Origin of the sequence: Polyangium sp. 15x6 (assembly GCF_029960785.1) — a bacterium.
In the GTDB taxonomy this organism is placed as follows: Bacteria; Myxococcota_A; Polyangia; order Polyangiales; family Polyangiaceae; genus Polyangium.
The window spans coordinates 57,672-104,897 of record NZ_JASBQE010000041.1 but is presented as its reverse complement, the minus strand read 5'-3'; the positions used below and the strand labels follow the sequence as shown (position 1 = coordinate 104,897).

Below are 47,226 nucleotides of genomic sequence, written 5' to 3'. Positions count from 1 at the left end.
CGCAGGCGCGCGCTCGGGCGGCGGCGTGAACGGCGCGGGCTGCGCGAAGGAGGCGTCCGCCGCGGCGGGGCGCCGATCCGGGGCGGGCGCGGGCGCGCGAGGGTTTGGCGGCGGCGGCGCGTCGTGGGGTTCGGCCGCGGGATACGCAGGCTCGACCTGGCTACGCGCGGGCGCGAGCGGCAAGCCCCACGCGCCCGTGCTGTCGTACCACTCGACGAGCGCGCGCACCGAGGTCGCGATCTCGAGGAGCTCGTCGCGCGGGTCGGCGTGGGGCTCGTCCATCGAAGGCCTTCGTCAGTGACTCCCACCTTCTTGCTGCAAGAATCGCTCGGCGTCGAGCGCGGCCATGCAGCCCGTGCCCGCCGCCGTGACCGCTTGCCTGTACGTCCAGTCCTGCACGTCACCCGCGGCGAACACGCCGGGCACGCTCGTGCGCGTGGAGCCGGGCACGGTCTTCAGGTAGCCGTTCGGGTGCGTCTCGAGCTGCCCGACGAAGAGCTCGGTCATGGGCGTGTGGCCGATCGCCACGAAAAACGCCGCGACCGGAACGGACGACTTTTCCCCGGTCTTGAGGTTCTTCACGACGATCCCCGTGACCTCGTCCTTGGAGACGTCGAGCACGTCCTCGACCACGTGGCTGTAGAGGATCTTGATCTTGGGATTCGAAACGACGCGGTCGACCATCGCCTTGCTCGCGCGGAAGTCATCGCGGCGATGCACGAGCGTGACCGAGTTGCAGAGGCCCGCGAGGTAACTCGCCTCCTCCATCGCGGTGTCGCCGCCGCCGACGACGGCGACGTCACGACCGCGGTAGAGCGCGCCGTCGCACACGGCGCAGGCGCTCACGCCCTTGTTCTTGAGAAGCTCCTCGTTCGGCAAGCCGAGGTAGTTCGCGCGCGCGCCCGTCGCGACGATCACGGTCTTGGCGAGGTAGAGCGTTTCGTCGACCCAGACCTTGAACGGCCGCGCGGAGAGGTCGACCTTCGTCACGTCCGCCGTCACGATCTCGGTGCCCTGGTGCTCCGCCTGATCGCGGAAGCGCTGCATGAGCTCCTGACCCGTGACCTTCTGCGGAAAGCCCGGATAGTTCTCGACGTCGGTCGTGAACATGAGCTGACCGCCGGGAATGAGCCCGCCCGCGTTGAAGCCCTCGATGCAGAGCGGCTTGAGGTTCGCGCGCGCGGCGTAGATGGACGCAGTCAGGCCCGCAGGGCCCGAGCCGATGATGATGACGTTGCGGACGGGTGTGTCGGTCATGCTGGCCCGGGTCATAGCGAAGGCGCGCGGCCGCGTCGATACGCGCGCACCACCCGGACGAACAGAGGCGGGAAAGGCCGCGAATTCTGCGCCGAGGCCTACTTTTTCTTCTTCTTCTTCGTGTCCTTCGGCGGCGGCGGGGGCTCGGCGACGAGGCCGCGGTTGTACTCGCGGGCGACGTCGTGGAGGTACGACTCGGTCGTTTGCTTCGGGAAGTCGGAGGGCGAGATCTTGTCGTTGGCCATCCGGGTGGCCTTGTCCGCCTCGCGACGCATGCCGCCGAGCGCGGCCGAGTAAATCCAGGTGCCGATCGCGCCGACGATGACGCCGCCGATGATGATGGCCGTGGAGCCCGCCGTCGGGATGAGGGGATCGTCCTTCGTGACCGCCGCGGCGATGGCCCAGCCGCCCGCGATGCCATAGCCGACGCCCGCCACGATCATGCCCGTGGAGCGCTTGCCGGCGTTCTCCTTGATGCCCTTCTCGTAGACGGACATCGAGTTCGCGTGGTTCTCGCGGATCTCCACGATGCGCTCCTCGAACGCATCCTCGAACGCCCTGTCGCGCGCGATGTGCAGCGCGCTGAGCACGTCGATCGGCTGCCGGCCCTGGTAGACGCCCCACTGGTAGCCGCGGTGCGCGACCTGCTGGTTGCCGTAGATGCGGCTCGATCCGACGAGACGACCCTGCGCGTCGCGAATCTGCTCCTCGCCGAGCTCGACGCGCTCGGTCGTGGTGTACGTAAAACTCTCGCCCTCGACGCTCAGGGGCTCGCCGGTCTTTTTGTGCTCAAACTTGTACTCGTATTCGTCCGGGGCCGTCGGCGGGGGCTTGGGAATGGCACAGCCAAAGGCCGCAAAACCCAGTCCAACCACCATCAACGAAGCACGCGCGTTCATCCAAAATCCTCCCGGACTCGTTCGTCCCCAACCGAGAATAACCGTGGCATCGAAGCGTGCCGGCGTATCCGGTGTCAACGCCCTCGACGTCATTCTTCACGTGACGTTGGGGAACCGTCGTGCGTCGTTCGTCCAGCCGCGCTGGAACGAGGTCTTCAGAACCGGTAAGTCGCCCCGAGCGCCACTTCGTTCAGGCTCGACTCGAGCCGTCCGCCATTGACGTTGTGCACGCTGCGATAATTCGTGGTCGCGTCACCGGAGAGGCCCAAAACCTCACCCTTGCCGCCGTTGTCGAGCGGTTCGAAGAACGTGTGCTGGTAGGCAATCGAGACGTCGACCGGCCCGAGGCGCACGGTGCCGCCGCCGCCCACGCCGACCTTGCTGCCGAGGTGGAAATCGGGGTTCAGGTACGCCGGGTCCTGGCCGTTGGTTTCGAAAAACCCGCCGGCGCGCACGGCGATGAAGCCGGGGATGATCGTGAAGTCGCCGCCGAAGCGCACGCCGAAGACGTTCTTCCACTTGTGCGGGATGTCGGCGTTCTCGGGGATGTTGCCCGGCGTGCCGTTCACGCGGATGCCCGGATCGAAGCGGACCTCGAGGACGTCGACGACGCTGTTGTGCGCGTAGGTGAAGTCGACCTCGATGTCGAAGAGGTCGTCGGCGAGCGAGTCGCGCACCTTCGGGCCGGTCTTGGGCACGAGCGAGCCCGCGCGCAGCGGGTGGTGGTAGCGGAAGCCGAGGCGCGCCTCGAGCGGGAGGCGGAACTTGAGCGAGCCCGCGTCCTCGTCCTCGGTGATGTTGCAGTTCGCGGGGCCCATCGGGCACGGGTTCTCGTTTTTCTGGCCGCCCGCGCGCCAGTAGAGTGATTCGAGCTTCACGCCCGTGCGCGTGGAGATCGCGTCCTGCCACTTGAACCACGCGCCGAGGTCGAGGCGCTTGTGCGGCGAGGCGAGGACGCCGACGACGACGCCCGGCACGAAGCCGTCGAAGGCCGAGAGCGTGGACTTGACTTCCTGGTTGCCCGCGAAGTCGTCCCTGGGGAACTGCGAGGTGGCCTCGGTGAAGTTGACGAAGTCGATCGAGGCGACGCCCCAGATGAAGCCTGCGCCGATGCTGAGCCAATCCTTGATCGCGTAGCTCACGCTGAGCGTCGGGTTGATGATGAGCGAGTCGCTCTCGATGAGGAGGTGGCGCTGCGGCGCGGGCTGCGTGGTCGAGATGCCGAGCTGGTTCGTGTACGGGACCGACTCGGGCCAGACCATCTTGCCGACGCCGTGCGGGCCCATGACGGAGAGGCCGATCGCGAGCTGCCGCGTGATGCGGAAGTTCGCGGCGATCTGCGGGTTCGGGAAGGGCGTGCTCTCGGCGCAGACGGGGTCGGAGGGGCCGCCCGCCGCACCGGGGCCGGGAATGCCGCCGCCCGGCGAGACGGGCTGGCCGTTCACGTCGCGCCGCGAGAAGCAGCGATCCATGAACATGAGGTGCGCGCCGACGTGCACGCCCGACTTCTGGAACGCGAGGCCCGCCGGGTTGTAGTACGCGGCGAGCGGATCGTCGGCGCGCGCGACGTAGGTATTGCCGCGGCCGACCTGCACGACGCCGTTGTCGGGAGAGTCGATCCCGGAGGAGGCGCGCGCGACGCCCGCGCCCCCGAGCAAGACCGACCCCACGAACGCCCCCACGACGAGATTCCTCGCGCCCATCGCTCTGCCGCTCCTGCCGATTGCCGATGCTCTGGTTTACTTGTTGACCGGCGAGGCCTTCAGCGCGGCCTTGCCTTCCTTCGCGTACACCGTGAACTTCACGCGCGTCACGCCGTGCCGCTGCACGAGCGCGTCCTTGTTGCGTTGCAGCGTCGACTTGAACTTGTCGAACGTCATGCCCGCCGTCGGCTCGCCGCACTGCTGCTTCATGGCGACGAACTCTTCGTAGACCTTCTGCCACTCGGTGAGTTCGTCGACCTCGCCCGCATCCGCAGCATCCGCAGGCTCGGCGGCCGCAGGCTCGGCGGCGGCCTTGGGCAGCGGCGGCGGCGCCGCGGGCGCGGACACGGCCTCGGGCGCGCCCTCGGGCACGGACTCGACCGGGTCCTGCGTGGTCGAGCCGGGACGCGGCTTCGGCTTCGGCAGGGCCTTCGGCAGCGGCTTCGCGGGGGCGCTGTTCGGGACCGTGATCGCCTGCGACGAGGTCTCGCCGGGGCCGGGCACGGCGAAGGCGCTCATCGTGGGCGCGGCCGGGATCGGACCGAGGACCGTCTCGAGATCGGCCGCGCGACGCGGCGCGCCGCCCTTGGCCGCGATCTTGTCGATGCCGTCGTTGATGTCGGAGGCGACCTTCTTGTATGCGCCGCGGAACTTGCTCGGCGCGAGCACATCGACCTCGCCCTTCGCGAGGCGGATGGCCTCCTTGCCGAACGTGGCGAGCGGCTGCGTGTGCTCGAGGACCGAGAAGAAGATGCCGAGGCCCGCGAGCCCGACGACGAAGACGACGACGAAGAGCCACGAGACGTTTTTCTTGTCCGTGTCGTCGGCCTTGCCGAGGAAGTCGAGCGGCCCCGAGACGGAGACCGCGAGGCGCCCGACGGCGAACCCCGCGCCGAGATCCCAGGCCTCGCCGGCCATGCGCGCGTAGACGACGCCGAGGTGCGAGGCGATGACGCGCGGCTCGCTGCGGCCCTTCTCCTGGTAGTCCTTGTTGTCGTCGAGCTGCTTCAGATCCTGGGTGATCTGATCCATGTTCGACTTGTCGAACCCTTCGGGGGCCCAGGACGCGACGCGCGCGCCGTCGGCGTAGAAGGCGACCGCGGCGCCCGTGCGCTTCGAGACGCCCTGCGCGAACCTGTCGTCGACGATCTTGATGCCGACGACGGCGCCGACGGGCTCGCCGTTGACCTCCGCCTCGACGGGGCGCGTGACGACGCGGTAGATGCGGCCCTTCGAGACCCACGCGTCGTCACGAATCCAGCCGTGCAGCGCGTCGGCGACGACGGGGTAGCCACCGAGATCCGCGTCCTCGATGGGCAGGTCGTTCACGACGCCGACGGCGGCGATGATGCGGCCGTTCGCGTCGACGGCCCGGAGCGCGTCGAACGTGAGGTCCGCCGGCACCTCGGTGGCGAGCTTCTTCAGCGCCTTCTGCCCCTCCGAGATGATGTCGCGCGAGAGCTTCGGCTCGCCCGACGCCTTGGCGAGCTGCGTGCGCAGCTCGGGCGAGAGCGCGATCGGAATGAGCGCGCTCGAACGGTTGCGCGCGTCGTCTTTGAGGTACCAACCGACGGCGCTCGAGTCGGCGGCGAGCGAGTCGCTCATCGCGCGGAGGCCGGCGCGGTTGTACATCTGCGCGGCGAGCATGAGGATGAAGGCCGCGAAGCCAGCCACGATGGCGAGGGCGAGGTACCAGAAACGGGACAGGATCATCTTCTCGTCTCCGCCTTCACTTGCTCGGGGTCTCGCCGACCACGAGCGGAGCCTTGAGGGGCTGCTCGGTCGGGAAGGGCGTGATCGTCACGTCGAGCTCCTGGCCGACGGGCTCGCCGTTGAAGTACGCGCGTAGCTTGTGCGGACCGGGCTCGAGCTCGATCGCGAAGTCGCCCTTGCGATCGGGATAGGTCGAGGCGATCGCGCGGGGCTCGACGACGATCCAGGCGCGGATGCTCGGCGCGAGTTGATCGCGGAGCTCGTATTTGCCGGGCGCGGGCGGGGTCCAGGAGCGGCTCTTGCCGCCGGCGGTCTCGACGGCGCCGAGGCCCTTGTTGCCGGTGTCGTAGATCTTGTGCGGGAACGGGTCTTTGTTCTCGAAGTTGATCTGCTGGCCCTCGGGCACGACGACCGTGACGGGGCTCATGCGACCGCCGCCGATGCTGATGGTGACGGGCACCTTCGCGGGCGTGCCCTTGTCGCCGAGCGCGACGATCGCGACCTCTTTCGGCAGGTGCCCCGTGAGGGTACGCACGTCGGGCCGCACGGTCGGGGACGGCTCGCGGAACGTGTAGCGACGAGCGTTCGGGTCCTTCGCCTCGTTCCACACGGGGTTCAGGAGCTTGTCGGCCCCGCTCAGCTTGCCCTTGGCGGTGACGGCGGCAAACGCAACGCCTGGGACGGTCAAGAGCACGAGCGCGACGGCTCCTCGGCGGAGCAGGCCGCGCAGGCGGCCGGATTGGCTCGCCTTCGCCTTGGAAACGAGCGTGTCGAACGTGTCCATCGGAAGGGGGAAGCTACCGGAATGGCAGGGCAAACGGAAAAGAAAAGCCGCCAGGGAGGACGGCTCGCGGGGCCAGTCGCGCGGGCGTCAGAGGGGTGGCGGCGCGAGGCGCGTGCGGGGTCAGCCCGTTGACGGGTTTTGCTTGACAGGGGCGGCGGAGTGATCGGTCAGGCGGGGCTCGTTCGGAGCTCGGCGAACCAGGCGCGGGCGGCGGCGTGGTCGTCGAAGTAGCGGACGGGGGACTTGGCGACTTCGAGCTTGAGGAGGCGGGCGGCGCGGATGAGGGTCTCGGAGAGCATGCGCATGCGGTAATCCGCGCCGACGACGGCGGCGGCGCGGATGAGGCGCGGGTTGAACTGTCGGTTGAACTCGATGGCGGCGCTGATGCTGACGCGCGGGAGGTGCACCGCGGCGTCCGTCACCGAGAAGAGCGCGCCCGTCCGCGGCACCGCTTCCCGGACGAAGGCCATGATCCGCGCGGCCTCCTCGGCAGCCATATCGCGGGCGAGGCGAAAGGCAATGATGTCGGGCGGCTCGAACCAAGCGATGTCGGGGATGATGTCGAAGGGGGTGTCAAAGGAAGTGAGCCCAGGTACCCATGAGCTCGGAGTATCGGCCATGACACCATGTGTATCATGGGTGATTAGGCAGAGATGGCGGTCATGCGGAGGGGGCGGAGAGCAGCGGCTCTCGTCGGGCCAGGCGCGGACGGAGGTCTGAGCGGGCAAGCTGTGGAAGGATCGCGGGCGAAGGCTCCCTATCGCTTCTTTTTTCCAGCAGTCTGAGGGAACAACGCCGCAATCTCGATGACAGGGATTACGCGTTCCTTGCCATCGTCGTCGTACACGATCTCATAGGTATCGATCGGCGGCGTCAGCACAGGCTTCTTCCGCTTTCGCAGCTTGCCACCGCCGTAGGAACTCTCCTCGAAGATGTCTCCTTCCTTTCCTACGCTCCAGCAGATGATGACATCGATCGCGTCGAAGAAGTGATGAATCGGGTTGTCGGCTGCTACCTCGAGCTTGAACTCGACCCGAACGAGGGGCCGTCGCTCGGTGAGAAGTTTTGAATCGCGAAGCTTTCCGATCGCGTCCACGCCTTCGCTGGCGTCGTACTCGATAACGTGAATCGGCATCTCGAAGCGCCCCGCCAGCAATCCATACACGTAGAACAGCTCCTGCTCGGAGCGCGGCGCCTTCATGAGAAGCGAGTACCCATCCGGGAGCAGAGGCAAGCCGGTCACGTCGCTCGGATCGATCCCGTCCTTCTTCGTCTTTGCCTCGATCCATTGCTGCGCCTCCTCGAGCCGCTGCGTCATCTGGTTCAGCTCGCGCTCCCTTCGCCGCTCGAATGTGGCCCTCCGAAGGCGCTCGACCCATTCCTGAAAGCTCTTGTTTTTGAGGGCTTCTCGGAGCACCGTCACGAGCGCGTCGACGACCTTCGCGTCGAGGGTGACTCGGTTGGATACATCGTTCCGGTTGGCCGTGAGACGAAAGCTCTGGTGATTGACAAATACCTTCCAGTTGCGGAGGTTATTGAGTTCGAAACGAAGCTTCTGGCCAGACGCCTCGTCGAGCGCCTTGCGCAAGAGATCATTGCGTTGCGTTACTGGGATGAAATCGCGACACAGCCACAGCCCGAAACGCTCCTCGAAGCTGTATACCCCCTGATGCCCTTGCCATTTCGCTTCCAGGTATGTATCGAGTTGCCGCCGGTGCCCCTCGACACGCGCTACAATCGCGATTCCGTCATCCGTCGTCCAGGTCGCAGGTGTCGTCAGCCGCAAGGCACTCTTGTCGTCACGCATGCGCCCCGCCCCTGAGCCCTGATACTCGTCTGCAAACCGATGACCGTAAGCGAGCAATCCAGTATTGCTCTTGAACTCTTTGGTGTCGTCCCCCCAGGCTGCCAGAAACCTCGTGTTCGGGCCCATGCCGATGGGCTGGTATGTTTTCTCGCCGTTGATACGCAGTCGAACCTCGATCGGCCGGAGCTCCCCTTCGTGGAGCCGCAGCGTATCAAGAATGGCATCTCCGCGAGCGATGGCCCGGTGAAACTCCACGCGTTGCTGGAACAGGCCGGACCGGATATCTCCGATGGCCGTGAACCAGTCACAGTAAGACTCGATCTTGGGTCGCTCGAGCAAATCTTGCCGATCCTCGAATCGTACCTGCTCGATCAGGATCACGGCCCCCGTGCTGCTCCCGAGGCCCATATCTTCGATCTCACGGGATAGGGCATCGCTCGGACGCAACGCAACCTCGTCGATGTCTTCTTCCTCGCGCTCATAGGGCATGTCGAGCCTGGTCACGCGCCAGGGCTCCGAGACATCCGTCCGCGTCGCCACCGAGAGGCGGCGACAATCGAAATACAGCTTGGTCCCGTGACCCTTGTACCCAATCGATTGCTGACCTCCCGCCTTCTCCGAGGCCCCCACCCCCCAGAAGGCCTCGAGCCGCTTCTGGTCCATCCCTTCGCCGTCATCTGCGATGAGGATCGTCACCTCGTTGCGTTGATCCTTGGCCGTCTTGAACCAAACCCTGCGCGCCCCGTGATCCTTCGCGTTCGAGATAGCCTCGCGAAAGACTTCCAACGCGCTCACCTTGTTCTCGGAGAGTTCCCGGACCAGATTCCGGATATTGAAATTACGTTTGATCTTGATCATGATGGTTGGTCCGGGGTTGATGGGCTGTCCGCGCTCGGTTGAGGGGAGCAGGGGACTTCACCATCGCCAAGTCTCAAGGAGATGAAGGTCGTTGACAAGCGGTCATACACCTTGCTTCCGCCCCGTCCCCCTCATCCCCTCCCTCCCCGCAACGCCGCCGCCTTCTCCGCCACGCCGCCCCCGAGCCCTCGGCACCCTTTCCGCACCCTCCGCCACGCCGCCCCCGAGCCCTCGGCACCCTTTCCGCACCCTCCGCCACGCCGCCCCCGAGCCCTCGGCACCCTTTCCGCACCCTCCGCCACGCCGCAAACGTGTCTCCCCCCACGTTTCCTCTCCCTCCGCCACGCCGTGGACACGCCCCGCGCAACACCTCCACCCCCACCGCCACCCCACCGCGCTGCCGCAAGTCACCTTGCCGCGCCCTCCCCTCGACCCGCCTCCCCTCCAAGCAACCCGTATCCGCCCTTGACAACCCCGCCCACATCCTTTCTGCTACCCGCCTTACCAACCAGCCAGGAGACGAGCCTTGTCGGTACTCCCCAACGCCAAGACACCCATCACCCGCTGCGAGCTCAAGAGCCTCTACACGCGGACCATGCTCGGAAAATTCTCCGACGTCGCTGCCCTGAACGGCCTCGCCGCCAAGCTCGAGGACGCCACGAACGCGCTCCTCGCGCGCGAGCAGGCCTACAACCAGCAGATCAAAGAGCTCATCGTCATCCGGGTCGAGGTGAAATTCACGGACAGGCTCGCCGACCAGGTCGTTCGCCTCGCGCTCAAGCGCGCCGAAATCGAGGATGGTCGCCCGGGCGGTCGTATCGTATCGACCCTGTTCCCAGGCGGCTCCACGCCGATCATCAAGCCCGTCGGCGGCACGCAGATCAAGGAAATGCGCGCCCTCGAAGGTCGATATACCGAGATCGCCGCCATCTACCCCGCCGGCTCGGCCGAGCTCGACAAGATCACCGCCCATCGACACCGCTACGAACAAGCGCTCGAAGCGCGCAAGCTCGGCATGGAGGCCGCGGCGCAAGCGCGAGCCGCCCGGAACCTCGCGAAGGAAGAGTTCCTCGATGTGTTCGCCGAGGTCGCCAATCGCATCAAGGCCGCCTTCCCGCGCGACAAGAAGACGCAAGACCTCTTCTTCCTCAAGGACAAGACCGACGACGGGCTCGATGTCGGCGACGACGAGGAGCCCGAGGACGAGGCGGCCACGGGCACAGCGCGCAGCGAGGAGTAGGAGCTCCCACCCCAGCGGAGTATCCTCGGACGTTCGAAAAAGATGAGCCCGGCTCTCGCCGGGCTCGAAGAAGAGTTCCTTACCGCCGTAATCGTGGATTGATGGCTTGAACCCCTAGCTTGCGGCTAGGTGGGTGCCCGATGTGCCGCTTTAGGCTTCCCGATGACTTCTCGGGCCTAGCTCACCACGACAGCGTAGTGGGCCCCTGGTTCAGGCTTACTCGGGATTCAATTGCCAATCACCTCACGGAGAACAGCAGAGGGAACAACCATACCCTACCACCCCAGAGGCCAACGCTCCAGCCCGAACACGAGCCAGTACGAACCGAAACGACCGGAACGTCGGCGACAGACGGTACGACTCCGCACAACGTGAACGTCGCGCGCCCCGTGCTCGTCCGTTGACACGCGCGGCGCGGACGCCGGTATCGTGGGGATCATGCGTACCATGTCCCTCTCTCGCCGACTCCTTTTCGCTCTTTGTATGGCGCCGGCCGTGTTGCCGCTCGCCTGCAGCCGCGCCGATACCCCGGAGGTGCTCACCCTGAATGCGGCCACATCGGCGCTCACGGCGCCGCGCTGGGACGTGGTGCCGCCGATGAACATGTCGCGGAATCGGCACACGGCCACGTTGCTCCCGAACGGGAAGGTCCTCGCGGCCGGCGGCGGGAGCGAGACCGCCGAGGTGTTCGATCCGGTCGCGAATTCATGGACGCTCGTCGCGCCCATGAGCACGACGCATACGGCCCATACCGCGACGCTCCTGCCGAATGGAAAGGTCCTCGTGGCCGGAGGCGTGACGGACACCGTCGAGGTGTACGATCCGGTCGCCGGTACATGGACGCTCGGCGCGCCGCTGCTCGCGGCCCGCATGGGGCATACCGCGACGCTGCTCCCCGACGGGCGGATCTACCTGCTCGGCGGCGTCATCGACGGGGATGGTGTCACCAACGAGGCGGAGATCTACGATCCCGTCACGAATACGTCGGTCGAGGTCGCGCCGCCGCCCGACGACATCGAAGAGCAAGACCATACGGCGACGCTGCTGCAAAACGGCAAGGTCCTCGTCGTGACCAATTCCCTCACGCAGGTTTATGATCCCGCCACGGATTCGTGGACCTTCGCGGGCACGATCCAGAACCGCGAGGGTTACACCGCGACGCTGCTCGAGAACGGCAAGGCGCTCATCACCGGCGGGTACACCGATTACGGCGGCGAGGGTTTCACCGCGGAGAACCGCGGCACGGTGCTCTACGATCCAGCGAGCAATACATGGGCGGGGGCGACGCCGATGAACGTGACCCACTACATGCACACGGCCACGCGCCTCGCCGATGGTCGGGTGCTGGTCACGGGCGGCGCGTTCCCGGAGCTCTACGATCCGGTCACCGGAACATGGTCGCTCGGCAAGTTCATGAACACGAACCGCAGCGGGCACGTCGCCACGGAGCTCGCCGACGGGCGGGTGCTCGTCACCGGCGGCGGCACGGCGAGCGTCGAGTCGCTCAGCCTCGCGACGAATGGCAGCGCCTGCCTCTTCGACGGCGAATGCGCGAGCGGCTTCTGCGTCGACGGCGTCTGCTGCAATGCGGCGTGCGACGCGGGCGCGTGTGACGCCTGCGCGGTGAGCAAGGGCGCGTCCGCGGACGGGATCTGCACCCCATTGAGCGGGGCCTCCTGCGGCAGCGCCGACGGTTGCACGGCGAATGGGGTATGCCAGGCGGGCGCGTGCGTCGGGGATGCGCCGGTCGGCTGCCAATCGGCATGGACGCCGGCCGGGAGCATGTCCATGGCGCATCAGGAGGGCACGTGGGCCGAGCTCGCCGATGGCCGCGTGCTCATCGCCGGGGGAATCAACAACGACTGGGACGATAACCCCACGGTGCAGATCTACGATCCAGCGACGAACGCCTGGAGCGACGCCGCGCCGCTCCAGCATGTGCGACGCCGCGCGAAGTCGGTCCGGGTCGCGACCGGCGAGATCCTGGTGGTGGGCGGCGATTCCCCGTCCTCGGCAGAGCTTTACGATCCGGCGAGCAATACGTGGACGATGACCGGCGCCATGGCCGCACACCACGACAATGGCCTCGTGCTCGCGCGGCTGCCCGACGAGCGAATTCTCGTGGTGGGCGGCGGGACGGCGGCCGCGGAGCTGTACGACCCGGCGACGAAATCGTGGAGCGCGACGGGCTCGCTCGGCGCTCCGCGCTCGGGGCATTCGGCGGTCGTCCTTTCGGGAGGAAAGGTGCTGGTGACCGCGGGCCATGGAAACCCGGCGACGGCGGAGCTTTATGATCCGGCGACGGGGATGTTCTCGCCGGCCGGGACGCTGACGTTCGCGCATCCATTGCACCAGGCGACGAAGCTCCACGACGGCAGCGTGCTCGTGGTGAGCGGGGAAGGCGCGGACCGGTATGATCCGGCGACGAATGCATGGACGCCGACGCAGGCATTGCTCATGCTGCCCGCCGATTTCACGACGACGCTGCTCGACGATGGTCGGGTGCTGGTCGCAGGCGCGCGGAACGTGCCGCACGCGCAGGTGTACGATCCGACGACGAACGACTGGACGGTGACCGGTCCGCTCGATGTCGCGCGCCGGCGCCACACGGCGATGCGGCTCGGAAATGGAATGGTGCTGCTTTTGGGCGGCAGAGAATGGACCGGCGGCAATGATTGCCCGCTCCGCAGCGCGGCCGTGTACAACCCGGAGACGAATGACTGGACGCCGGTGCCGAGCATGAGCGCATCGCGCACTCGTGCCGGCGCCGTGCTGCTCGAGGGCAATCGTGTGCTGGTCTTCGGAGGAATGCAGGAGGGCTGCTCGTCTGGAGACGGCGACCCGGCCGCCCACGAGAGCGCCGAGATTTACGAGGGCGGCGTGACGCCGGACGGCAGCGGTGGCACGGGTGGTATGGGCGGCTCGGGCGGCGCTGGTGGTATGGGCGGCTCGGGCGGTATGGGTGGCTCGGGCGGTGATGCCGGAATGGGCGGCGCTGGCGGCTCAGGCGGTGATGCCGGAATGGGCGGCTCCGGCGGCGCTGGCGGCGCTGGCGGAATGGGCGGTTCCGGCGGCGCTGGCGGAATGGGCGGCTCGGGCGGCTCCATCGGTATGGGGGGCTCCGCTGGAATGGGCGGCTCCGGTGGCTCCGCGGGAACGGGCGGCTCTGAGCCTGGGGACAGCGGTTGCACCACCACGGGCGGCCCCTCGAAACACCCTGGACGTGGACTCGCGGCCCTCGTGGCCCTCGCCGCCCTCGTCGCGCGACGCCGCAAGCGCTGAGAGGGTATTCCACAGGCTGCTACACGAATCGTCTCGTTGCATCGACCGCACCGCGGTCGATGCACCAGAGGTCCAGGGCTGTGCCCTGGTTCGGGTCCAGGGGCGAAGAGCCCCTGGTCGGGCCCGGGGTGAAACCCCGGCGCTACGCTCTCGCAGCAGCCTCTACGCGTTGATCGCCTCGACCAACGCGTCGTGCAAATGCCCATTCGAAACGGCGATGTGCCCCTCGTGATAATTCGGCACCCCGCCCTCCAGCGACGTGATCCTCCCCCGCGCTGCCAGCACCATCGCGCAGCCTGCCGCGACGTCCCAGATGTTGAGCTTCCGCTCCCAGTAACCGTCGTACGTCCCGTCTGCGACCATGCACAGGTCGATCGCGGCGCTCCCGCAACGCCGCACGCCCTGCACCACGTGCTTCACGCTCATGAACGAGTGGAAATTGTTCGCGGGCGCGACGTTGCGGATTGGCGGAAACCCCGTGGCGACGAGCGCGTCCTCGAGCCGCATCGTCGGGCTCACGCCGCATCGCTGACCATTACGCCGCGCCTCGCCGTGCCGACCCGGGCGGCCCGAGACGCTCACGGGCTCGCCCACCCAACCGCTCCAGCGAAGGCCGAGCGCCGGCGCCACGACCGCGCCTGCGATCGGCTCGTCGCCGTCGAAGAGGCCGACGGAGATGCTCCAGAAGGGGTGGCCGTGCACGAAGTTCGTCGTGCCGTCGAGCGGGTCGACGTACCAGACGAGGCCGCTGCGCAGGGCCATTGGCGCGAAGCCGTCGCCGCGCTCCTCGCCCACGACCGGGATGCCGGGCGCGAGCGAGCCGAGGCGCATCGCGATCATGTCCTCGCTCGCGCGGTCGTACTCGGTGACGAGATCCGAAGGGCCCTTCGACTCGACGGGCGGGCGCGAACGGAAGCCGGCGCTCACGAGCGCGCCCGCCTCCTCGGCCACGAGCTGCGCGATGGCGGCAAACTGCGCGCGCTCGCCCGTCGTCGTGCTCTTCATGGCGCGAGCGCTCCCCGAAGCTTGTCGTAAATGCCGCCGAACGCGCCGTTCGAGAGGAGCGCGATGGTGTCGCCTGCCTGCGCGCCGCGCGCGAGCAGCGTGACGATCTCGTCGACCGACGCAGGCGTCCACGCGCGCTTGCCCCGTGCTTCGAGCGCTGCCGCGAGCGCGCGGAGGTCGAGCCGCTCGGCCTCGGGGATCTCGGTACGGCCGAGCGGGGCGAGGACGATGACGTCGGCCGCGTCGAACGCGCTCGCGTACTGCTCCTGATGGAGAGCACGGCAAGCGGTCGCGCTGCGCGGCTCGAACACGGCGTAAAGCGCGCCCTTCGTGTGGCGGGCGCGGAGCGCGCGCAGGGTCTCGTCGACGGCGGTCGGGTGGTGCGCGAAGTCGTCGTAGACACGGACGCCGCGCACTTCGTAGAGCAGATCCTGCCGGCGGCGAACGCCCTGGAAGGTCGCGAGGGCCGAGATGACCGTGGAGAGCGGGACGCCGAAGCCCTGCGCGACGGCCGCGGCGGCGGCGAGCGCGTTGCGGATGTTGTGGCGGCCGGGGATCGCGAGCGCGACGCGGCCCGCGTAGACGCCGCCGGCGTAGAGGTCGAACGACTGGCCGTTCTCGTCGACCTCGGCAGGCGCGGCGAGCCAGTGCGGCGGCTGTCCGTGGGTGTCGTCGCCTTCGAGGGCGAACCACGCGACCTCGGCGCGGGCCGAAGCACGGACGACGTCGACGACGCGCGGATCGGCCGCGGCCGCGACGATGAGGCCGCTCTCGGGGACACGCTCGACGAAGCCGCGGAAGGCCGCGAGGTAGGAGGCCTCGTCCGGGTAGATGTCGACGTGGTCGTGCTCGATCGACGTGAGGATCGCGACCTCGGGCCGGTAGTGCCAGAACTTGGGGGTCTTCTCGAAGAAGGCCGTGTCGTACTCGTCGCCCTCGACGACGAACGGCGTCTTGCGACGCGACATGCCTTCGCCCGTGACGAGCGGCAAACGGCCGCCGCGAGCCACGTCGCCGGGGACGCGGAAGCTCGCGTCGAAGTTCTTGGGCAAGCCGCCGATGAGAAAGCCCGGGTCGCGGCCGGCCTCGTGGAGGAGCCACGCGCAAAGGGCGCTCGTCGTGGTCTTGCCGTGGGTGCCGCCGACGACGAGCGGAGAGCGATGCGCGAGCAGGAGCTCGGCGAGCGCGTGAGGCATGCTCTTCGTCGGGACGCCGCTGTCCAGCGCGGCGCGCGCCTCGGGGTTCGTTGGACGGCAAACGTTTCCGATGACGACGAGATCGGGGCGAGGTTCGAGGTGCTTCGGGTCGAAGCCCTCCATGAGCCGGATGCCCCAGCGTTCGAGGGCGGGGCCCATGGGAGGATAGAAGGCGACGTCGGAGCCGGAGACGTCGTGCCCGCTGGCCTTGAACAGCCCGGCGAGCGCGCCCATCCCCGTCCCTGCCACGCCCACGAGGTGCACGTGCATGGCGGCGAGTTTGCTATAGGAGGGCGCCACGCTCAAAGCGCCGCGACGAACACCACGTTTGATTCCCGGTCGGGCTTCCGATAAAGCCGGATCCATGAAGAAGGTTTCGAGCGCGCTCGTCGGCTTGTTCTTCGCGGGATCCCTGCTCATCGCGGCGTGTAGCCCGCCCAAGCAGGCAGAGGTGCCGGACGTCGACAAGGACACGGGCGGCCAGGACATGGCCGGCGAGGAGGCAGCGCCGAAGCCGGTGGAGGAGGGCGAAAAGCCCGCGGATGCCGGCGAGATGAAGCAGAAGTGCTGCGCCTCCTGCAAAGAAGCGCTGGCGACGGATCGCTCGGGCACGTCGCCGGACCAGATCCCGTGCGCGGACTTCACCGCAGCGCTGAGCCCGTGGTGCCTCGAATACTTCCGCGCGAATCCGACGAAGGCATCCGAGTGCCAGTGAGTCGATAGCCGGATCCAAGGTTCGCGCCCCGGTCGTGTAGACTGCGGGCATGGCGCGACCTTCTCGTCCTCCCGGCTTCGACATGACGTACCGCCCGGACAGCACCGTGTCGTTCGGGCCGCCGCTGAAGGAACGCCTTCCCTGGCTCGCTTACCTCGCGGTCGCGCTGATCATCTCGGGCGCGATCGTCTACGGGCAACATGCCCCGACGGATACCTGGCTCTTCAAGTACGTCGTCGAGGACGATCGCCACCGCATCATGCCCGCCAGCGTGTGCGCGATCATCCTGTTTTGCAGCGCAATCGCCGGGGTTTTGCGTGACCAGATGCGCGGCGTGGTGGTGAACCCGGAGGGCATCGTGCTGCGCGAGCTGCTCTCGTTCGGGGTGCCGCGGGTGCGGCGCTGGAGCTGGTCGCAGATCGACAAGGTGCGCATCCCGAAGACCGAGCAGAAGGGGCAGGAGCTGCCGGTTCTGCGCGGCAGCATCGGGCTCGATCTCTGGGACGGGACGAGCGCGCTCCTGCCGCCCGTGAGCAACATGCTGGAGCTCGCGATGATGCTCGAGCGCGTGGCCCTCGCCCGCGCGATCCCGCTCGAAGGCACGACGGGCATGCTCGACGATCTGCAAGCCGCCGGGATCGACAGCAAGCGCGCGCCCGCAGCCTGATTCTTACTGCCCGGTTTTTCCCTCGAAATAAGACGTCATCGCCGCCCGCAAGGGTGCGTCCGCGAGGATGTCGAGCGCCGTGAGCGCCATCGCCTGCGCCGCCGCCATCATCGCGTCCGCGCCTCGATCGCTGTCCGCGTACCGCGCGAACGGGTGCTCGTGGCACATCGTCTCGCCCTCGTCGCAGATCGCGAGCAGCGGGTGGATCGATGGGATCACGTGCGAGATGTCGCCCATGTCCGTCGAGCCCATGCTGCGCACGGGGTCGACCAAGCGCGCAGGCCTGCCGAGCGCGGCGAGGTGCTCGCCGAAGCGGCGCGCGAGCGGGATGTTCGGGCGCAGGTCCTTGTAGCCGCCCCGCACCTCGATCTCGACCTCCACGCCACACGCGATCGCCGCGCCGCGCGCACATCGCTCGACGAGCGCGCGCACGATCGAGAGCTCGGCGAACGACGGCGCGCGCACCGCGAAGTCCACGACGGCACGCTCGGGGATGATGTTGACCGCCTGGCCGCCCTCGACGACGACGCCGTGCACACGCACGCCGTCCCGCAGTTGTACGCGTTGCGCGTCGACGAGGTGCATCGTCCCGAGCGCCGCCGCGAGCGCGCTCTTGCCCTCCCACGGAGCCATCGCCGCGTGCGAAGGCACTCCTTTGAAGCGGAGCGAGAGCCAGTAGCTCGCAAGGGAAGTCGGCGCGAGCAGGTCACAATCGTACGGGTGAAACATGAGCGCGGCCGTGACGCCGTCGAACACGCCGGCCTGGAGCAGGCGGATCTTGCCGCCGCCTCCTTCCTCCGCTGGTGTGCCGATGATCTCGATCGTGCCCGCGAAGGACGGTCGCGCCCGCGCGAGCGCGAGGAACGCGCCGAGCGCGCCGCCGGCGATCAGGTTGTGGCCACATGCATGGCCCATCTCGGGGAGCGCGTCGTACTCGGCGAGGATCGCGACGCGCGGGCCCGCGCCGTCGCCGAGGCGCGCGCGGAAGGCCGTGGCGAGGCCTCCCGTGCCACGTTCGACGGGGACACCCTCGGCCTCGATGGCTTCGCAGATCCAGCCTGCGGCGCGCGTCTCTTCGAACCGTAGCTCCGGGTGCGCGAAGATCCGCGACGCGACGTCGCGGACGATCGGCGCGACGGCACGCGAGGCCGCGAGGATGGCTTCCCTGTGAGGTCGATCGACGGATGTCGTCTCCATGGGTCGATCGTGCAGCATACAGCCCTCTCGCGCGGGGCGCTCGTGACGCGACGTCGCGCCTGGATCCGTTAAGATCAGCCCATGCCCCGCGCCTCGATGCTGTCCGAGGTCCTCCGCCGCCGCCTCGATCCAGCCCTCGAAGCAGTGATGCGCAAGCTGAGCCGCCACGACGTGCGTGGGCCGCTCCGCGCGGCGCTCGCGCTGCACCGCAACAAAGCCATGCAGCGCACGATCGAGCGGTTCGCGCCCGCGATCGCCCCGCTCGAAGACGCCGTGCTCCAGGGCGACGGCGCGGCGATCGATCACTTCGACGCGCTCGTCGCCGAGGCCGTGACGGCGATGCGCGCCGAGCGGCCGATGGATCTCGACGGAGACGGCCGCTCACGGCTCACGGAGCTGCTCCACACGGTGGACGCGCGTCTCTATCGCGATCGGCCGGAGCTCATGGATGATCCGAGCTTCCCGGAGGACGAGCGGACGCACGCGCTCGACGTGCTCGATCGGTTCAACCACTGCACAGGGATCTACGAGACGGTGATGGCCGCGATCGATCCGCTGGTGGAGGCGGCGAGCGCGGATGGAAAGCGGCCGATCGTGCACGACGTGGCGGCGGGGCACGGCGGGCTGTCGCTGTACCTCGCCGAGCGGTTCGGGGATCGGGTCGCGATCGAGGCGAGTGATCTGCGGGAGGAGTACCTCGCGCTCGGGCGCGCGCAGGCGGCCGAGCGGGGGCTCTCGGTGCGGTTCTCGGTCGAGGACGCGCTCGCGCTCGGTGGGCTCGAGGAGCGGGGCGTGGACGTGATCACCTGCACCCAAGCGATCCACCATTTCCCGCCGGGGATGATCGCGCGGATGATGAGCGAGGCGGCGCGGCGCGCGCGCGTGGGCGCGTGTTTCTTCGACGGGGAGCGGAGCTTCACCACGCTCGGGCTCGTGGCGCTCGTCGGAGCCCTGTACGGTCGGACGTACACGTTCTACTACGACGCCGTGACCTCGATCCGACGCATGTTCTACGAGGAAGAGCTCGCGCTCGTCGCGGCGCTCGCGCCGGGGATGCCCAAGGCGCGCGTGGAGACGGGCATCGCCCCGCCATCGCACGTCTACGTGCGGATCACACGGGAGCCGTGATGCGAACGAGCCATGTCTTGCTCCTCGGCGCGCTCGCCCTCGCGGCGTGCAACACGTCCTCGCCGCCCGAGCCCGCGCCCGAGCCGCGCTCCTCGTCGGCTCCGCCGCGCCCGCCGCCGTTCGATCCGAAGAAGGTGACGCTCGACGACAAGGCGATGGGCACGCACGTCGTGATCACGACGTACACCACGCGCGAGCTCGACGAGGCGGCGATCCGTTCGAAGCTCGACAAGGCGCTCGCCGAGATCCGCAGGCTCGAGCGGCTCATGACGACCTGGCGCGACGACAGCGAGATCTCGCGCATCAACCAGGCCGCCGGCAAGCAGGGCGTCGCCGTCGGGCCCGAGACGTTCGAGGTGATCAAGAAGAGCATCTCCGTCGCCGATCGCTCGGAGGGCGTCTTCGACATCTCGTTCGAGGCGATGCGTGATCTCTGGCGCTTCGACGAGAACAAGGTCGAGGAGGTGCCCTCGAAGGCCGACATCGACAAGGCCCGCGCGCTCATCGATTACCGCAAGATCAAGCTCGACCACGACGCGCGCAGCGTGCTGCTGAGCAAGCCAGGCATGCGCGTGAGCCTCGGCGGCATCGCCAAGGGCTATGCCGTCGACGCCGCAGCGAAGGTGCTCTCCGCCGAAGGACTCGCGTCGTTCTACGTGCAAGCCGGCGGCGATCTCTACGTGCGCGGCAAGAAGCCCGACGGCTCGCCGTACCGCGTCGGCGTGCGCGATCCGCGTGGGCAGGGGCCGAACGACTACTTCGCGATGATCGACGTCACCGACCACGCCTTCTCGACGGCCGGCGACTACGAGCGCGCCTTCGTGAAGGACGGCAAGCGCTGGCACCACATCATCGATCCACGCACGGGCTACCCCGCGATGAAGAGCCGCAGCGTGACCGTGTGGGCCAAGGACGCCTTCACCGCCGACGGGATCGACGACGCGATCTTCATCCTCGGCCCGGAGAAGGGCATGTCGATCTGCGAGGAGCTCGACGACTGCGGCGCGGTCGTCGTGGACGAGCACAACAAGGTGTGGGTCTCGAAGCGGCTCGAGAGCAAGATCCAGATGCTTCGAGATCCAACGGACGGGGTGTAGTCGCTACACGCCGCGGAAGGCGGGCTTGCGCTTCTCGGCGAACGCGCGCAGCGCTTCGAGCCGATCCTCGCTGCGCAGCGTCTCGTCGTAGTAGACGCGCTCGAGCTCGAGGCCGAGCTCGAGCGGCACCTCGTAGGACGTGTCGATCGCCCGGAGCGCGGCGCTCTGCGCGATCGGCGCCCCGTTCGCGATGGGCTCGATCCAGGCGATCGTGTCGTCGAGGACGTTCGTGCCCTCGGGCGAGACGCGGTTCACGAGCCCCCACGCGAGCGCCTCGGCCGCGCCGAGCTTCCTGCCGAGCAGGATCATCTCCTTGGCGCGCGCGTCCCCCACGACACGCGGAAGCCTCTGCGTGCCGCCCGCGCCGGGGATGATGCCGAGCGTGGTCTCGGGCAGCGCGAGCTCGGCGTGCGGCGCCGCGACGCGCAGGTCGCAGATCAGCGCGAGCTCGAGCCCGCCGCCGAAGGCGACGCCGTTGATCGCCGCGATCACCGGCTTCTCGCTTCGATCGAGCACCCCGAGCTCGCTGCGGTAGAGGCCGACCTGCTTGCGCACGTCATCGGGGCTCATGCCCTGGCGCTCCTTCAGATCGGCGCCCGCGCAGAAGGCCTTGTCGCCCGCGCCGGTGAGCACGATGGCGCGGACCGACGGGTCACTCGCGAGCTCCCTGCCGAGGCGGCCGAGGGCGTAGAGGGTATCGCGCGAGAGCGCGTTGCGACGATCGGCGCGGTCGATCACGAGCACGCCGACGGCGCCGCGACGCTCGACTTTCACGGGGGAGGATTGATCGGACATGCGTCCGTGCGTAGCGAAGGCGGCGGCGCGCGCAAAGAGGCTCGTCGTTGTGCGATGCTCGTACCTTGCGACATGAAACGGCAAACGGGTGCGTGGCGGCTTGAAAAACGAAACGGCGCGTGGATCGGGCTCCTCGGCCTGGTGATGGCGTGTGCGGCGGCCTGCTCGCCCGACATAGGGCCCGGCGTGACGAGCGGGACGGGCGGATCGGGAAGCGCAGGCGGCGCGGGCGGCGCGGGGGGAACGGGCGGCGAAGGCGGCGGACCGATCCCCGTGCCTACGTTCGAACACGTGTGGAGCAAGAGCTTCGGCGAGACGGACATGCAGTCGATCGAGAGCGTCGCGATCGATCCGGCGACGGGCGACGTCGTGGCCGTCGGCTCGTTCCGCGGCGTCGTCGACTTCGGGGGCGGACCGCTCGTGAGCGCAGGGGAAAGTGATCTCTTCGTCGCTCGCTTCAGCCCGCTCGGCGAGCCGAAGTGGAGCAAGCGCTTCGGCGACGCCGCGAGCCAGGAGGCCACCGCGGTCGCCATCGATCCCGCCGGATCCATCTACGTTGGCGGCGCGCTCCAGGGCACCACGGACTTCGGCGACGGACAGGTCATGACGAGCGCGGGCAGCGACGACGCGTTCGTCGCGAAGCTCGACGCGCAGGGCAACCTCGCCTGGGCCAAGCGCTTCGGCGACGCGAAATCCCAGCGCATCAAGCGGATCGTGATCACGCCGTCCGGGCGCATCGTCCTCGGCGGCGCCTTCTCCGGCACGATCAACTTCGGCGGGCCGGACCTCGTCTCCGCGGGGTCGAGTGACATCTACGTGGCCGAGCTCGACGCCGAGGGCGCACACGTCTTCTCGCGGCGCTTCGGCGGTACGGGCTTCGACGATCTCGGCGGGATCGCTGTCGACCCCACGGAATCGCTGTTCGTCACGGGGACCTTCGACACCACGATGGACTTCGGCCCCATCGCCGGCTCGCTCACGAGCATCGGCAGCTACGACGTCTTCCTCGCCAAGCTCTCCGCGAACGGCACCGGCCTCTGGGCGCTTCGCGCGGGCGACGCCGGATCCCAGCGCGGGCTCGCCATCGCGGCGGCGCCGAACGGCGACGTGATCGTCGCGGGCGACGCCTCCGGCACGCTGTACCTCGACGGCCCCGTGCTCTACGCGAAGGGCGACCGCGGCCTCTTCCTCGCGCGCTACTCGTCGCTCGGCAAGATCGCCTGGGGCCAGATGTTCGGCGGCAAGTTCTCCGGCTCCTTCGGCGTCTCGCTCCGCGTGGATCCGAGCTCGGAGAGCATCATCGCCGCGGGCTTCTTCGACGACAGCATCGACTTCGGCGGCGGCCCCCTCTCCGCGGCGGAGAACGTCGATGTGTTCCTCGCGCGCTTCACGATGGACGGCGCGCACCTCGGCTCGCGCAGGTTCGGTGGTCCGGGCGCCGACGGCGCGCTCACCCTCGAGCTCGGCCCACAGAAGGATGTCGTGATCGGCGGCGCGTACGCGGGCTCGATCGACTTCGGCGGCGGCGCGTTCACGACCACGAGCACGATCGACGCGAGCGGGTTTCTGGCGCGCCTTTCCCCCTGAAGACGAGCCCCACGCGGCTGATCCGAGGAGCGCCGATCCATGGCATGCTCGGATCGATGATAGGCAGGATCCGTAGGGGCTGGGCTTGGTCTTTTCGGTATCTCGGCGCCTTGATGGGCGCCGCCTCGATCATCGCCGTCGCGGCGGCCGCGTGCACGCCGGAGGCGCGCGACTTCGGCGACACGACGAGCTCGAGCGGCTCGGGCGGCAGCATGGGCTGCGCGGAGAACGAAGAGAGGGCCTGCTACACCGGGCCTCCCGGCACCGAGGATATCGGCGCCTGCAAGAGAGGCGTCCAGATCTGCCTGCCGAACGGCACGGGCTTCGGCGAGTGCTCCGGGGAGATCCTGCCGCAAGCCGAGAACTGCCTCACGCCCGAGGACGAGGCGTGCAACGGCGACGATCCGGCCGACTGCCCGCCGCTCGATCTCGCGTGGAGCAAAGGTTTTTCCACGGCCGACGAGATCTACATCCGCGCCGTCGCGGTCGACCCGAAGACACACGACATCGTCTTCACGGGCGAGCTTCGTGGCACGGTCGATCTCGGCGGCGGACCGCTCGCGAGCACGGGCAGCACCGACATCCTGCTCGCGAAGTTCAGCGCCGACGGCACGCACCAGTGGAGCAAGCGCTTCGGTGACGCCTCGTCACAAGCGGGCGCCGGCGTGGCGGTCGACGCCTCGGGCATGATCTACCTCGCGGGCGCGGTCTCCGGCGCGATCGATCTCGGGAGCGGGACGCTCACGAGCGAGGGCAGCAGCGACGCGCTCGTCGCGAAGTTCAAGCCGAGCGGCGAGGTCGAGTGGGCCAAACTCTTCGGCGACACGAGCTCGCAAAGCGCGACGGCCCTCGCGCTCACGCAGGCCGGGCAGGTCGTCGTCGGCGGTGAGTTCCAGGGCACGATCAACCTCGGCGGCTCGGCGCTCACCGCCCCGATGGACACGGACCTGTTCGTCGCGCGGCTCGATGGCTCGGGCTTCCACTCGATGTCGCGCCGTTACGGCGGCGCGGGCTTCGAGGACGTCGTGAACCTCGCGGTCGACACGAAGGACAACATCATCCTCACGGGCAACTTCAGCGGAACGGTCGACTTCGGCGTCGCGGGCATGTTCACGAGCGCCGGCAGCGACGACGTGTTCACGCTCAAGCTCCAGCCGAACGGTAACCCCATCTGGGGCAAACAATGGGGCGACGCCGCCGATCAAGAGGCCCTCGGCATCGCGGTCACGCCGAACGACGAGGTCGTCCTTTCGGGGCGCATGGCGGGCGTCATCAGCTTCGACGACGGCTCGAAGCTCGAAGCCGCGCCCATGGCGACGAACGCGTACCTCGTGAAGCTCGCGCCGGACGGCGCGCTCGCGTGGAGCAAGATCGTGGGCGGACCGAACTCCGTCTCCGACTGGGGCATGGGGCTCGGCGTGGCGAACGGGCGCATCGTGACCGCGGGTTGGTTCAGCGATACGGTCGACTTCGGCGGCGGACCGCTGACCTCGACCACGCAGGTGAGCCCCTTCGTCGCGCAGCTCGAGCTCGATGGAACCCACCGCAGCTCGCGCACGTACACGACCGACATGGCGGCCGGCGTGCTCGCGCTCGGCGTGATGCCGACCGGCGATCCGATCCTCGCGGGCCTGAGCTACGGGCCGATCGATCTCGGCGGAGGCCCGCTGGCGCCGGCCACCGACCAGGAAGCACTCTTGTTCTTCGCTCGCCTCTTGCCCTGAAGGAAATCCTTTCATGTTCGTAACAATGAAACGCAGGATCGGGCGCTCTCTGGCTCTCTCGTTCACCCTCGCCGGCGCCGCCTCGCTCGGCGCGACGGCGCTCGTGGCGTGCTCGCCGGAGGAGCGTGAGTTCGAGACATCGGGGCCGGGCGGCGCGGGCGGCGCGGGCGGCGCGGGCGGCAGCGGCATGGTGTGCACGCCCGACGAGCAACGCTCCTGTTACAGCGGCCCGCCCGGCACCGAGGACGTGGGCGCCTGCAAGCCGGGCATCCAGGTTTGTCTGCCGAACGGCACGGGCTTCGGCGAGTGCGGCGGCGAAGTGCTGCCGCAGTTCGAAGATTGCCTGACGACCGAGGACGAAGCGTGCAACGGCGCCGATCCGCTCGAATGCCCGCCGCTCGGAAACGGCTGGCTGAAGACGTACGGCGAGCAGCTCTCTCCGCAGACGATCTCGGACATCGCGATCGCCCCCGACGGCAACATCGTCATCGCGGGCGGGTTCGGCGGGACGATCGATCTCGGCGGCGGCCCCATCGCGAGCACGGGCGGCCTCGACATCCTCCTCGCGAAGCTCACGCCGGAGGGCGAGGTCGTCTGGGCCAAGCGCTTCGGCGATGCGGCCCAGCAAGAAGCGACCACCGTCGCCGTCGACAAGAACGGCGCGATCTACGTCGGCGGGCGCGTGTTCGGCGCGGTGGACTTCGGCGGCGGCGTGCAGACGAGCAAGGGCGCGGACGACGCGTTCGTCGCGAAGTTCGACGCGAGCGGCGGCCATGTGTGGAGCAAGCTCTTCGGTGACACGGGCTCGCAAGAGGTGCGGGCGATCGCGTTGACCAACGCGAACCAGGTGGTCGTGGCGGGCAACTTCGCGAGCAGCATCAACTTCGGAGGAACCGAGCTCCCGTCCGCCGGCGGCGACGACATGTTCCTGGCGAAGCTCGACGAGACCGGCTTCCACGCCGGGTCGCGACGCATGGGTGGACAGGGCGCCGACGAGCTCCGCGCGATCGCCGTCACCGACACGGATCAGATCGTGGTCACCGGCCACTTCGCCACCGGCCTCGAGCTACCCCCCGGCAACCTCTTCACGAGCAAGGGTGGCTTCGACGTCTTCGCCGCGCAGTTCACGCCGACCCTCACCCCGGTCTGGGGCCGTGGATGGGGCGACGCGGCCACGCAACAGGCGTTCGACGTCGCGATCGCGTCGAACGGCGACATCTTCCTCACGGGCGCGTTCGAGGGCGCCCTCGACTTCTTCGGACAGCAAATCCAGACGCCCGCGGATGGGGCGCGCGTTCTCTTCGTGACGCGCATCGCGGGCACCGGAGACAACGTCGTCTGGGCGAAGGCGATCGGCGACGCGAAGTCGTTCATGACGGGCGCAAGCCTCGCCGTGGGCACGGCCGATCAGCTCGCGCTCACCGGCACGTTCCAGGGCGAGATGGACTTCGGCGGCGGGCCCCTCATGGCCTTGGATGCCGGCGACGTGTTTTTCGCGAAGCTCGGTGGCGCCGACGGCGTGCACGTCTCGTCGCGTGTCCTCTTGAGTGGGGGAAGCAAAGACACGGACGCGACGAACTCGGTGCTCGCGCTCGCGCTCTTGCCGACGGGCGATCTGATCGTCGGCGGCCGGAACCACGCCCCGTTCATGATCGAAAAGGCGCTCGTCGGTGCGTTCGACGGCAAGTACGGCGACGCGTTCCTCGGGCGCTTCTTGCCCTGAGCGACGCGGCTACCGGCCTCCGCGCGCCTTCTTCCCCATCTTCGACAGAAACGGCCTCACGAGCGCCTTCGGCAGCGCGTCCACCGTCATCGCCATCGCCCGCGGCACGACCCCGGGGATGACGCGCGCCTGCCCGCGCTTGAGCCCCGCGACCGCTTCCTCCGCGCACGTCACCGCGTCCACGTACACCGCCTTCGGGAGATCCGGCCGCACGTCGCTCCCCGCGACCTCCTGGAACTCCGTCGGCACCGGGCCCGGACAAACCACCGTCACCGACACGCCCGTCCCCGCGAGCTCGGCGCGCAGGCCCTCGCTCAGGTGGTTCACGTACGCCTTGCTCGCCGCGTACGTGCTCATCGCGGGCGACGGCAGGATCCCCGCGATCGATCCGACGTTCAGAATCGCGCCGGACCCACGCGCCACCATCGGCGACACGAGCCGCGCGAGCAGCATCGTCGTGCTCACGACGTTGAGCTCGAGCATCCGCTCGACCTTCTCCCACTCGCGCTTTTCGAGCAGGCCGTAGTCGCCGAAGCCCGCGTTGTTCACGAGCACGTCGATCACCTCGCCCGCCTGCGCGAGGTCGTCGAGCATCGCGCCGAGCGCCTTCCTGTCGAGCAGATCGACCGCGCGTACGAGCACGCGCAGGCCCGGCCGCGCGGTCGTGAGCTCACGCGCGAGCTCGTCGAGCCGCTCGCGCCTCCGCGCCACGAGCACCAAGGCCGCGACCTCACGACCGAGCACGCGCGCGATTTCGCGGCCGATCCCCGCGGAAGCGCCGGTGACGAGCGCCGTTTTACCGCGAAGCTCGTTCATCCTTCTTCCTCTTCTTGCCCTTGTCGCCCGACTCCTTCTCGGCCTCGGGTTTGTCCGTGTCGCGCACGTGGTGGACGCCGTTCGGCTTGCTCGCGGCCTCCTTCGGCGCGAGCAGCGCTTCGAGCTTGCCGAGGCGCGCCTTCAGGTCGGCGTGCTCGCTCCGCAGCGCTTCCAGGTCCTCGCGCAGCCGCTCGGCCTCGCGCTTGCCCGCGCCGCCGAGGTCCCGCAGGGCCTCGCGGATCCGCCGCCGCACGCGACCGTCGAGTTCGCGCTCGAGCTGACGCGAGAGCGGCCCGCGCGACTTCGTGTCGCCGACGTCGACGAGCGCGCGCACCACGTCCACCTTGAGGTACGGGTCCGACTGATCGAGCAGATCCTCCAGCGCCTCGCGCACCTTTCGATCCGTCGAGAGCTTCGGCAGCGCCATGATCGCCGCGCGCCGGCCGCGCGTGGGGATCCCGTATCGGGTCCGCGTGAGCACGTGCGCCTGCGCGCGCTCGTCGCGCAGGGCCGCGAGCCCATCGAGCGCGCCCGCGCGGACGATGTCCGCCCACGAGGGACGATCGAGCACCTCGATCAGCGTGTCGAACGCGACGCCTTGCCGGGTCGCGCCGAGCGCGCGCGCGGCCTCCGCCTCCACGAGGTAACTCGCGTCCCGGAGCGCCAGGCTCTTCAGCGCCTCCGCGGCCTGGGCCTTGCGGAACTTGCCGAGCGCCGCCGCGACCGCGCGCCGCACCTTCGCGTGCCCCGTCCGCGCCTGGGCGACGAGGTGCACGAGCGCGTCGTCGCTGCGCACGTCGCCGAGCGCCGAGGCCGCCTCCGCCCGCACGCCCCAGAACTCGTCCTCCTTCGCGAGCGACGCGCCGAGCGCGCGTGTCGTCGTCGGATCGTCGAGCTTGCCCATCAGGCTCGCGGCGAGCAGCCGGCCGCGCGCCGTCGGCGCCCCCGCGAGCTGCGCGCGCAGCATGTCGGCCGGGCACTCGACCCGCACGTCGCCCACGATCCGGAGCTCCGGATCCACGACGACGAACGCGGGCCGCTTGGGCACGCGGATCGTGAACGTCGCGGTCGCCGACTCCACGCGCCGCACCTCGCGCCGCACCTCGCCGTCGATGGAGATGTCGAGCTCGAGGTCGAGCGCGAAGACGTGCGTGCCGGCGTCCTCCTTCTCGTCCTTCTTGCCCTCTTTCGCGGCCTGGGCCTGCTTGACCGACACGGTCAGGGCCTCGCCGTCGTGATCGACCTTCACCTCGAGCTCCGGGTGCCCTGCGCGGAACACCCACTGCTCGAAGAAGCGCTCCAGGCTCCTGCCGCTCGCCTCTTCGAGCGCGCGCATGAGATCGCGCGTCTCCACGATCCCGCGCGCGTGCCGCTCCAGGTACGTCTTGATGCCGCGCCAGAACGACTCGTCGCCGAGCTCGAGCCGCAGCATGTGCAAGACGCACGCGCCCTTCTCGTAGAGGTGACGATCGAAGATGTCGATCGGCGCCTCGTAGTCCTGGCAAACGATCGGCCGGCGGTAGCGCCCACCGGCCTCGCCGAGGTACGCCGCCACGTCGCCGCGCACGCCGTGCTCGTACTCGTCGCGGCCGAGGTAGCCCTCGCGATCGACGTGCTCCATGTACGTGGCAAACCCCTCGTTCAGCCACGCGTGGGACCAGTCGCGGCACGTCACGAGGTCGCCGAACCAGTGATGCGCGAGCTCGTGCGCGATGAGGTCGTCGGCCGTCACGTCGATCGCGGCGCGCTCGTCGAGCAGGATGTGCTCGTACATCGTCGTCGCGGTCGTGTTCTCCATCCCGCCGAAGATGAAGTCGCTCACCACGATCTGCGAGTACGTCTTCCACGGGTACGCGACGCCCGTGAGCTTGCCGAAGCGCCGCACCATGTCCGGCGTCCGCCGGAACGTGCGCTTGCCCTCGTCGGTTTTTCCTTTGGGCACGAAGTAATGCAGGCGAACGCCGTCGGCCTCGTCGTCGATCCGCTCGAACTCGCCCGCGACGAGCGTGAACAGGTAGCTCGGGTGCGGGTCGTCCATCCGGTAGCGGTAGACGCCGCGTTGCTCCTCGTCCTCCTCGCTCTCGCGCGTGCCGTTCGACAGCGCGAACCAGCCCTCGGGTACCGTCACGCGCAGCGAGGTCGACTGCTTGTTGTGCGGCTTGTCGATGCACGGGAAGAAGTGCCGCGCGTCCTCGTCCTGGCACTGCGACCAGACCTGCGCGGGCCGATCACGCACGTGCTCGTCCGGCGCGAGGAAGTAGAGCCCGCGCCGCGGCGTCGCCGAATACCGCACCCGCACCGTCACGCGCGAAGCAGCCTCGGGCACCGACACGCGCAGCGTCTGCCCGTCGTACACATGTTCCACCGCGACGAACTTGCCCTCGTCGCCCACGCGGAGCTCGACCGCTTCGAGGTCGAAGCCCACGGCGTCGAGCGCGAGTTCTCGCGCGCGAGCGTCGATGCGTGAGACATCGAGCGTCGCCTCGCCCGAGACGGACTTCTTCGGCACGTCGAGGCGAAGGTCGAGCGCGATGTGCGTGACCTGAAACGGCCGAGCCCGTTCGTAGACGCGTTGCACGCCGGCGAGCGCGAACGGGCGCCCGGAGGCAGCGGAAGCGGACGAGTGGGCGTAGGACGAAAGCGTTGATCCGCACGCGCAGCGGTCGTGGAGGCGGTGCTCGAGGCTCATCGGGCGGCGAGTCTTACCCAACAAACTCGCCGAGCAAAGCCCCTCGCCGCGGGAAAACCGCGCTAGCCTCGCCCCGCGCCCCATGAACCGCCGCGGACGCACGCCTCTGCTCGCCGGGGGTACGGGCCCGAAAGGCCCGGCCGGGGCCGCGTCACGCCCGCGATCCGGGCCCCAGGGCCCCGCGCAGCACGCGCTCTTCGCCGCGCAAAAGGCCGCTCCCTCGAAGGACGGCACCATGACCCTCGAAGGCGAGGTCGTGCGTGTCACCTACGAAAACGAGCAAACGGGCTTCCGGGTCGTGAAGGTCGCGATCGACGGCCACGAGGCCCCTCTCCCCTGGGTCGGCCGCTTCCAGCCCGTCGCCCCCGGCACACGTGTCCGAGCCACAGGCCGCTACGAACGTGATGGTCGCCACGGCGACCAGCTCCGCGTCGAAACGCTGCTCGAGATTGCGCCCGCGACCTTGCAGGGCCTCGAGAAGTACCTCGGCTCGGGCATGGTCCACGGGGTCGGGCCCGTGTTCGCCAAGCGGATCGTCGAGACGTTCGGCGAGGACGCGCTGCGCGTGCTCGACGAGGAGCCCGAGCGTCTCGGCGAGGTACCGGGGCTCGGAGCGCGACGCGCCGAGGCCGTGGCCAAGGCCTGGGCGTCGCAGCGCGTCATCCGCGACATCATGATCTTCCTCCAGCAGTACGGCGCCTCGACCGCGCTGGCGACGCGCATCTACAAGCGCTTCGGCGCCTCCGCGATCGAGATCGTCAAGCGCGCGCCCTACCGGCTCGCGCTCGAAGTGTGGGGCGTCGGGTTCAAGACGGCCGATCAGATCGCGCGTGCCATCGGAGTTTCCCTGGACGCACCCGAGCGCGCGCAGGCCGGCGTGATGCAGATGCTGAGCGACCTCGCGGCCAAGGGGCACGTGTATGCCGAGCGAAACGCGCTCGTCTCGGCCACCGCGCTCATGCTCGAACGCGAGGAGCAAGGCGTGGACCGCGCCATCGACGTGCTCGCGTCGTCAGGCCGCACGCGCGTCGAGACGCTCCCCTCGGGCGAGGTCGCCGTCTACGAATCCTCGCTCTACGAAGCCGAATCACGCCTCGCCGAGCGCCTCCTCGCGCTCCTCCGCGCGACCGGCCGTCCCCTCTCGGGCCGCCGCGGCGAATCGGCGGAGGCCGTGGCCAAGGCCGCGATCGAGAGCTTCGAGGCCCGCACGCGTGTCGCCCTCGCGCCCGCGCAGCGCGACGCGATCGAGCAAGCCGCCCGCAACAAGATCCTCGTTATCACGGGCGGCCCCGGCGTCGGAAAAACCACGATCGTCCGGGCGATCCTCTCGCTCTTCGACCTCGCGGGCCACACGGTGCGCCTCGCCGCGCCCACGGGCCGCGCCGCCAAACGCATGAGCGAGGCCACGGGGCGCGAGGCCGTGACGCTCCACCGCATGCTCGAGTTCGACCCGAAGGAGCGCGGGTTCCTCCGCAAGAAAGGCCGCACGATCGAGGCCGACGTGCTCATCGTGGACGAGGCCTCGATGATCGACCTGCCGCTCTGCGACGCGCTCACGCAAGCCGTCTCCGACGGGGCACGGCTCGTGCTCGTCGGAGACGTCGATCAGCTCCCGTCCGTCGGCCCCGGCGCGGTCCTGCGCGACGTCATCGCCTCGGGCGCGATCCCCACGGTGCGCCTCTCGCAGATCTTCCGCCAGGCCGAGGGCAGCCTCATCGTGCAGAACGCGCACCGCATCCACGACGGCGAAAAACCCGAGGGCGCGACCGACAAGCGCGGCGAATTCTTTGTCTTCCAACGAAATAACCCCGAGGAAGCCGCCGCCACGATCCACGAGCTCGTCACCGAGCGCATCCCGCGCGGCTTCGGCCTGCATCCCGTGCGCGACGTGCAGGTCCTCTCGCCGATGAACAAGGGCCCCGTCGGCACGATCACGCTGAACGAGACGCTGCAGCGGACGCTCAACCCCGACGGTCCTTCGGTCACGCGCGGCGGCAAGCTCTTCCGCCTCGGTGACAAGGTCATGCAGCTCAAGAACGACTACGACCGCGAGGTCTACAACGGCGACGTCGGCCTCGTCCGCGCGATCGACGCCGAGGCCGGAACGCTCACGGTCACGTTCGACGGCCGGGACGTCGCCTACGAAGAGAACGACCTCGAGGAGCTCGTGCTCGCCTACGCGACGAGCATCCACAAGAGCCAGGGCAGCGAGTACCCGGCCGTGGTGATCACGCTGCTTTCGCAGCATTTCGTGATGCTCTCGCGGAACCTGCTCTACACGGCCGTCACGCGCGGAAAGCGGCTCGTCGTGCTCGTCACGGACGGGCGAGCGCTCAGCCTCGCGCTCTCCGAGACGCGGCGTGAGGAGCGGCAGACGGGCCTTTCGTATCGACTCCGCCGCGGCTGACTTGTCGGTACCGAGGTGAGCGAAACGCCTCGGATCCGCGGCGGCCGTTGCTCTGATGGGGGCATCCTGCTAGCCTGCCCGCCCCTCGTAACAACGGCATTTTCCTTCCCGTTCGATGCGCGCCACAGCGCCGTCGAGCGGCGACCGCGGGCGCAAGGCGCGCTCCGCGTTTCCCGGGTGGAGCGACCATGGCGCAGAACGGACAGCAGGGTGGAGTGGCGGCGGGACTTCAGATCACGGGCGGCGCGGCCATCATGGCGCCCGTCAGCGCATTTCCCAACGGAGTGCCTGGCAACGCTCTCATCGTGATTCCCCTGTCGAAGGTCGACGACGAGACCAAGGAGATGCTCGACAAGGGCCCGTCGCTCGTGACCCCCGAGCAGATGTGGAAGCTGCTCGGCTTCAACGGCCCCGCGGTGCAGGTGCAGGACGACCAGGGCCGCCCGATCGCGATCGGCCTCGAAGACCTGCTCGCCGGCCTGGAGAAGCACTGGCAGGAGCAGCCCGACGACCTCAACCGCGCGCGCATCTACGCGCAGGAGCTCCTCAAGTACAACCGCCTGCAGCGCGCCGAGCAGGTCCTCTCGAAGGTCGTGGCGAAGGGCGGCACGGGTGACGACTGGCTCGCGCTCGGCATCGCGCAGCTCCAGCAGGAGAAGTTCGACAAGGCCGAGGGCACGCTGAAGGGCGCCCAGAACCTCCTCAAGGACAACCCCTACCCCTCGCTGCACCTCGCCAAGGTCTACCAGCAGAAGAAGGAGACCGACAAAGAGCGCGAGTTCGTCGACAAGGCGATCGGCATCAGCATCGGCTGCATCGACGCGTGGGCCTACCTCTACCAGTACCTCAAGCAGCACGACGGCGAGGACAAGGCGATCGCCGAGATCGAGAAGATGGCCGCCGACAAGAAGAGCGCCGCGCCGTACATCGCGCTCCAGGGCTTCTTCGCGAACGACGATGCGACGCGTGATCGCGCCGTCACCTACGCCAAGAAGGGCGTCGAGATCGCGCCCGACGATCCGCTCGCGCTCCTCTGCCTCTCGGCGCTCTACGGCCAGAAGGGCGACCTCGAGGCCGTCATCCGGCTCCTCCAGCCGCACGAGGCGAAGATGAGCCGCGACGTGCGCATCGCGAACAACTACTTCGAGGCCCTCTTCCAGTCGCGCCAGATCGAGAAGGTCACGAAGCTCTTGAACGCCCTCGCGGGTTCGCCCAACAAGGAAGTCAAGCAGTTCGCCATCGAGCGCTCGCGCCTCGTCGCGCAGTTCCTGCAGCAGCAGCAGCAGCAGCTCGCCGCCGCCGGCCAGCCGCGCAAGTAACAGCGCCACACTCCCCGCGCTCGGGGGCTCCGCATCACGCGTCGAGCCCCCGGGCAAACCCCCCTGAACATCTCGCATCGACGGCCGCGGACGGAGCACGATCCGTCCACTCGGCATTTTCGTGCCGCCCGTCTTTCACATTTGGAAGCAGGCAGAAACCCGGGTAATCTCCGGATCGTGCGCACGTGGCGACCCCGTCCCCCGGTCGTGCTCGTGGTCGATGACGACCCCGACATCTTGAGGCTCCTGGGAATGTGCCTGGAGGCCGAGGGGTGTGAGGTGCGCGAGACGATGTCCCCCGCAAAAGCCCTCGAGCGGCTCGACCGCGTCGACGTCGTCGTCGTCGACCAGCGCATGCCCGAGATGAGCGGCACGGACTTCATCGAGGCCGCACGCTCGCGCGGCTACGACTGCCGTTTCCTCGTGATCTCGGGCAAACGCGGCGCGCGCGCCGAGGCCGCGCAGGCCGGCGCCGAAGGGTTCCTCGCCAAGCCCATCGGCATGCGCGACCTCATCGGCGAGGTCGAACGGCTCTTCTATCGCGGCTTCGCGCCCCCCTCGCACAGGGGCGTGCCGAGCGCGCCTATCTCCGGCGTGCCCTCGTCGAAGAGCTCGTCATAACGTCCCCCAGGCCCGCTCGATCGCCTCGGCGACGCCCGCATCTTCCGCGCTCCACGCGGAGAGCTCTTCGGTCGCGCGCTCCTTCACGTGCAAGGGCGCGCTGCCCATCGCGAACGATCGCCCCGCGACCTCGAACATCGGCACGTCGTTGAGCCAGTCGCCCACGGCGACGACCTCTTCCACCGTGCAGCCGTGATAGTCCGCGAGCCACGCGATCGCCGTGCCCTTCGTGGGCCCGGCCGCGCGCACCACCATCGCGTGTGTATCGGCCCCGCGCGTCACCGCGAACCGGATGACGAACGCCGCACCGCCGAGCTCGCCTTCGAGCTCCTCCGCGGCCGCGTGCACGCTCTCCTTCGGGCCGATCGCCACCACCGCGAGAAGCCCCCGCTCATGCTCCCAGTACGGGTGCGACGTGACGCGCTCGACGACCGTCACCCGCGGCGACCACGTGCGCACGTAGCTGCTCCACGGCGCGCCTGCGGCGTCGTGCACGATGCTGTCGTGCGCGAACACGAAGCTCGCCGTGCCGTGCCGCTCGAGCACGCGCCGAAGCTGCACGGCGTGATCGCCTGCGAGCGAGGCGTGGTAGTGCTCGCGATCATCCCGCGCGTCGACGATGTGGCTCCCGTCCACGCAGGCGATCGGCCCCTGGATGCGTGCCGCCGCGGCGGCCTCGCGCGAGCCCGAGTAGAGCCGGCCCGTGCAGATCGTCACGGCCACGCCGCCGCTCTGCAGGCGCTCGATCGCCCAGCGATCGCGCTCGTTCAAGGAGCCGTCGTGACGGAGCAGGGTGCCGTCGAGGTCGAGGGCCAGGAGCTTGTACGTCATCGCCGCCGTTTGTCCTCGCCGCTCAGCGCGCTTGATGGTTGGACCCCAAATGGACGACGGGCGATCGACGGGGTTTTTCCCGTCGTATCGCCCGGCTCGTCTCGATCACGAACGCCGCAGATTCAGGCCGGATAGACCGAGACCTGCTTCTTCGTGTTCGACTTCCACTCGTACTTCACGACGCCCTCCACGAGGGCGAAGAGGGTGAAGTCCTTGCCCGTGCCGACGTTCTTGCCAGCGTGGATCGACGAACCCACCTGCCGCACGAGGATGCTGCCCGCCGGGACCGCGGTCCCCGCGTACACCTTCACGCCGCGCTTTTGCGCGCTCGAATCGCGACCGTTCCGGGACGAGCCGCCGCCTTTTTTATGAGCCATGCCGGTTTCTCCTAGGCGCTGATGCCGGTGATCTTGAGCTCGGTGTACGGCTGCCGATGCCCGGTCTTGCGGCGGTAGTTCTTCCGGCGCCGGAACTTGAAGATCACGACCTTCTTGCCGCGATCCTGCGCCTTGATCTGCGCCTCGACCTTTGCACCCGCAACGAGCGGCTGGCCGATCTTGGTGGCCTCGCCGCCGACGAGCAGGACTTCCTTGAACGTAACCGTGTCGCCGGCGTTGCCGCTCAGCTTCTCGACGCGCAGCACCTGGCCTTCGCTGACCCTGTACTGCTTGCCGCCCGTCTTGATGACCGCGTACATGTTCGTGCCCTCGAGCCCTACGACAGTTGCTTCACCGACGCACTCCGCCGGGAAACAAGGGAGCGGAAGTATACGGACGCGCGTCCGTTCCGCAAGCTGATCAAATGCGCCTCCGTCCCTTTGGATCCAGAGCCTCCGCAAGAGGTCGGTCCGAGCAGGCCGGAAACGGGTGAGGACAAGGGATCAAGGCGGACGAACGGGGCCGTTTCGCCCGCCAGGCGAGGGGTATCCGAGACTGTGGGCGCGCCGGGGGACGGTCTACCAGCTGCCGTGCGAGCCGTGCGACCCGTGGCTGCCGTGGCTGCCATGCGAGCCGTGGCTGCCGTGCGAGCCGTGGCTGCCGTGGCTGCCGTGCGACCCGTGCGACCCGTGCGACCCGTGCGACCCGTGCGAGCAATGCTGCGCCGGGATCACGCCGCCCGCGTCGTCGCCGATCACGCCTGCGCGATCCGCCTCTTCGCTCGCCTTCGCGCCGACCTCGCTCTCCGTCTTGGAGAGCATGCCACCCGGCTTGCGGGAGAAGCTCGGCAGCCCACCTGTTCCGTTGTTCGCCATCGTGGCCTCCCTGATCCCAAGTCCCGTTCTCGCCCGCGTCGATTCGTTTGCCCTCAAGATGCCGACGACGCGTGGATGAAATGCGTTCGCGCCCGGACCGTGGTCCAGCGCCGGAGGATCTCGACCGTCTTCGGGTCGTTCTCGCGCAGTTTGTCGAAGAGAAAATCCTGGATGCCCTTGTGGACGGCGCACAAGGTGCTCTCACGCATCCTACCGAAGATCGTGCCCTGCGTCCGGTAGCTGTGCTCGGGCTGCACCCCGCAATACGGCGTGTACGTGCAGTTCACGCAGTCGGGCTGCGCCTCGCGGATCGACGCCAGCACGAGCGCGCGCACCGTCTCGTGCTTCATGAGCGAGCGATACGTCGAGCTGAATACGTCGCCGATCTGGAACGCGGGATCGCCGGTCTCGTACATCATCCGGCCCTCGTCGCTCGAGAAGATCTTCCCGTCGTAGTTGTAGGCGAGCGCGCCGATCCCCGAGCCGCTCGGCGATCGGATGTCGAGGAAGTTCGGATCGTCGTCGCCGAGGATCTTCGTGAGGAAGATCGATCCATACCGCTCGAGGACCTGCTCGCCGCGACGGTTGAGATCGAGGATGTGCTCGACCGCGGTGCGGTAGAAGTCGTTGTACGCGGCGCGGTCGTACTCGACGATCTGCGCGGTCTTGCCCGCGAAGCCGAAGGGATCGACGGGGCGAAGGAAGATCGCGCGACACCCGAGGCCGACGTACGTGTCGACGATCTCCTTCGGGTACTTGAGCGCCTCGCGCGTCGTCGTGAGCAGCGCTTCGACGTGGTAGAGCGTCGGGTCGAGGCCGATGTCGATGTAGGCCTTGTTGATGCGCTCGATCCACTTCACGGCCTCGCGGTGCGCGTTGCCGCCGGCGAGGATGCGCTGCTTCGTGTGCAGGTGCTCCGGGCCGTCGATGCTCGTGCAGATCTGAACCTTGCGATCGACGAGGAAGGCGAGCTTCTCCTCGTCCATCATGGCCAGGTTCGAGACCATCGTGAACTCGAGCCCCTTGCCGTAGGCGCGGTTGCGAGCGAGCGCGTACTCGATGACGTGCTTCATCACCGGGAAGTTCGCGAGCGGCTCGCCGCCCTGGAACTCCAGCGTCACCGAGGGCGAGGTCGACTGGAGCATCAAGTCCACGACCTTCTCGCCGATCTCCGGCGTCATGTCGGTGTGGACCGCGTCCATGTTCGCGCGGCTCGCGTGGCAGTAGACGCACGTCTCGTTGCAGCGGAGCGTGACGACCGCGATGTGCAGGTTCGGCCCCCAGTTGAGGAACCGCTTCTTGTACGCGATGCGCTCGGCCGCCTTCGCCTGATCGAGGCCGTCGCGCAGGAAGTTCCGCGACGCGAGTTTGTCGTGGAGCGGCGAAGCGGGATCGAGCTCGCCGCGCGCGAGCGAGCGGAACTCGTCCTTCGTGACGAAGAGCCAGTCGCCGAGAAAGTTGGTGAGCAAAACGTCTCCGCCCACCTCGCGGAACCGGAACGGCACGAGGCCCGAGGGCGACTTCGCCGCGGGGCCGAGCTCGGTGAAGAGCGTCGCGAGGCTCGTCACGCCGCACCTCCCGATCGCGCCTTCTCGATCGTCAAACCGAGCGCGTAGTTCGCGAGCTCCGCGGAGAGCACGCGCTCGTCGATGCCTTCGCTCGTGGCCTCGGGCTTCGCCGTCACCTTCACGACGTACGCGCCGCCGTCGCGCGAGAGCTCGGCCGTCGCGTACGCGGCGTACGTCTTCACGGCCTCGTCGATCGCGAAGCCGTCGTAGAGCTCCTCGTGAAACCTGAGCTCGATCACGACGCCTTCTCGCCCCCCGACGCGCTGTCGGCCGCGCCTTCGGGCTCGGCCTTCGTGCCCTCGGCCTTGCCCTTCTTCTTGTACTTCTCCTCCCAGCTCATCGCGATGCCGAGCGGATCTTCGAAGGCCGTCTCCTCGCCGATGTCCATCGCGAGCAGCTCGTCGAGCCCAGGCGGACCCGCCGCGCCGCCGAGCGCGCGCGCGGTGATCGACTCGACGAGCTTCTTGTTCTCCTCGACGATGCGGAGGCGCCACGCCTGGCCGAGCAGCTCGTTCTGGAACTCGCCCGCGAACGCCTGCGTGTCGGCGCCCGGCTTCTTCGCCTTGAGCGTCACCTGGATGCGCCGATCGCCTGCACGATCGAGGTGCACCCAGCAGCGATCGATGAAGACGTACGCCGCTCCGTAAATCGCATCCTTGGGGTACAGGCCCTCGTCGAACTCGATTCGGACCGAGCCCTCACCCAAGTGAAACGACATGTCGCTCATTCGCCCTTCGCTCCCGATGACGTACCGTGAGGTGCGTCCCGCCGCGCCTCACGGGTTCGTGGCGGTCACGGTATACTGATCGCACGTCGGCGGCGTACCGTTCTTGCGATACACGCGAACCTTGACAGACACGACCTTCGGGTTGTTGTCCGACCACGGTCCCGTGGGCATCCCGTTCATGTTGTACTGATAATTCAGCTCCCAAACGGTGGCCCCCGACCCCGTGCCGCCGTCGTTGCAGGTCGCGACGGTGTTGCAGTCGAAGAGCACGTCCATCCCGTACTGACCACCCGCGTCGTTCACGAGCTGGACCTTCGGCGTGTACGCCTGGCCGAGCGCCGCGGGCGCGACGAAGTTGAACGTGAGCCAGTCGCTGGCCATCGAGGTCTCGACCTTGCCGATCATGTTCACCGTGCCGCCCTTCGGCACGCTGACCGCGCCCGAGCTGACGCACTGGTTCGCGTACTGATCCGTCGCGCACTCGCAGCCGTTGCCCGGCGCGCCGTCGATGTTCGCGTAGCCGACGTTGCACTGCACGATCTGGCACTGGCCGCCGGTGCACGACCAGCCCGAGACGAACTGCGCGTTCGGGTTCTGCGCGGTGCACGCCGGGTTCGGCTGCATCTCGTCGATGCTGCCGTTGCAGTTGTTGTCCTTGCTGTCGCAGATCTCGGTCTGCGATCCGGGCGTGACCTGCGGGTTGCACGACGAGCTTCCGCCCACGCAAACCGTGGTGCCCATCGCGCACACGCCGGGGAACGCCGTGCTGCAGGGCAAACCGTTCACGAGGGCCGGATCGTCGATCGTGCCGTTGCAGTCGTCGTCCTTGCCGTTGCACGTCTCCTGGACCGTGCCGGGCAGAGGCGCGTTGCAGAGGAGCTGCGGCGCGCCGGCGGGGCACTCGAAGGTGCCGAACTGGCAAACGCCGAGCTGGCCGGGCTTCGTGCACGGCATGCCGACCTGCGGGATGGCGTCGTCGACCATGCCGTCGCAGTCGTCGTCGAGGTTGTTGCACGCCTCGGAGAGCTGGCCGGGCACGACGTTCGGCATGCACGTCACGCCGTTCGCGCCGTCGCACTTGGTCAAACCCGTGCTGCACAGGCCCATGAAGCCCGTGGTGCACTGCATGCCGCCGCCGGGGTTGCCCTCGTCGGTGTTGCCGTCGCAGTTGTTGTCGAGGCCGTCGCAGGTCTCGGGCTGCACGGGCGCGGGCGAGCACTTCACCGCGCCGTTGATGCAGTTCAGCGTGCCCTTCTTGCACTCGCCGAGGCCCGGCGCGACGCACGCGCCGCCGCCGCCCGGGTTGCCATCGTCGATCGTGCCGTCGCAGCTGTCGTCGAGGCCGTTGCACAGCTCGGGCTGCGGCGTCAGGTCACCCAAGCACGGTCCCCACTGGCCGTCCGCGTCGCACGTCTGCGTGCCGGGCTTGCAGAGGCCGACGTTCTCCGTGCCCATCGGGCCCGTGTAGCAGCCCTTCGTCTCGCCCGTGATGCACGTACACCCTTCCCCTTCGTCGACCTCGTTGTCGCAATCGTCGTCGAAGCCGTTGCAAGCCTCGGCCGGGGCCGGGACGACCTCACCCGTGCACGGGCCCCACTTCCCGGTCGCGTCGCAGATCCTCTCGCCTTCCTTGCACGCGCCGACGCCCTTCGTGCCGTCGGGGCCCGTGTAACAGGCCTCCTTCACGCCGGTCACGCACTCGCAGCCCTCGTCGATCACGCCGTCGCAGTTGTTGTCGACGCTGTCGCAGACCTCGGTCTGCGGCACGCACGTCTGGCCGCCGCCGGTGCCGCCCGTGCCGCCTTCGCCGCCCACGCCACCGGTACCACCCACGCCACCGGCGCCGCCCGTGCCGCCGACGCCGCCCGTGCCGCCGGTGCCGCCCGTGCCGCCGCCCGCGCCGCCTTCGCCGCCTTCGCCGCCCCTGCCGCCAGTGCTCGAGCCGGTGCTGTTGCCACCCGTGGACGTCACGCTCCCGCCCTCGGCGCAGGACGAACCCGCCGCCGCGCCGATCACGGTCAGAAGCGCCGCGATGGCGATCCGTCGCACCTGCTTGCCCCGCTGCTCGTCACTGGCTTTGACGTTGCTCGCCATTGTCACTCACCGCTCCCAAGCAATGCTCCGGTTGACGCTCGGTGGTTTCGCTCGGACGAGCCGAGACGTTTCCACGAAGTCCTTGTCGGAGGCCGCTCCCACGACGCCGGTCGTCCGCGACGAACCCAGCGCCTCCGCCTCCACGATCTCCACTTCGCCGAGGCCCGCGAAGAGCTCGCGCACCTCCGCGTGGCTCGCCTTCTCGCCCGCGAGCCAGCCCATCCCGAGCCGCGCCGCCTCCGCGAGCGCGCGCGTGAGCTGCGGCCGCACGAGATCCTCCGGCGCGACGATCCGATCCGCCGCGCGCGCCGCGCGGCCAAACCGTGAAGCCCTCGCGAGGTGCGCCGCGCGCGCCCCGAGCGCACGCGAGAGCTGCACGATCTCCGCGAGGTGACGATAGTTCGACCGCGTGATCACCGTGGTCGTCCCGACCTCGATCCCCTCGGCCCGCGCATGCCGCACGCCGAGGGCGGTCTGCTTGAAGCTGCCCGGCGTCTGCGTGTGGTAGTCGTGCATCGGCTCGGTCGAGCCGTGCAGCGAGACGTCGAGCGAGAGCTTGCTCGAAGCCTCGCGAAGCGCGCGCGCATAGGCGCGATACGCGAGCCGCCGGCCGTTCGTCTGGACCACGATGCGGCGCGCGCCGCGCTCGTCGAGCGCGCGGACGACCGCCGGAAGATCCTCGGCGAGCGTCGGCTCTCCGCCCTGCACGAACACGACGTCGCCCGGCTCGACGCGCAGGCCCATCGCGAGATCGAGCCCTTTGGCCTCGCGCCCGCGCGGCAAGAAGGCAGACCTCTCCCCTTGCGCGCAGAAGACGCACGCATTGTTGCAAGTCGAACCGAGGGAGAGGACCGCCGCCATGCCGTCAGCCCGGTCCCTCCGCCGGAACGAGCAGCGCATCGCCGTGCTTGTGGATGCGCTCGGCGTGCGTGAGCAGCCCGGACAGGCGCACCTCGCGCTCGTTCTTCGCGACGATCTGCGCGAGCGTCATGGCCGCGAGCCCCTGCTCCTCCTGCGTGGGCGCCCAGCCGTTGCCGCCGTTCACCACGAAGATCGCGTGCCGCTCCGTCTCCGCGGGCGGCCGCTGCGCGAGCGCGGTGCGGTCGCGCGCGAGCAATTCGAGGTCGAACGTGTGCCCATCGTCCGTCCGAACCTTGACGCACACACACCCGTTCACGACGGGATCGATCTGGACGATCGTCCATCGCGCGAGGCGCGAGCCCGCGGCGAGCGGGGAGAGCAGCTTGGCGACGTTCTCGCGCGTCGGCGTGTCGAGCGGTTTTTCGCTGTGCGCCGCGTCTTTTGCAGCGGGCGTGGTCTCCGGGCGCGCGGAGGCGATCACCGGTGCGGCAAGCACACCTCCCCCCACCACTCCCACGAACAACCGCCGCGATACGTTCCTGCCAGGCATGCCGGAGCCTCCTACACTCGCAGGATCTACGGTCGTCACGGCGGCGTCAATGTTTGCGCGGTGTCCCGATCCGTCGTCCTCGAAGCGAGCAAGGAGGGGCGTTGGCAACGCGACGCGTCAGCCGACGCGTCGCGCTCAGGCCTTGGTGAACGTGAACGAGCCGTCGGCGGCGCGGACGTGCACGATCTGTCCGGGGCCGTAGCCGCCCGCGAGGATCGCCTCGGCGAGCGGGTTTTGCAGCTCTTTCAGGATGGCGCGCTTGAGCGGACGCGCGCCGAGCGAGGGCTCGTAGCCGATGTCGACGAGCAGGTCCTTCGCCGCGTCGTCGAGCTGCACCTTGATCTCGCGGTCCGCGAGGAGCCGCTCGAGGCGCCGGAGCTGGATGTCCACGACCCCGCGCAGGTCCTGCTTGCTGAGGGCCTTGAACACGACGATGTCATCGATCCGGTTCAAGAACTCCGGCCGGAAGAAGGCCTTGAGCTCCTCGAAGAGCACGTCGCGGATCGCGTCGCGCCCATCCTCGGTGCCGAAGAGCTTCACGTCCGTCTCCAGGATCCGCTTCGAACCGATGTTCGAGGTCATGATCACGACCGTGTTGGAAAAGTCCGCGGTCCTGCCGCGACCGTCGGTCAAGCGGCCGTCGTCGAGGATCTGGAGCAGCAGGTTGAACACGTCCGCGTGCGCCTTCTCGACCTCGTCGAAGAGCAGGACGCTGTAGGGCCTGCGGCGCGCCGCCTCGGTCAAGAAGCCGCCTTGCTCGCTGTCGGCGTAGCCGGGCGGCGCGCCGATGAGGCGCTGCGCCATGTGCCGCTCCATGAACTCGCTCATGTCGAGCCGCGTGAGCGCCTGCTCGTCGTCGAACAGGAACTCGGCGAGGGCCTTGGCGAGCTCGGTCTTGCCGACGCCGCTCGGGCCGAGGAAGAGGAACGAGCCGATGGGCTTGCCCGGATCACGCAGGCCCACGCGGCCGCGACGCACGGCGCGGGCGATCGCGCGCACGGCCTCGTCCTGGCCGACCACGCGGCGGGCGAGGCGCTCTTCCATCTTGAGGAGCTTCTCCGACTCGCCTTCGAGCATCTTCGCGACCGGGATGCCCGTCCACTCGGCGAGCGTGCCGGCCACGTCGTTCTCCGTGACCATGTTCGAGCCGGCCTCGGCGCCCTCGCGCTTCGCGGCCTGCTCGGCCGTCTCCAGGCGGCGGCGGATCTCGGGCAAGGTCACGTGCTCGAGCTCGCCGATCCGCGCGTAGTTCTTCTCGCGCTGCGCGGTCGCGAGCGCCTCGTTCGCCGCCGCGAGCTCCTTGCGGATCGACTGCACTGCCGCGACGACGCCGCGCCGCGCCGCGATGTTCGTGCGCAGCTCCTTCGCGCGCGGCTCGACCTCGGCGAGCTCCTTCTCCAGCCGCTGCCGCGCCTGCACGCTCAGCCGATCCTCGTCGTCCGCGAGCGCCGCGATCTGCGCCTTGAGCGCGTCCACGCGGCGGCTGAGCGCGTCGACCTCCGCGGGCACGCCGTCGACCTCGACGCGCTTGCGCGCGCTCGTCTCGTCGAGGAGATCGACCGCGGTGTCCGGTAGCGCGCGATCGGAGAGGTACCGCTTGGCGAGGCTCACGGCCGAGAGGATCGCGCTCTCGCCGATGCGCACGCGGTGGTGCGCCTCGTACTTCGTGGCGACGCCGCGCAGGATCTCGGTCGCCTGATCGATCGACGGCGGATCCATGTTCACCACGGCGAAGCGCCGCAGGATCGAAGCATCCCGCTCGTTCAGCTTGCGAATGCCCTCGGGCGTGGTCGTCGCGAGGATACGGATCTCGCTCCGCGCGAGCAGCGGCTTCAAGAGATCGCCGACGCCCGAGCCCTGCACGCCCTGGCCGAAGAGCGAGTCGATGTCCTCGACGACGAGGATCGTCTCGGCGTCCTGAACGCTGCGGAGCTTGTCGATGAGGGCCTTGAGGCGTTGCTCGATCTCGCCGCGGAGCTTGGCGCCCGCGACGAGCGCGCCCGTGTCGAGCTCGTAGAGGCGCGCGCCGGCGAGGTTGCTCGGCACGTCGCCGCGCGCGATGCGATCGGCGAGCCCGCGGATCAGCGCGGACTTGCCGACGCCCGGCTCGCCCACGACGAGCGGATGGTTCTTGAACCGGCGCTCGAGGATCTGCAGGAGCCGCCGCGCCTCGCCGTCGCGGCCGATCACCGGATCGAACAGGTCCTTGCGCGCGTCGGCGACGAGGTCGCGCGTGTAGCCGCTCGCTTCGGCGCTGCCGGCCGCGTTCGTGACGATCGCCGCGGCCGAATCCCGCGGTGCCGGTGCCTTCGCTTCCCCCTCCGCGAGCGCGCCGAGGTGCGGACGGAACGCGCCCGGACCGATGCTGAACGACGAGAGAATCTCCCCCGCCGGCCCGCGGATCTCCTGCGCCAGCGCGTGCAGGAGGTGTTCGATGCCCACGTTCGGGGACTTGTCCCGCGTCGCCTCGCGCTCGGCCCGCCCGAGCAGATCGAGCAGCCGAGCATCCACGTACGCGACGCCGCCCGTCGATTTCGACTGACGCCGCAGGGCCGCCTCCGCGAGGTTCATCGTCTCGTTCGGGTCGGCGCCGGCGCGCCGGAAGACCTCGAGGACGCCGCGATCCCGCTCGAGCAAGCGCACGAGCAGGTGCAAAGGCGAGACCTCGGCATGCTTCCGGTCGTCGGCGAGCGCTTGCGCGCCCGCGACGATCTGCCGGGCGTCGTTCGTGAAGCGTTCGAGGTGGATTGTGCCCTCGGTGTCGGCCATGGCGGGATCCTACTCCTGATTGGAGACGAGTAGACGGTGCGAGGCTTTCGCTCAAGCGCCCGCAGGCGCGTTCGTGGGCGCGGGAGCAGGCTGCGTCTGCCTGGCGTGCAGGGAAGGCAGGTGCTCGTCCACCTTCCGCCGTCCCCAGACCTCGACGCCGGCCTTGTAGAGCTCGTCGTAACGGCGGTTGAGCTCGGTCCAGAGACGATCGCGGAGCACTGCGTCCGCGGCGCGCTCCGACTTCTCCGGCTTCGCGCCCTTCGGCAAGAGCTCGGCGAGCAGCCAGTTCCCGTCATCGGACAGCTTCTGCAGGTACGCCTCGTCAAAGGGATGCTTGTTCGCGAGCGCCACTGCGTGCTCGCGGAAGAGCGCGACGATCGCGACCGCGTCGCGCGCCTCGTCGACCGGGCCCTTGTCCGAGCGGATCTTGCGCACCTGCTCCGCCGGCACGAGGCCGAGCTCGGCGAGGATTTCGAGCTGGAGCAAGGTGAGCTTTCGGGCGGGCCGGAGGCTCGCCTGCCGAGCGCGGATCTCCTGCGGGCTCGCAGGCACGATCACCCGATCCGCCGCGAAGGCGAGCGCGAGGGCGAGCGATGGAATCTCCAGAAGCCCAGCGATCGAGACGAGCGGAAGCGCCTTCTCGATCCGCACGAGGTGAGGCCGGATCGCGTCCACGCCGCGACGCGCGTTGATCCGGACGATCTCCGGATCGGCCGTACACACCTCGACCTCCTCCGCGGGGATCGACGCGACGAGCGGCACGAAGTGATCGAACGCGGCTTGCGCGTCGGTGGTCTCGAAGGGCTCGGGGGCGTTGTTCTCGAGTTCGCTCGGCATGGCGCCGAAGGGTAATGGACTCCTGGCGGCCACGAGGAGCGAATTTCGCCCCGCGCGCTCGGTGTCGTCAGGTGCCAGCGTCCCCGTTACGGTAGTCGCGCAGGAAAGTGAGAACTTCCCGCGCGCCCTCGATGAGGTCGTCGTACGTGAGGATCGTGATCCCAGCGAGGAAGCTGTTCTCGAGGGCCAACCGATCGCGCTCGCGGTCATCCTTGCGACGGCCGATGACCACGTATCCGCGCGGTCGGTTCAGGTCGACACGGATCCCGCGCTGCGCCTCGTAGCTGTTCGGACCCGTAGGCTGCTTCTCGGCCAGATCGAGGTACTCGATGACCTGACCGACCGCGCGAGAGCACTCCTCGCTCTGGTGGAGTCGGCCCTTGTTGTACTCCTTGAAGACCGGCTGATCGGGACGCTTCAGCTCCCAGAGGTCCGGAAACCCGTCGTGCCGGACGAAGAGCAGATCCACCTCGGCGCCGCGACCGACCTCGTGTGGGGAGCGGCAGTCGCGATATTTCGGGCCGAGCAGGATGCGCCAGTTCTTCTTCAGGAAGTCGCGGTACTTGTCTTCCTTCTCGTTCTTTTCGACGAGGGCCTCGAAGGCACGAACCGCGCGGCTCCCGACGTAGACAGGGCTCGCGAGTGCGAGCACGACCGAGCGGAGCAAAGCGCCCCTCAGATCGCGCTCGCTCTTGAAGAGAAACTGGCCGCCCCGCGTACGCTGCATGATCTCGCGCATGAGCTCGGGGTTGTTCTTGTGCGCGGTGGCGATCACGACTGGCCGGAACGGATCGGCGCGGATGAGCCCTTCGAGCGTGGCGAGCCCGAACCGCGTGTCCTCGTCGGTTCGCCCCGGCTGAGACGGGATCTGGAGATCGAGGACGACGACGTCCGGGCGGAACGAGTCGGCGAGCGTGAGGCCGTCCTCGGCGGCGCGCGCGCGCTCGACCTCGTAGCCGGCGGTCTTCAGCCAGTCCGTGTAGTCTTCCGCGTTCTGATCGTCGTCCTCGACGAGCAGGATCCGCTTCGCAGCGTCACTCATCCGTCCTCCTTGCCCGCGACCAGCTCGACGAAGAAGCAGGTCTCTTCCTGTGCGGGATCGAGGCCGATCCGGCCTCCCATCCTTTCCACGAAGCGCTTGGCGATCGCAAGACCGAGGCCCGTGCCGCGAGGCTTGCCGGCGCCGCCCGTCTTGTTCGTGTTGAACGGTTCGAAGATGCGATCGCGGTCGCCTGGATTCACGCCGTCGCCGCTGTCGCGGATGTCGAGACGGACGACATCGCCCGTGCGGCTGCCCGAGACCACGATCCTTCGACCGATCGACCGCGTATTGGACACGACTGCGTGAAAAGCGTTTTCGAGGAGGCAGTGCAGCGTTTCATGGAGTGCGTCTGAGATCGCCTCGACATAAAGCCCGCTCGGAACCTCGACGGCCGTGATCACATCGGGATGTCGTTGCATGAGTGGAGCAAGCTCGTCCTCGACGAGGGGCCGGAGCGCGACGTGCG

At 68.7% G+C, this 47,226-nt stretch carries 39 protein-coding genes and 1 pseudogene (1 of these 40 cut by a window edge); 12 read left to right on the top strand and 28 right to left on the bottom strand.

The features are described 5' to 3' along the window. From QHF83_RS27715 to QHF83_RS27680, 8 genes and pseudogenes are all read right to left on the bottom strand, one after another. Positions 1-282, bottom strand: a pseudogene (locus QHF83_RS27715) (hypothetical protein); the annotation flags it as partial. 12 nt (positions 283-294) lie between these two features. Beyond that, positions 295-1,257 carry a thioredoxin-disulfide reductase gene (trxB, locus tag QHF83_RS27710; RefSeq protein ID WP_282420961.1) on the bottom strand — a complete coding sequence of 321 codons (963 nt, stop codon included), beginning with the start codon at positions 1,255-1,257 and terminating at the stop codon, positions 295-297. A gap of 98 nt (positions 1,258-1,355) precedes the next feature. Continuing rightward, a complete protein-coding gene (locus QHF83_RS27705) occupies positions 1,356-2,156 on the bottom strand; it encodes a hypothetical protein (RefSeq protein ID WP_282420960.1) in 801 nt (266 codons plus the stop codon). A 155-nt stretch (positions 2,157-2,311) separates the two neighbouring features. Beyond that, entirely contained in the window at positions 2,312-3,859 is a 1,548-nt protein-coding gene (locus QHF83_RS27700) for a hypothetical protein (RefSeq protein ID WP_282420959.1), read from the bottom strand. A 36-nt stretch (positions 3,860-3,895) separates the two neighbouring features. Further along, complete coding sequence (locus QHF83_RS27695) at positions 3,896-5,572, bottom strand: MXAN_5187 family protein (protein WP_282420958.1); 1,677 nt, start codon at positions 5,570-5,572, stop codon at positions 3,896-3,898. A gap of 16 nt (positions 5,573-5,588) precedes the next feature. Further along, positions 5,589-6,356, bottom strand: coding sequence for a hypothetical protein (locus tag QHF83_RS27690; protein ID WP_282420957.1), 768 nt, complete (start codon positions 6,354-6,356; stop codon positions 5,589-5,591). 167 nt (positions 6,357-6,523) lie between these two features. Then, complete coding sequence (locus tag QHF83_RS27685) at positions 6,524-6,976, bottom strand: STAS/SEC14 domain-containing protein (protein WP_282420956.1); 453 nt, start codon at positions 6,974-6,976, stop codon at positions 6,524-6,526. A gap of 137 nt (positions 6,977-7,113) precedes the next feature. Further along, positions 7,114-9,021: an ATP-binding protein gene (locus QHF83_RS27680; RefSeq protein ID WP_282420955.1), complete on the bottom strand. Its 1,908-nt coding sequence runs from the start codon at positions 9,019-9,021 to the stop codon at positions 7,114-7,116. 526 nt (positions 9,022-9,547) lie between these two features. On the opposite strand from QHF83_RS27680, the gene QHF83_RS27675 reads away from it, so the two are divergent. Next, positions 9,548-10,261: a hypothetical protein gene (locus tag QHF83_RS27675; protein ID WP_282420954.1), complete on the top strand. Its 714-nt coding sequence runs from the start codon at positions 9,548-9,550 to the stop codon at positions 10,259-10,261. Between the two features lie 483 nt (positions 10,262-10,744). Then, positions 10,745-13,543, top strand: a complete 2,799-nt coding sequence (locus QHF83_RS27670; RefSeq protein ID WP_282420953.1) for a kelch repeat-containing protein — start codon at positions 10,745-10,747, stop codon at positions 13,541-13,543. A gap of 162 nt (positions 13,544-13,705) precedes the next feature. On the opposite strand, the gene QHF83_RS27665 is transcribed toward QHF83_RS27670, so the two are convergent. Continuing rightward, positions 13,706-14,548, bottom strand: a complete 843-nt coding sequence (locus QHF83_RS27665) for an inositol monophosphatase family protein (protein ID WP_272416988.1) — start codon at positions 14,546-14,548, stop codon at positions 13,706-13,708. Beyond that, positions 14,545-16,014 (bottom strand): Mur ligase family protein, encoded by a 1,470-nt coding sequence (locus QHF83_RS27660; protein ID WP_282420952.1) that lies wholly within the window; start codon positions 16,012-16,014, stop codon positions 14,545-14,547. The genes QHF83_RS27665 and QHF83_RS27660 overlap by 4 nt, the downstream gene beginning before the upstream one ends. A 94-nt stretch (positions 16,015-16,108) precedes the next feature. Here QHF83_RS27660 and QHF83_RS27655 point away from each other — a divergent pair, with 94 nt between their 5' ends. Further along, positions 16,109-16,459: a hypothetical protein gene (locus QHF83_RS27655; RefSeq protein WP_282420951.1), complete on the top strand. Its 351-nt coding sequence runs from the start codon at positions 16,109-16,111 to the stop codon at positions 16,457-16,459. Between the two features lie 49 nt (positions 16,460-16,508). After that, on the top strand, positions 16,509-17,126 hold the full coding sequence (locus QHF83_RS27650) for a hypothetical protein (RefSeq protein WP_282420950.1): 618 nt from the start codon (positions 16,509-16,511) through the stop codon (positions 17,124-17,126). 3 nt (positions 17,127-17,129) lie between these two features. Here the strand turns inward: QHF83_RS27650 and QHF83_RS27645 are convergent, their stop codons facing one another. Beyond that, the gene (locus QHF83_RS27645) at positions 17,130-18,323 is read right to left on the bottom strand and encodes a M20 family metallopeptidase (protein WP_282420949.1); all 1,194 of its coding nucleotides are present in this window, start codon (positions 18,321-18,323) and stop codon (positions 17,130-17,132) included. A gap of 81 nt (positions 18,324-18,404) precedes the next feature. Here QHF83_RS27645 and QHF83_RS27640 point away from each other — a divergent pair, with 81 nt between their 5' ends. Both QHF83_RS27640 and QHF83_RS27635 read left to right on the top strand, forming a co-directional pair. Then, a complete protein-coding gene (locus QHF83_RS27640; RefSeq protein ID WP_282420948.1) occupies positions 18,405-19,451 on the top strand; it encodes a class I SAM-dependent methyltransferase in 1,047 nt (348 codons plus the stop codon). Then, a complete protein-coding gene (locus QHF83_RS27635; RefSeq protein WP_282420947.1) occupies positions 19,451-20,548 on the top strand; it encodes an FAD:protein FMN transferase in 1,098 nt (365 codons plus the stop codon). The genes QHF83_RS27640 and QHF83_RS27635 overlap by 1 nt, the downstream gene beginning before the upstream one ends. A 3-nt stretch (positions 20,549-20,551) precedes the next feature. Here QHF83_RS27635 and QHF83_RS27630 read toward each other — a convergent pair whose 3' ends face one another. Next, positions 20,552-21,343 (bottom strand): enoyl-CoA hydratase-related protein, encoded by a 792-nt coding sequence (locus QHF83_RS27630; protein ID WP_282420946.1) that lies wholly within the window; start codon positions 21,341-21,343, stop codon positions 20,552-20,554. Positions 21,344-21,415: 72 nt separating this feature from the next. Here QHF83_RS27630 and QHF83_RS27625 point away from each other — a divergent pair, with 72 nt between their 5' ends. The 3 genes from QHF83_RS27625 (at position 21,416) to QHF83_RS27615 (ending at position 26,377) form a co-directional block, all read left to right on the top strand. Beyond that, positions 21,416-22,930, top strand: a complete 1,515-nt coding sequence (locus QHF83_RS27625) for a hypothetical protein (RefSeq protein ID WP_282420945.1) — start codon at positions 21,416-21,418, stop codon at positions 22,928-22,930. Positions 22,931-23,040: 110 nt separating this feature from the next. Continuing rightward, positions 23,041-24,654, top strand: coding sequence for a hypothetical protein (locus tag QHF83_RS27620; RefSeq protein WP_282420944.1), 1,614 nt, complete (start codon positions 23,041-23,043; stop codon positions 24,652-24,654). A 25-nt stretch (positions 24,655-24,679) separates the two neighbouring features. Then, the gene (locus tag QHF83_RS27615; protein WP_282420943.1) at positions 24,680-26,377 is read left to right on the top strand and encodes a hypothetical protein; all 1,698 of its coding nucleotides are present in this window, start codon (positions 24,680-24,682) and stop codon (positions 26,375-26,377) included. Between the two features lie 9 nt (positions 26,378-26,386). Here the strand turns inward: QHF83_RS27615 and QHF83_RS27610 are convergent, their stop codons facing one another. Then, positions 26,387-27,193 carry an SDR family oxidoreductase gene (locus QHF83_RS27610; RefSeq protein ID WP_282420942.1) on the bottom strand — a complete coding sequence of 269 codons (807 nt, stop codon included), beginning with the start codon at positions 27,191-27,193 and terminating at the stop codon, positions 26,387-26,389. Then, entirely contained in the window at positions 27,174-29,771 is a 2,598-nt protein-coding gene (locus QHF83_RS27605; protein ID WP_282420941.1) for a M1 family aminopeptidase, read from the bottom strand. Before QHF83_RS27605 ends, QHF83_RS27610 begins: the two co-directional genes overlap by 20 nt. Before the next feature lie 193 nt (positions 29,772-29,964). Here QHF83_RS27605 and QHF83_RS27600 point away from each other — a divergent pair, with 193 nt between their 5' ends. From QHF83_RS27600 to QHF83_RS27590, 3 genes are all read left to right on the top strand, one after another. Further along, on the top strand, positions 29,965-32,289 hold the full coding sequence (locus tag QHF83_RS27600; RefSeq protein WP_282420940.1) for an ATP-dependent RecD-like DNA helicase: 2,325 nt from the start codon (positions 29,965-29,967) through the stop codon (positions 32,287-32,289). Positions 32,290-32,477: 188 nt separating this feature from the next. Next, positions 32,478-33,608 (top strand): hypothetical protein, encoded by a 1,131-nt coding sequence (locus tag QHF83_RS27595; protein ID WP_282420939.1) that lies wholly within the window; start codon positions 32,478-32,480, stop codon positions 33,606-33,608. A gap of 177 nt (positions 33,609-33,785) precedes the next feature. Then, entirely contained in the window at positions 33,786-34,229 is a 444-nt protein-coding gene (locus QHF83_RS27590) for a response regulator (RefSeq protein ID WP_282420938.1), read from the top strand. Here QHF83_RS27590 and QHF83_RS27585 read toward each other — a convergent pair. From QHF83_RS27585 to QHF83_RS27520, 14 genes are all read right to left on the bottom strand, one after another. Further along, on the bottom strand, positions 34,224-35,060 hold the full coding sequence (locus QHF83_RS27585) for an HAD hydrolase family protein (protein WP_282420937.1): 837 nt from the start codon (positions 35,058-35,060) through the stop codon (positions 34,224-34,226). The genes QHF83_RS27590 and QHF83_RS27585 overlap by 6 nt on opposite strands. Before the next feature lie 122 nt (positions 35,061-35,182). Next, entirely contained in the window at positions 35,183-35,437 is a 255-nt protein-coding gene (gene rpmA, locus QHF83_RS27580) for a 50S ribosomal protein L27 (protein ID WP_272416971.1), read from the bottom strand. Between the two features lie 11 nt (positions 35,438-35,448). Beyond that, on the bottom strand, positions 35,449-35,757 hold the full coding sequence (gene rplU, locus QHF83_RS27575) for a 50S ribosomal protein L21 (protein WP_282420936.1): 309 nt from the start codon (positions 35,755-35,757) through the stop codon (positions 35,449-35,451). A gap of 258 nt (positions 35,758-36,015) precedes the next feature. After that, complete coding sequence (hxsA4, locus tag QHF83_RS27570) at positions 36,016-36,312, bottom strand: His-Xaa-Ser repeat protein HxsA4 (RefSeq protein WP_136933506.1); 297 nt, start codon at positions 36,310-36,312, stop codon at positions 36,016-36,018. Positions 36,313-36,365: 53 nt separating this feature from the next. Then, the gene (gene hxsB, locus QHF83_RS27565; RefSeq protein WP_282420935.1) at positions 36,366-37,880 is read right to left on the bottom strand and encodes a His-Xaa-Ser system radical SAM maturase HxsB; all 1,515 of its coding nucleotides are present in this window, start codon (positions 37,878-37,880) and stop codon (positions 36,366-36,368) included. Further along, positions 37,877-38,119 (bottom strand): HxsD-like protein, encoded by a 243-nt coding sequence (locus QHF83_RS27560; RefSeq protein WP_281318577.1) that lies wholly within the window; start codon positions 38,117-38,119, stop codon positions 37,877-37,879. The genes hxsB and QHF83_RS27560 overlap by 4 nt, the downstream gene beginning before the upstream one ends. Further along, a complete protein-coding gene (gene hxsD, locus QHF83_RS27555; RefSeq protein ID WP_282420934.1) occupies positions 38,116-38,598 on the bottom strand; it encodes a His-Xaa-Ser system protein HxsD in 483 nt (160 codons plus the stop codon). The genes QHF83_RS27560 and hxsD overlap by 4 nt, the downstream gene beginning before the upstream one ends. A 57-nt stretch (positions 38,599-38,655) precedes the next feature. Next, positions 38,656-40,701, bottom strand: coding sequence for a MopE-related protein (locus tag QHF83_RS27550; protein ID WP_282420933.1), 2,046 nt, complete (start codon positions 40,699-40,701; stop codon positions 38,656-38,658). 6 nt (positions 40,702-40,707) lie between these two features. Then, complete coding sequence (locus tag QHF83_RS27545) at positions 40,708-41,562, bottom strand: radical SAM protein (RefSeq protein WP_282420932.1); 855 nt, start codon at positions 41,560-41,562, stop codon at positions 40,708-40,710. Between the two features lie 4 nt (positions 41,563-41,566). Continuing rightward, entirely contained in the window at positions 41,567-42,058 is a 492-nt protein-coding gene (locus QHF83_RS27540; RefSeq protein ID WP_282420931.1) for a hypothetical protein, read from the bottom strand. A gap of 189 nt (positions 42,059-42,247) precedes the next feature. After that, entirely contained in the window at positions 42,248-44,881 is a 2,634-nt protein-coding gene (locus QHF83_RS27535; RefSeq protein ID WP_282420930.1) for an AAA family ATPase, read from the bottom strand. 51 nt (positions 44,882-44,932) lie between these two features. Beyond that, positions 44,933-45,718, bottom strand: coding sequence for a hypothetical protein (locus tag QHF83_RS27530; RefSeq protein ID WP_282420929.1), 786 nt, complete (start codon positions 45,716-45,718; stop codon positions 44,933-44,935). A 67-nt stretch (positions 45,719-45,785) separates the two neighbouring features. Then, positions 45,786-46,760 (bottom strand): Shedu anti-phage system protein SduA domain-containing protein, encoded by a 975-nt coding sequence (locus QHF83_RS27525; protein ID WP_282420928.1) that lies wholly within the window; start codon positions 46,758-46,760, stop codon positions 45,786-45,788. Continuing rightward, positions 46,757-47,226, bottom strand: partial view of a HAMP domain-containing sensor histidine kinase gene (locus tag QHF83_RS27520; RefSeq protein WP_282420962.1) — the 3' portion only. Its footprint extends 1,330 nt past the window's final position; the window shows 470 of its 1,800 coding nt (coding positions 1,331-1,800); its start codon lies off the right edge, out of view; it ends in the stop codon at positions 46,757-46,759. The genes QHF83_RS27525 and QHF83_RS27520 overlap by 4 nt, the downstream gene beginning before the upstream one ends.

Coding starts and splice junctions, on each gene's coding strand:
- QHF83_RS27655 (WP_282420951.1), top strand. CDS start 16,109: ATGAAGAAGGTTTCGAGCGCGCTCGTCGGCTTGTTCTTCGCGGGATCC.
- hxsA4 (WP_136933506.1), bottom strand. CDS start 36,312: ATGGCGAACAACGGAACAGGTGGGCTGCCGAGCTTCTCCCGCAAGCCG.
- QHF83_RS27600 (WP_282420940.1), top strand. CDS start 29,965: ATGAACCGCCGCGGACGCACGCCTCTGCTCGCCGGGGGTACGGGCCCG.
- QHF83_RS27690 (WP_282420957.1), bottom strand. CDS start 6,356: ATGGACACGTTCGACACGCTCGTTTCCAAGGCGAAGGCGAGCCAATCC.
- QHF83_RS27545 (WP_282420932.1), bottom strand. CDS start 41,562: ATGGCGGCGGTCCTCTCCCTCGGTTCGACTTGCAACAATGCGTGCGTC.
- rplU (WP_282420936.1), bottom strand. CDS start 35,757: ATGTACGCGGTCATCAAGACGGGCGGCAAGCAGTACAGGGTCAGCGAA.
- QHF83_RS27640 (WP_282420948.1), top strand. CDS start 18,405: ATGCCCCGCGCCTCGATGCTGTCCGAGGTCCTCCGCCGCCGCCTCGAT.
- QHF83_RS27535 (WP_282420930.1), bottom strand. CDS start 44,881: ATGGCCGACACCGAGGGCACAATCCACCTCGAACGCTTCACGAACGAC.
- QHF83_RS27700 (WP_282420959.1), bottom strand. CDS start 3,859: ATGGGCGCGAGGAATCTCGTCGTGGGGGCGTTCGTGGGGTCGGTCTTG.
- QHF83_RS27695 (WP_282420958.1), bottom strand. CDS start 5,572: ATGATCCTGTCCCGTTTCTGGTACCTCGCCCTCGCCATCGTGGCTGGC.
- QHF83_RS27645 (WP_282420949.1), bottom strand. CDS start 18,323: ATGGAGACGACATCCGTCGATCGACCTCACAGGGAAGCCATCCTCGCG.
- QHF83_RS27615 (WP_282420943.1), top strand. CDS start 24,680: ATGAAACGCAGGATCGGGCGCTCTCTGGCTCTCTCGTTCACCCTCGCC.
- QHF83_RS27685 (WP_282420956.1), bottom strand. CDS start 6,976: ATGGCCGATACTCCGAGCTCATGGGTACCTGGGCTCACTTCCTTTGAC.
- QHF83_RS27670 (WP_282420953.1), top strand. CDS start 10,745: ATGGCGCCGGCCGTGTTGCCGCTCGCCTGCAGCCGCGCCGATACCCCG.
- QHF83_RS27705 (WP_282420960.1), bottom strand. CDS start 2,156: ATGAACGCGCGTGCTTCGTTGATGGTGGTTGGACTGGGTTTTGCGGCC.
- rpmA (WP_272416971.1), bottom strand. CDS start 35,437: ATGGCTCATAAAAAAGGCGGCGGCTCGTCCCGGAACGGTCGCGATTCG.
- QHF83_RS27530 (WP_282420929.1), bottom strand. CDS start 45,718: ATGCCGAGCGAACTCGAGAACAACGCCCCCGAGCCCTTCGAGACCACC.
- QHF83_RS27660 (WP_282420952.1), bottom strand. CDS start 16,014: ATGCACGTGCACCTCGTGGGCGTGGCAGGGACGGGGATGGGCGCGCTC.
- QHF83_RS27610 (WP_282420942.1), bottom strand. CDS start 27,193: ATGAACGAGCTTCGCGGTAAAACGGCGCTCGTCACCGGCGCTTCCGCG.
- QHF83_RS27585 (WP_282420937.1), bottom strand. CDS start 35,060: ATGACGTACAAGCTCCTGGCCCTCGACCTCGACGGCACCCTGCTCCGT.
- QHF83_RS27635 (WP_282420947.1), top strand. CDS start 19,451: ATGCGAACGAGCCATGTCTTGCTCCTCGGCGCGCTCGCCCTCGCGGCG.
- QHF83_RS27595 (WP_282420939.1), top strand. CDS start 32,478: ATGGCGCAGAACGGACAGCAGGGTGGAGTGGCGGCGGGACTTCAGATC.
- QHF83_RS27680 (WP_282420955.1), bottom strand. CDS start 9,021: ATGATCAAGATCAAACGTAATTTCAATATCCGGAATCTGGTCCGGGAA.
- QHF83_RS27650 (WP_282420950.1), top strand. CDS start 16,509: ATGGCGCGACCTTCTCGTCCTCCCGGCTTCGACATGACGTACCGCCCG.
- QHF83_RS27630 (WP_282420946.1), bottom strand. CDS start 21,343: ATGTCCGATCAATCCTCCCCCGTGAAAGTCGAGCGTCGCGGCGCCGTC.
- hxsD (WP_282420934.1), bottom strand. CDS start 38,598: ATGTCGTTTCACTTGGGTGAGGGCTCGGTCCGAATCGAGTTCGACGAG.
- QHF83_RS27665 (WP_272416988.1), bottom strand. CDS start 14,548: ATGAAGAGCACGACGACGGGCGAGCGCGCGCAGTTTGCCGCCATCGCG.
- QHF83_RS27550 (WP_282420933.1), bottom strand. CDS start 40,701: ATGGCGAGCAACGTCAAAGCCAGTGACGAGCAGCGGGGCAAGCAGGTG.
- QHF83_RS27625 (WP_282420945.1), top strand. CDS start 21,416: ATGAAACGGCAAACGGGTGCGTGGCGGCTTGAAAAACGAAACGGCGCG.
- QHF83_RS27525 (WP_282420928.1), bottom strand. CDS start 46,760: ATGAGTGACGCTGCGAAGCGGATCCTGCTCGTCGAGGACGACGATCAG.
- trxB (WP_282420961.1), bottom strand. CDS start 1,257: ATGACCGACACACCCGTCCGCAACGTCATCATCATCGGCTCGGGCCCT.